The sequence below is a fragment of the Crenothrix sp. genome, from assembly GCF_043729335.1.
Lineage (GTDB): Bacteria > Pseudomonadota > Gammaproteobacteria > Methylococcales > Methylomonadaceae > Crenothrix.
On record NZ_JAYTLQ010000002.1, the window covers coordinates 173,015 to 230,685 of the forward strand.

At 42.5% G+C, this 57,671-nt stretch carries 52 protein-coding genes (2 of these 52 running past the window's edge); 11 read left to right on the top strand and 41 right to left on the bottom strand.

Annotated features, from left to right (window positions below; all coding sequences use genetic code 11):
- The 5 genes from ACHZC4_RS01375 to ACHZC4_RS01395 all read left to right on the top strand — a co-directional run.
- A protein-coding gene (locus tag ACHZC4_RS01375) for a putative lipoprotein (protein WP_394751966.1) crosses the window boundary here: on the top strand, positions 1-306 show its 3' portion. The gene continues 177 nt to the left of window position 1, outside the view; the window shows 306 of its 483 coding nt (coding positions 178-483); the start codon falls outside the window, past its left edge; it ends in the stop codon at positions 304-306.
- A gap of 15 nt (positions 307-321) precedes the next feature.
- Positions 322-2,115, top strand: coding sequence for a hypothetical protein (locus ACHZC4_RS01380; protein ID WP_394751967.1), 1,794 nt, complete (start codon positions 322-324; stop codon positions 2,113-2,115).
- Between the two features lie 42 nt (positions 2,116-2,157).
- Positions 2,158-2,421 (top strand): BrnT family toxin, encoded by a 264-nt coding sequence (locus ACHZC4_RS01385; protein ID WP_394751968.1) that lies wholly within the window; start codon positions 2,158-2,160, stop codon positions 2,419-2,421.
- Positions 2,411-2,662 carry a type II toxin-antitoxin system BrnA family antitoxin gene (gene brnA, locus ACHZC4_RS01390; protein WP_394751969.1) on the top strand — a complete coding sequence of 84 codons (252 nt, stop codon included), beginning with the start codon at positions 2,411-2,413 and terminating at the stop codon, positions 2,660-2,662. The genes ACHZC4_RS01385 and brnA overlap by 11 nt, the downstream gene beginning before the upstream one ends.
- Positions 2,663-2,768: 106 nt before the next feature.
- The gene (locus ACHZC4_RS01395) at positions 2,769-3,626 is read left to right on the top strand and encodes an RES family NAD+ phosphorylase (RefSeq protein WP_394751970.1); all 858 of its coding nucleotides are present in this window, start codon (positions 2,769-2,771) and stop codon (positions 3,624-3,626) included.
- Positions 3,627-3,996: 370 nt separating this feature from the next.
- Here the strand turns inward: ACHZC4_RS01395 and ACHZC4_RS01400 are convergent, their stop codons facing one another.
- Positions 3,997-5,307, bottom strand: coding sequence for a hypothetical protein (locus ACHZC4_RS01400; RefSeq protein ID WP_394751971.1), 1,311 nt, complete (start codon positions 5,305-5,307; stop codon positions 3,997-3,999).
- A gap of 650 nt (positions 5,308-5,957) precedes the next feature.
- On the opposite strand from ACHZC4_RS01400, the gene ACHZC4_RS01405 reads away from it, so the two are divergent.
- Entirely contained in the window at positions 5,958-6,623 is a 666-nt protein-coding gene (locus ACHZC4_RS01405; protein ID WP_394751972.1) for a Crp/Fnr family transcriptional regulator, read from the top strand.
- Here the strand turns inward: ACHZC4_RS01405 and ACHZC4_RS01410 are convergent.
- The gene (locus ACHZC4_RS01410) at positions 6,606-7,343 is read right to left on the bottom strand and encodes an Hpt domain-containing protein (RefSeq protein ID WP_394751973.1); all 738 of its coding nucleotides are present in this window, start codon (positions 7,341-7,343) and stop codon (positions 6,606-6,608) included. The two genes, ACHZC4_RS01405 and ACHZC4_RS01410, sit on opposite strands and share 18 nt — an antisense overlap.
- Positions 7,344-7,381: 38 nt before the next feature.
- Positions 7,382-7,711, bottom strand: a complete 330-nt coding sequence (locus ACHZC4_RS01415; RefSeq protein WP_394751974.1) for an ASCH domain-containing protein — start codon at positions 7,709-7,711, stop codon at positions 7,382-7,384.
- Positions 7,712-8,035: 324 nt separating this feature from the next.
- Here ACHZC4_RS01415 and ACHZC4_RS01420 point away from each other — a divergent pair, with 324 nt between their 5' ends.
- A complete protein-coding gene (locus ACHZC4_RS01420) occupies positions 8,036-9,712 on the top strand; it encodes an enoyl-CoA hydratase-related protein (RefSeq protein WP_394751975.1) in 1,677 nt (558 codons plus the stop codon).
- 129 nt (positions 9,713-9,841) lie between these two features.
- Positions 9,842-10,273 (top strand): DciA family protein, encoded by a 432-nt coding sequence (locus ACHZC4_RS01425; protein ID WP_394751976.1) that lies wholly within the window; start codon positions 9,842-9,844, stop codon positions 10,271-10,273.
- Positions 10,274-10,287: 14 nt separating this feature from the next.
- Here ACHZC4_RS01425 and lpxC read toward each other — a convergent pair whose 3' ends face one another.
- The 19 genes from lpxC to ACHZC4_RS01520 all read right to left on the bottom strand — a co-directional run bounded on the left by lpxC (position 10,288) and on the right by ACHZC4_RS01520 (position 32,137).
- Positions 10,288-11,208, bottom strand: a complete 921-nt coding sequence (gene lpxC / locus ACHZC4_RS01430; RefSeq protein ID WP_394751977.1) for a UDP-3-O-acyl-N-acetylglucosamine deacetylase — start codon at positions 11,206-11,208, stop codon at positions 10,288-10,290.
- 95 nt (positions 11,209-11,303) lie between these two features.
- On the bottom strand, positions 11,304-12,464 hold the full coding sequence (ftsZ, locus tag ACHZC4_RS01435; RefSeq protein ID WP_394752129.1) for a cell division protein FtsZ: 1,161 nt from the start codon (positions 12,462-12,464) through the stop codon (positions 11,304-11,306).
- A gap of 31 nt (positions 12,465-12,495) precedes the next feature.
- On the bottom strand, positions 12,496-13,719 hold the full coding sequence (gene ftsA / locus ACHZC4_RS01440; RefSeq protein ID WP_394751978.1) for a cell division protein FtsA: 1,224 nt from the start codon (positions 13,717-13,719) through the stop codon (positions 12,496-12,498).
- 29 nt (positions 13,720-13,748) lie between these two features.
- On the bottom strand, positions 13,749-14,507 hold the full coding sequence (locus ACHZC4_RS01445) for a cell division protein FtsQ/DivIB (RefSeq protein WP_394751979.1): 759 nt from the start codon (positions 14,505-14,507) through the stop codon (positions 13,749-13,751).
- Positions 14,507-15,427: a D-alanine--D-alanine ligase gene (locus ACHZC4_RS01450; protein WP_394751980.1), complete on the bottom strand. Its 921-nt coding sequence runs from the start codon at positions 15,425-15,427 to the stop codon at positions 14,507-14,509. The genes ACHZC4_RS01445 and ACHZC4_RS01450 overlap by 1 nt, the downstream gene beginning before the upstream one ends.
- Positions 15,428-16,306, bottom strand: coding sequence for a UDP-N-acetylmuramate dehydrogenase (gene murB / locus ACHZC4_RS01455; protein WP_394751981.1), 879 nt, complete (start codon positions 16,304-16,306; stop codon positions 15,428-15,430).
- A gap of 13 nt (positions 16,307-16,319) precedes the next feature.
- Complete coding sequence (gene murC, locus ACHZC4_RS01460; RefSeq protein ID WP_394751982.1) at positions 16,320-17,759, bottom strand: UDP-N-acetylmuramate--L-alanine ligase; 1,440 nt, start codon at positions 17,757-17,759, stop codon at positions 16,320-16,322.
- Positions 17,756-18,811 (bottom strand): undecaprenyldiphospho-muramoylpentapeptide beta-N-acetylglucosaminyltransferase, encoded by a 1,056-nt coding sequence (murG, locus tag ACHZC4_RS01465; protein WP_394751983.1) that lies wholly within the window; start codon positions 18,809-18,811, stop codon positions 17,756-17,758. The genes murC and murG overlap by 4 nt, the downstream gene beginning before the upstream one ends.
- Positions 18,796-19,959, bottom strand: a complete 1,164-nt coding sequence (gene ftsW, locus ACHZC4_RS01470; protein WP_394751984.1) for a putative lipid II flippase FtsW — start codon at positions 19,957-19,959, stop codon at positions 18,796-18,798. The genes murG and ftsW overlap by 16 nt, the downstream gene beginning before the upstream one ends.
- 31 nt (positions 19,960-19,990) lie before the next feature.
- Positions 19,991-21,361 carry a UDP-N-acetylmuramoyl-L-alanine--D-glutamate ligase gene (gene murD / locus ACHZC4_RS01475; protein ID WP_394751985.1) on the bottom strand — a complete coding sequence of 457 codons (1,371 nt, stop codon included), beginning with the start codon at positions 21,359-21,361 and terminating at the stop codon, positions 19,991-19,993.
- A 35-nt stretch (positions 21,362-21,396) separates the two neighbouring features.
- Positions 21,397-22,479 carry a phospho-N-acetylmuramoyl-pentapeptide-transferase gene (gene mraY, locus ACHZC4_RS01480; RefSeq protein WP_394751986.1) on the bottom strand — a complete coding sequence of 361 codons (1,083 nt, stop codon included), beginning with the start codon at positions 22,477-22,479 and terminating at the stop codon, positions 21,397-21,399.
- Positions 22,479-23,834, bottom strand: a complete 1,356-nt coding sequence (murF, locus tag ACHZC4_RS01485; RefSeq protein ID WP_394752130.1) for a UDP-N-acetylmuramoyl-tripeptide--D-alanyl-D-alanine ligase — start codon at positions 23,832-23,834, stop codon at positions 22,479-22,481. Before murF ends, mraY begins: the two co-directional genes overlap by 1 nt.
- 2 nt (positions 23,835-23,836) lie before the next feature.
- The gene (locus ACHZC4_RS01490) at positions 23,837-25,309 is read right to left on the bottom strand and encodes a UDP-N-acetylmuramoyl-L-alanyl-D-glutamate--2,6-diaminopimelate ligase (protein WP_394751987.1); all 1,473 of its coding nucleotides are present in this window, start codon (positions 25,307-25,309) and stop codon (positions 23,837-23,839) included.
- Positions 25,306-27,150, bottom strand: a complete 1,845-nt coding sequence (locus tag ACHZC4_RS01495; protein WP_394751988.1) for a peptidoglycan D,D-transpeptidase FtsI family protein — start codon at positions 27,148-27,150, stop codon at positions 25,306-25,308. The genes ACHZC4_RS01490 and ACHZC4_RS01495 overlap by 4 nt, the downstream gene beginning before the upstream one ends.
- Positions 27,151-27,423: a cell division protein FtsL gene (gene ftsL, locus ACHZC4_RS01500; protein WP_394751989.1), complete on the bottom strand. Its 273-nt coding sequence runs from the start codon at positions 27,421-27,423 to the stop codon at positions 27,151-27,153.
- Positions 27,423-28,355: a 16S rRNA (cytosine(1402)-N(4))-methyltransferase RsmH gene (gene rsmH / locus ACHZC4_RS01505; RefSeq protein WP_394751990.1), complete on the bottom strand. Its 933-nt coding sequence runs from the start codon at positions 28,353-28,355 to the stop codon at positions 27,423-27,425. The genes ftsL and rsmH overlap by 1 nt, the downstream gene beginning before the upstream one ends.
- Before the next feature lie 13 nt (positions 28,356-28,368).
- Complete coding sequence (mraZ, locus tag ACHZC4_RS01510; RefSeq protein WP_394751991.1) at positions 28,369-28,872, bottom strand: division/cell wall cluster transcriptional repressor MraZ; 504 nt, start codon at positions 28,870-28,872, stop codon at positions 28,369-28,371.
- Positions 28,873-29,402: 530 nt separating this feature from the next.
- Entirely contained in the window at positions 29,403-30,311 is a 909-nt protein-coding gene (locus ACHZC4_RS01515) for a copper resistance protein B (RefSeq protein ID WP_394751992.1), read from the bottom strand.
- Between the two features lie 29 nt (positions 30,312-30,340).
- Positions 30,341-32,137 carry a copper resistance system multicopper oxidase gene (locus ACHZC4_RS01520; protein WP_394751993.1) on the bottom strand — a complete coding sequence of 599 codons (1,797 nt, stop codon included), beginning with the start codon at positions 32,135-32,137 and terminating at the stop codon, positions 30,341-30,343.
- Between the two features lie 238 nt (positions 32,138-32,375).
- Here ACHZC4_RS01520 and ACHZC4_RS01525 point away from each other — a divergent pair, with 238 nt between their 5' ends.
- A complete protein-coding gene (locus ACHZC4_RS01525) occupies positions 32,376-33,479 on the top strand; it encodes a TIGR03088 family PEP-CTERM/XrtA system glycosyltransferase (protein ID WP_394751994.1) in 1,104 nt (367 codons plus the stop codon).
- A gap of 3 nt (positions 33,480-33,482) precedes the next feature.
- Here ACHZC4_RS01525 and ACHZC4_RS01530 read toward each other — a convergent pair whose 3' ends face one another.
- From ACHZC4_RS01530 to ACHZC4_RS01580, 11 genes are all read right to left on the bottom strand, one after another.
- Positions 33,483-34,754, bottom strand: a complete 1,272-nt coding sequence (locus ACHZC4_RS01530; RefSeq protein WP_394751995.1) for a putative O-glycosylation ligase, exosortase A system-associated — start codon at positions 34,752-34,754, stop codon at positions 33,483-33,485.
- 72 nt (positions 34,755-34,826) lie between these two features.
- Positions 34,827-35,798, bottom strand: a complete 972-nt coding sequence (locus ACHZC4_RS01535) for a glycosyltransferase family 2 protein (RefSeq protein WP_394751996.1) — start codon at positions 35,796-35,798, stop codon at positions 34,827-34,829.
- Positions 35,799-35,808: 10 nt separating this feature from the next.
- The gene (locus tag ACHZC4_RS01540; protein WP_394751997.1) at positions 35,809-36,981 is read right to left on the bottom strand and encodes a glycosyltransferase family 4 protein; all 1,173 of its coding nucleotides are present in this window, start codon (positions 36,979-36,981) and stop codon (positions 35,809-35,811) included.
- Positions 36,981-37,916, bottom strand: a complete 936-nt coding sequence (locus tag ACHZC4_RS01545; RefSeq protein WP_394751998.1) for a glycosyltransferase family 2 protein — start codon at positions 37,914-37,916, stop codon at positions 36,981-36,983. Before ACHZC4_RS01545 ends, ACHZC4_RS01540 begins: the two co-directional genes overlap by 1 nt.
- 52 nt (positions 37,917-37,968) lie before the next feature.
- Positions 37,969-38,889: a glycosyltransferase family 2 protein gene (locus ACHZC4_RS01550; RefSeq protein WP_394751999.1), complete on the bottom strand. Its 921-nt coding sequence runs from the start codon at positions 38,887-38,889 to the stop codon at positions 37,969-37,971.
- A 132-nt stretch (positions 38,890-39,021) separates the two neighbouring features.
- Positions 39,022-39,780 (bottom strand): class I SAM-dependent methyltransferase, encoded by a 759-nt coding sequence (locus ACHZC4_RS01555; protein ID WP_394752000.1) that lies wholly within the window; start codon positions 39,778-39,780, stop codon positions 39,022-39,024.
- A 12-nt stretch (positions 39,781-39,792) separates the two neighbouring features.
- On the bottom strand, positions 39,793-41,223 hold the full coding sequence (locus ACHZC4_RS01560) for a lipopolysaccharide biosynthesis protein (RefSeq protein WP_394752002.1): 1,431 nt from the start codon (positions 41,221-41,223) through the stop codon (positions 39,793-39,795).
- 520 nt (positions 41,224-41,743) lie between these two features.
- Positions 41,744-42,913, bottom strand: coding sequence for a glycosyltransferase family 4 protein (locus ACHZC4_RS01565; protein ID WP_394752003.1), 1,170 nt, complete (start codon positions 42,911-42,913; stop codon positions 41,744-41,746).
- Between the two features lie 53 nt (positions 42,914-42,966).
- Positions 42,967-43,989 (bottom strand): NAD-dependent epimerase, encoded by a 1,023-nt coding sequence (locus ACHZC4_RS01570; protein ID WP_394752004.1) that lies wholly within the window; start codon positions 43,987-43,989, stop codon positions 42,967-42,969.
- Between the two features lie 44 nt (positions 43,990-44,033).
- Positions 44,034-45,377: a UDP-glucose dehydrogenase family protein gene (locus tag ACHZC4_RS01575; RefSeq protein ID WP_394752005.1), complete on the bottom strand. Its 1,344-nt coding sequence runs from the start codon at positions 45,375-45,377 to the stop codon at positions 44,034-44,036.
- Between the two features lie 185 nt (positions 45,378-45,562).
- A complete protein-coding gene (locus ACHZC4_RS01580) occupies positions 45,563-46,804 on the bottom strand; it encodes a TIGR04063 family PEP-CTERM/XrtA system glycosyltransferase (protein ID WP_394752006.1) in 1,242 nt (413 codons plus the stop codon).
- Positions 46,805-47,574: 770 nt separating this feature from the next.
- Here ACHZC4_RS01580 and prsR point away from each other — a divergent pair.
- The gene (prsR, locus tag ACHZC4_RS01585) at positions 47,575-48,930 is read left to right on the top strand and encodes a PEP-CTERM-box response regulator transcription factor (protein ID WP_394752007.1); all 1,356 of its coding nucleotides are present in this window, start codon (positions 47,575-47,577) and stop codon (positions 48,928-48,930) included.
- Positions 48,931-49,281: 351 nt separating this feature from the next.
- Here prsR and ACHZC4_RS01590 read toward each other — a convergent pair whose 3' ends face one another.
- The 3 genes from ACHZC4_RS01590 to ACHZC4_RS01600 form a co-directional block, all read right to left on the bottom strand.
- Positions 49,282-49,800 carry a C40 family peptidase gene (locus ACHZC4_RS01590; protein ID WP_394752009.1) on the bottom strand — a complete coding sequence of 173 codons (519 nt, stop codon included), beginning with the start codon at positions 49,798-49,800 and terminating at the stop codon, positions 49,282-49,284.
- Positions 49,801-49,884: 84 nt separating this feature from the next.
- Complete coding sequence (locus tag ACHZC4_RS01595) at positions 49,885-50,226, bottom strand: FUN14 domain-containing protein (RefSeq protein ID WP_394752010.1); 342 nt, start codon at positions 50,224-50,226, stop codon at positions 49,885-49,887.
- A gap of 236 nt (positions 50,227-50,462) precedes the next feature.
- Complete coding sequence (locus ACHZC4_RS01600; protein ID WP_394752011.1) at positions 50,463-52,355, bottom strand: ATP-binding cassette domain-containing protein; 1,893 nt, start codon at positions 52,353-52,355, stop codon at positions 50,463-50,465.
- Between the two features lie 224 nt (positions 52,356-52,579).
- On the opposite strand from ACHZC4_RS01600, the gene ACHZC4_RS01605 reads away from it, so the two are divergent.
- The gene (locus tag ACHZC4_RS01605) at positions 52,580-53,215 is read left to right on the top strand and encodes a VTT domain-containing protein (RefSeq protein WP_394752012.1); all 636 of its coding nucleotides are present in this window, start codon (positions 52,580-52,582) and stop codon (positions 53,213-53,215) included.
- Between the two features lie 83 nt (positions 53,216-53,298).
- On the opposite strand, the gene ACHZC4_RS01610 is transcribed toward ACHZC4_RS01605, so the two are convergent.
- From ACHZC4_RS01610 to ACHZC4_RS01630, 5 genes are all read right to left on the bottom strand, one after another.
- Positions 53,299-53,853 carry a chorismate--pyruvate lyase family protein gene (locus tag ACHZC4_RS01610; protein ID WP_394752013.1) on the bottom strand — a complete coding sequence of 185 codons (555 nt, stop codon included), beginning with the start codon at positions 53,851-53,853 and terminating at the stop codon, positions 53,299-53,301.
- Positions 53,854-53,858: 5 nt separating this feature from the next.
- On the bottom strand, positions 53,859-55,940 hold the full coding sequence (recG, locus tag ACHZC4_RS01615; protein WP_394752131.1) for an ATP-dependent DNA helicase RecG: 2,082 nt from the start codon (positions 55,938-55,940) through the stop codon (positions 53,859-53,861).
- A 24-nt stretch (positions 55,941-55,964) separates the two neighbouring features.
- Complete coding sequence (locus tag ACHZC4_RS01620; RefSeq protein WP_394752014.1) at positions 55,965-56,369, bottom strand: RidA family protein; 405 nt, start codon at positions 56,367-56,369, stop codon at positions 55,965-55,967.
- 64 nt (positions 56,370-56,433) lie between these two features.
- Positions 56,434-57,342, bottom strand: a complete 909-nt coding sequence (locus ACHZC4_RS01625; protein ID WP_394752015.1) for an NAD(P)-dependent methylenetetrahydromethanopterin dehydrogenase — start codon at positions 57,340-57,342, stop codon at positions 56,434-56,436.
- A gap of 40 nt (positions 57,343-57,382) precedes the next feature.
- A protein-coding gene (locus tag ACHZC4_RS01630; protein ID WP_394752016.1) for an NAD(P)-dependent methylenetetrahydromethanopterin dehydrogenase crosses the window boundary here: on the bottom strand, positions 57,383-57,671 show its final stretch. It continues 620 nt past the right edge of the window; the window shows 289 of its 909 coding nt (coding positions 621-909); the start codon falls outside the window, past its right edge; its stop codon occupies positions 57,383-57,385.

A 57,671-nucleotide genomic window follows, 5' to 3' on the forward strand; every position in this document is an offset into this window, starting at 1 on the left:
AGCGAAAATGATGACAAACCCAAAAAAGATAACCGCTATGAAAGTGAAGTTTCAGATTTTACATTGACTTATCTACGCGTAAACTCTTACCCAGGCAGTCGAAATAGCTTTATGAAGGGTATCAGTGATGTCGCAGCGCATAACGGTATTGTCGATTGGGAAGCCAATCCGGACACTTACCTAGCCATTGGTAAAGGATTAAAAGCAGCTAATATTTCCGGCGCTCAATATGAGACATACAAAATGCAGTTCAGCAGCGGCGATGCAGGCAAGATGAGCAATATTCAGTATGGATACGCGCATTAGGCTCGTTTATTCAATGTGAAAGCGGTATTTTTGCTGTTGCTGCTGCATATTGGCAGCGCACACGCTAAGTCTTTTCAATTTTTATACCTGGAAGCCAGCGAAGGTAATGCCAGCGGCGGCCATGTGGCCGTGCAACTGAGTAACGTTATTTATCATTATCAATATGAAAATGCTCTGATTCGTTTATTTAAACGAGATACACAGGCATTTCTGGCTGACTATCAATTACGCCAAAATCGCAGTTTGCATGTTGCCGATGTAGCTGTTTCCGATGCGACATACATGCTCATCAGCGATTTTTTTAAGCAACGATTTTTTGAGCAAACCCAGCAGCTAAAACAGTTGCAGGCGGTGCAGCACGATCAATTCTTAGTACAGGCATTGTTAGAAAAAAAAGTCGGTACGCCGATTTTTTCAGCCACTGCACAAGCCGAATTACCCCAATTACCCGGAGCGGGCTTGTTTTACACCAATACCGATTCAAACGAAAAATGCAATACAAGACAAGCCAGCATAACGGTTCTTGGCAAGGTAAAACAACAGCTTGAAAATCAGTACGGCAAGAATTTTCTATCTCAAAAAATAATAGCCTCGAGCCATTCATTGCGCGGGTTAAAACCGACAATGACTTCCTTTTCTGAACATTACAATGATTTGCTAAACGGTTTACTCGCCTTGCAGGTGCTGCAAAACTCTCAAGCTTTAACTAAAAACAGCTGTTTTGAAGTGAATTCCCCTTCTATGCGCTTGAGCGATGCAGACATAACGCAGGCGCGGTCTTTTCAACAACGGCTGATTGAATCCGCCCAATCGTTAACCATTTCAAATCGTCCGGATTGGGGTTATGCTTTATTTGTCACTTTGGCACGAATTATTGTTTTAGAGCAGTCCATACAAACCCGGCAGTGGACATTTTTAGAGGATACTGATGAAACAGTCGCGGCTATCAACAGCGAACAACTCATGCTGTATGCGGCACAACAACAAAAACAGCGCACTATGGATTTACGCTATTTGCATGAAGCGATTGCGGATTTTAAAAAAAGTGCAACGCCGGATGAGCAAGATTACACGCGATTAGAAATGGCCGCCAATCGTCATCAGCAATGGCTACTCAGCGACAAATCGGGCGAATTACGCTACGCCAGCGACCAGCCATTACCCCATAAAAGCGTGCCGATAAGCCATTTTTTAATGACTGATTTGCCCGCAGAACAGTTTGCCATTGCATTACGTCAACAAAAGCCCATAACCGAACACGCCATCAATAACGATAAACAGCGTAATGCCTACCAATTGCTGACTAAAAATTGCGTCACCATGTTGCTGGAATTGATTAACGCGGCAGTATCTGGAAAATCCGAAGCATTGCTGGGTGGCTATATCGATCCTAAAACTAATTTTATTCCCTTTCAAGCCTTTGATGCGGTATTAGAAAACTATAAGGTTATCAGCAACCGTGTTTTGCCTGCTTACCGTCAACAAAAGTTGACTACGTTGTATGCTCGAGAGGTTGATAGCTGGGTGTACGCGCGTGAATCTAATATTTTCAGTTCCAGCTTGTATAACCATAATCCGGATGATGCCTGGTTTGTATTTTTTACCGATGATACGCTTTGGTTTCGCCCGTTGTTTGGCGCGGTTAATACTTTGGCTGCAACCTCTCAAAGCCTGTTAGGTTTATTGCGCTTGCCTTTCGATGACGGTAAGGAAGTAAAAATAGGCGTTCGCGGTGTTTTAACCAGCTTGCCGGAACTGGCTTTTTTTAATATTCGTAAAGGCAGTTATCCGTATAGGATTGAGCCTTAGATAATTTGCAAAAAACTGTATTTAGGTATATTTTCTATACCAATGTACACATTTGAATATGACAACACAAAAAGCCAATCAAATCTGGAAAAGCATGGTATTAATTTTGCTGATGCCCAACAGATCTGGGACGATCCTAGTTTTATCGAAATTCGGGCAGATTCTGATGATGAGCCAAGATCATTAGTTATTGAGCGAATTGCCAAAAAATGCTGGTCAGCAGTGGTTACTTATCGTGATGAAAATATTCGTCTTATTTCAGTTCGGCGCTCACGAAAATTAGAGGTTGCGTTATATGAAAGCTAAAGAATTTGATAAAAAGTTTGATGATGATGAAAACGACATTGTTGATCATCTTGATTTATCTACAGCTAAACGTCCTAATCAAATGCAAAAAAAGGTAAATGTTGACTTTCCTACTTGGATGGTTGATTCACTTGATAAAGAGGCAAATCGAATAGGCGTTACTCGCCAATCCATTATTAAAATTTGGGTGGCAGAACGACTCGAAAAAATAACCGATAATAAAACTTTGCGGCAACTGTAATTTTTTTGTTCAGTGCCAGTTTAGCTTAAGGCTCTCAATAGAGCCAACTGAACTTGAAAAGTGGATAATTATCCAGACATAGACAATAACTTGTTAGGTTTCACATATGCCAGTCGCTATTGAATCCATCGCGTGTTCAAAGTGCTTCATGGATCGCGGCCTTCAGCTTGATGCCGAACAACTCGGTGACGAAAACGCCGCTGCATGCCAAAATTGCGGAAGCTCTGATGGATATAAGCTCAATAAAGAAAAACTTGGGAGTTTGGCATATCGATTTTTCGTGTGGGGATCGTTCTGGCAAACTGACTACGGTGGCGCACCACTTATCCATTTCAATGAGTATCAGACTACGAGCATTGAGCCATCACCGTGGCTCAAGTCAGATGTGGAGCTTTTCGAGAAGTTGCTGGGGATAGGCTTCTTCCACTACGGCCCACGCCTCTGGATGATGGGCGAAGTCGAGCCATTGAAGGCGCTACAAAAATTAGCTTTAAGGCCTTCTATCGTCGAACGCATTGTGCGTGAATACCCAACCCGCGAGATTGAACCAACGCTATCGTTTTATCGAATTCGGAAAGACCCAAAATTTCCATCAGAGCATCATGAGTACGACAGTCCGCCCGCAGCGTTTGATGGAACTGGTCGGCTCGATTCCAACGGTTCGCCAGCGCTCTACGCATCTCCCGATTTGCAAGTCTGCGTCCATGAATGCAGAGTCACTGCCGAAGACGAGTTGTATGTCGCAACCCTTGCGCCAACTCGCAAACTGCGGCTTCTCGACTTGTCAGTGATCTTACAGGAGAACAACAGTATACTGAGTTTGAGAGCCTTGATATGGCCGTTCATATGCTATTTTTGGCCGGCAAGCATTCATACGACATCACCAGAGCCATCGCGACTGCTGCGTGCAACGCTGGGTTCGATGGCCTTATCTACCCGTCGTACTTTAGTCTCCTTCGGCTAGGCGTGATGCCACTTCGAACGACTTATGGGCTATCGCATCGGAGAATCCTGCAGCTCCAAGCTCATGAAGAGTCTTTCGCTGTTCCGAACCTAGCAGTCTTCGGGCGACCTTTAAAGGCAGGCTCGATCACAGTAAAGTGCATCAACAAACTTGTGCTCACTCGAGTTGCCTATGACTTTCATTTCAGACCAGTAACTTTCTAGTGCCGTAGGTTGGACTAAACAGCATGAAGCCCAACATATCATTGCTTATGTGTTGGGCTTCGTTACCTCAGCCCAACGAAACTGGAACTCATTAACGTGGAGGTATATGGAAAATCCGAGCAATTGTTGGGTAGATATGTTGATCCGAAAATTAATTTCTTTTTCAATTAACCATAATATTTGTCTTTCCCTGTTAAAGCATCAAACTGCGCTTTAATCGGGCTGAACCACGACTTTTTCTTAGGCAACGGTAACTCTTCAACAGCATCTACCTCTTTATCAGCCCCCCATTCTTCTTCTATTTCTGCTGCTGAGGTCAATTCAGCAACGGGTGTTGCTTGCAGCGTTTCTGCGCTGACAAGATCTGGCAACACATCGACAGAAGCGGCTGCATTGATTTCTCCCCGCTCCGTTGAAGTAGGCTTGGCTTTGCCCGTTAATGCGCTTAAACGCAACTTAATTGGATTGAACCACGACTTTTTTTCAACCAAAGGCTGCTCTTGAATAGGTTGCTGTATTATTGAAACGGCCACTTCTTCACTATCGGGCACTTCAACCATTGCTTCAACAGCAATAGACTCTGGTAACGCCTCAAGAGCCATAGCTACTGCTATAACGGGGACTTCATCTATCGTTTCAACCGGCATATATTGCTGAGTTGTTTCTTCAACAACAGCCGCAGATTGCACAGCGTTAGGTGCTGAAGCTACCGCATTCACATCAGTATCTAACACCACAACAGACTTTTTTTGTTCCTTACTTTCAAACTCAGAGATAAGCTTTTGGAGCGCTTGCTGCGCATTATCTTTTTGCATCTGTGCATCACGGGTTAATTGTGAAATATGCGTGTTTTGCGATTCTAATGCCTCTTGTAATTCTTGGATGATTGCATCCTTATCTGACAATTGCCCTGCTAAGGTTTGCTGATTATATTGCAGCTCAGTGAGCATTTTTTGATGGTTCTGCGAACGTTCGGCTAATTGTTTAACGACACTGGTATGGCGCTGCCATAACACAGATGAATCAAGTCCGTCACTCACCAAGATGGGTTGTTGCTCCATGCCAAAATCAGCCTCTAAAGCCTGGACAGCATGAGTCATATTTTTATTGTGCTGATAAACTTGTGTTTCTAACTCGGCAATAGAGTGTGCGGCTAAAGCTTGTTGAGCTTGATTGTCTATGCCATTCTTGGCAATTTGTTGCTCTTTCTCAATTAACTGCTCTTTTGCTTGATGTAATTGCTGCTGCACGTTATCCAACTGATAATTTATTTTCAAATGCTCTTGTTCCCGAACAAAATTGTTCGCTTCAAATTTGCGTCTGAGCTTACCCAGTTTGCTACGGTGAGACGTTGACATCATTAGGGCAACGGCTAATCCAGCCATCAAGGCGATGACTCCAGGATAGCCAGGATTTTCAAGTGAAAACTGATACCAGCTAAAAAATAGATTTTTTATGACCGAGACATAAGGTTCCATAAGTACTCCTCTAAAATTATTGTTATTGTGCGCTACCAGGTCTTAGGGCTATCCATAACGTTTTTATTCTTTTTATAACCTGTTGCATTATAGAATGCGTAGACCCAGTACATTTATTTGCCTTTCTAGCAGACTAGATCAGCTTATTCCGCCTTGATTAATAACACGTTTATGAGAAAAGGTATAGAAAATTATTGCTGCAACTTATAACATATAAGCTATGCTGCTTATAATTTCAGAAAGCTGCAATAGCCTCTACCCTGCGAATATCAATTACTCCATCTCAATTGTACTCATCAGGACACGCTTGCGGATCGATAAAAAACCGGTACTTTATATTCTTGCTTGGACTCACTTCCATTGATTCGGCTTCGCGCGTAGTTTAAGCAAAACGCCAAAAGACACAAGGATTCATGGCCAGCTTATCCTAATGCTTTATGTACTTTCAGTTCTGGCTTTCCATTGCAACACGCTGTAACCTATAATGAATCAACATAGTATTTCTTTCGTATGCGTTCACCTCCCCCTTTGAAGAAAAAGTGGAGAGCTTACGAGGGGCGAAGGGGGCTTATTTAAAAAATCTCCTTAACCCCTCTTTTTCAAAGAGGGGAACTGAACGGTTACTTTCTTTCTATAAAAAGGTGCGCCCCGTGCAACAAGAGGTTTTTGCAGGTTTGAAAAAAATCCCGTTTCTAGCCCAGCTGCCAGATGATGCATTGTTGGCTTTGGCTATAAAAGCCAAACCCGCCAAGTTTCCCAAACAGACAGCTATTATTACCGAAGGCGAAGAAACCAGTTCTTTATACATCATACTTTCAGGAAAAGTGAGGGTGTTCAGCAGCGACAAAAAAAGTAAAGAAGTCACTTTGTTGATTCAAACCCCCGGCTCCTGCTTTGGTGAGATTGCTTTATTAAGCGATGAACCGCGGTCAGCATCGGTTGTCGCTTTAGAAAAAACGCTGTGCGGCGTCATCTCCAAAAGTGATTTTAGTCACTGGTTAGTTTTGCATCCTGAAGTAGCGATCAGCTTATTGGGCGTGTTAGCAGAAAAGGTGAGATCGTTAACACAAAAAGTTAAGCAACTGGCGCTATCAAATGTCTACGAAAGGACTATTAAAGTATTGAATGATATGGCGGATCCACAAGACGATATACAAGTTATCGCCCTACGACCTACCCAATATGAATTGGCCACGATGGTAGGATCGTCCAGAGAAATGATTAACAAAATAATGCATGAATTAGTCAAAGGCGGCTATATCACCCTTGATGAAAAATCGTTAAGAATTGAAAAAAAACTACCCGCCTCCTGGTAATAAATCCAAAATAGCCTTTTCTTGGGTGGTAAAATTCAGTATCGCAGCTTTTAAAGTACGGTAACAACCAGTCACAGCTTGATAATCTTTACGCGACAAACTATTTTCCAGATTAAATGCAGGCTGCTGAATATCAATAAAGCCGCAAAAACTTACCGAGCCATGTAATTTGTGGGTGATATCTAATGCGTTTTGAAACTGTTTATTTTGCAAGGCATATTTAATATCTGTTATTTGCTGAGGCAATTCGAAAAATAATTTTTTGAATATTATTATCGTTAAGTTTTCATTGTTCTGGGTTTTATCCAGCAAAATTTGAATGTAGTCAATCGGCGCAAGACTATGGGTATTTTTTTTCTTCTGGATAAACTGAGCCAAGGCATTGGCGCTGGATGACTTGTTCCAACAATCATCAATACCTAATGACATAAAATGTATTCTTGAATGGCTTTTATGCTCAGCAATCATGACGACTAAAGGAGTCTTGCAATTAAGATTACCCGCATTTTTTACAAAGTAGATAATTTCAGCATTGGCCAACGCGGCATCAAGCAAAATCAGATTGAAGCGAGTGTATAATAACGTTATTAATGCTTCATTTTCGTTATTAGCTATTGTCAGGCATACATCATCTTGCAATAAAGACGAGGAATAAGAGTTAATAGTCTTTTTTTCAATAAGCAGCAGATTAAACGGTTCCATACCTAGCATTTTTATCATGTTTTTACGTAAAATCCGACTATAGGCGCAACGACTTTTTAAGTTTGACGTACAAAGCTGTGTACCCACGCCATGCCATCGCTATTCCAAACCATGCCAGCATGCATTTTTAAAATGATATCTTTATAGACGTCAAGACTTTCATACCCTTCAGCTTTAGCATGCTCTTCGGTCATATCCCCCAAGCGTTGGCGCTGTAAATCAGTGATGACAAATAGTGTCTCTCCCAATTGAAAGGTTTCACCAGGCCAACCATACGCCCCATGACGGCGCTGTTGAGTCTTTGTGCCGGCGATTGCGGCAGCGACCAATTTAGGATGTGTAATCAGGCGCTCAATCGAGCAGGTTTTTTCAGGGAAAAATGTCATAGTGTTTGCGGTTGGGTATTTTTAAAATGATGAACTTTAATGCACCTTATACAAGGACTAAATATTATTAAAATAATAGCATTATCCCGGTTAACAAAAAATGTTCAAGCACAACAAAGCTATTGCCTAAAAACGCAGTATTACCGCGCCTTAGCTGGAATGTTATTATCATTGTCAGCCGTTGTATTTATTAGCTTCTTAACTAAACTAAAGGCAGAAAACGGAAAAGCGGCTTAGCTTATCCGTAAGAAGGTTAGTGCTAATTAGTCTCGCCTATAATTTATTAAGTTTTAAGCATTCATTGTCTTATAAAGGAAACTCGCTATGAAAATTTTACTTCTGTCATCAACTTATGACAGTTTAACTCAACGCCTGTATGTCGAATTGGCTCAAAGAGGACATAAGGTAGCTTTTGACATTGCCTCAAGCGACTTACAAACACTGGATGCTGTACAACAGCATCAGCCGGAATTGATTTTTTGCCCTTCGTTAGACACCACATTGTCCAAAAGCATCTGGCATCGCTATCGGTGCATTACATTGCACCTTAATACCGATAAAAATCATAGCGCATCCGCATTGGATTGGGCCATACAGCATCAGGAAGCTACTTGCACGCTTACCGCCATACAAATATCTTCAGAAATGGATGTTTGCAGTAGCTGGGCCAGTGCAATCTTTACGCTACGCCTAGCAACCAAAAGCAGCCTTTATTTATTAGAAGTACAAAAAGCCGCTGTAGACGTTGTCTTACAAACAATTGAGCACACTCAAAATCCTGATTTTATTCCCCAAAAACTAGATTACAGTAGCGCCACCGACAAAGCAATCTTTCAAGTTCTGATGACACAAGCCGACCGAAAGATTGACTGGGACCTAGACAGCGCGGCCACCATAGTAAACAAAATCAATGCCGGTGATGGCTACCCTGGTGTTGCCGATAATATCCGAGGAATAGACTACTACATCTATGGTGCAACCCTTGAAGATACTTTGCGTGGCTCACCTAAAGCCCTTATCGCCAAGCGCCTTGGCGCGGTATGTCGAGCCACCATCGATGGTGCTGTATGGTTATCACATCTTGAACCCAAAACCGCTGAGACGGAAAGAAAGTATTTCAAATTACCCGCCGCAATGGTGTTTCGCAATAAGATAAAAGATTTACCCGAAGTGCCGGTAACGATTTACGAAACCTCAGCAAACACTTACCGAGAAATTTGGTATGAAGAACACAATCAGGTGGGTTATTTGCATTTTGATTTTTACGAAGGTGCAATGAATACCGAACAATGCTTGCGTCTACGTGATGCCATTTTAGAAGTACTTGAGCACCCTACCCGTGTGTTAGTGTTGTTAGGTAGCCATTCATTTTGGTCCAATGGTATCGATTTACGGGTTATCGAAGCATCTAATAACCCGCCAGAAGAATCCTGGCATAACGTCAATGCCTTAAATGACCTTATTCTTGCCATCGTTACAGCCACAAAAAAAATAACTATTGCTGCAATACATGGCCAAGCCAGTGCTGGCGGGGTAGCGTTTGCCGCCGCATTTGACAAAATTTGCGCACGCAGTGGCGTGATGTTTAATTTAAATTATAAGTCCATGGGATTGTTCGGTTCCGAATATTCGACTTACACACTACCCAAGCGCATCGGTTACGACAAAGCCTTAGAATTAATTGAAAACTGCCGCATTCTCAGCACTCGAGAAGCTAAACATATTGGCTTAATCGACCACATAATTCCTGATCATTTCGCTGCTTTCGACACTAAAATAAGAACCATGGCCGAAGCACTGGCTCAACATCAAAGTTATGACAAGATATTAAGGTCAAAAATACAACGCCGCAATCAGGATGAATTTCTCAAACCTTTGCAATATTACCGAGAAGAAGAGCAGCAACGGATGAAAGAGGCATTTTTTGAATCCAACGCACTTTATCATTTAATCCGTAAACAGTTGGTTTATAGCAAGCACCCGCCTGCTCAAGATCAGTGATGATGGCCTTACATTTCGGCACAACTATAATCCTGGATATTGTGAGCATTAAATGCTTAACTACACCTATTGTCTTATTTAAATTGCAGGTTGCAGTACGTGTTTAAAAAAACATCGTCATTTACATCAATGGTCACACTGCAAAGCAGAACTTTAAAGCAGCTCCAGCATCAAATCGCTACCCAGCAGCAATTGACACAACGCATTAAAACGGTATTGCCTCAAACACTGGCCAACCAAGTGTTGCATTGTATTTTAAAAAAAAATCATTTACTGATCTACACCCACTCTGCAAACTGGGCATCACAGCTGCGTTTTTATAGTCCGGTGATAATTGATGCAGCAGCAGAGTCCATTGGTGCGGTAATCAGTACTGTGCAGACCAAAATAATTGCCAAACCCCATGTCCCCAACGTAAGCCCGCGCAAACTTAATGTCCCTTCCGCAGAAAATATTCAATTTCTCAAGACATACGGCGTTTCAATCCAAGATGACCCGCTAAAAGTTGCGCTATTGAAACTGAGCAAAACACTGACACAATTATCGAGTCGCAAACCTTAAAAACTCACGCATTATTAAGCCGCTGTTCGTGGTGTTTCCGCTGAACGCATAAAGGAAATCGGGGCTTCATCTTCTTCGTAAGTAATCATTTCCCAAGCATCTTTATCATCTAACAAGGTGCGAAGTAATTTATTGTTTAAGCCGTGCCCAGATTTATAACCGGTAAACTCGCCAATTAAACTATGGCCTAACAAATACAAATCGCCAATGGCATCCAGGATTTTGTGTTTAACAAACTCATCGGCATAACGCAAGCCGTCTTCATTGAGAATTTTGACATCATCTACGACAATCGCATTATCCAGACTACCGCCTAAAGCAAGATTGTTTTGTCGCAGCATATCAATGTCTTTCATAAAACCAAAGGTTCTAGCCCGACTGACTTCTTTTACAAAAGTGGTCGATGAAAAATCCATTGTTGCTGTTTTGACATGCTCCTCAAAAGCAGGATGCTCAAAATCTATCGTGAAGGTGACTTTAAAGCCGTCAAACGGTTCAAAGGCAGCCCATTTATCACCATCTTCAACCCTAATACTGCGTTTGATGCGAATATATTGTTTTGGACAGTCTTGTTCCTCTACACCCGCAGATTGCAACAAAAACACAAAAGGCCCCGCGCTACCATCCATAATGGGCACTTCAGCAGCGCTAACATCAATCAGTGCGTTGTCTATGCCTAATCCGGCAAAGGCTGACAGCAAATGCTCAATGGTGGATATTTTCACATCCCCAGAAACCAGAGTCGTCGACAACACTGTTTCACCTACGTTGCCAGGCGTTGCTTTAATCGTTACAGGAACATCGAGATCCACCCGGCGAAACCTGATGCCAGTATTGGGCTCACTTGGGTGCAAGGTCAAATAAACCTTATCGCCCGTATGCAGGCCAACACCCGTGGCTCTGATAGTATTTCTTAATGTTCTTTGTTTAATCATAAAATGATATCGCTAAGTAAAGAGAACGAAGGGGGACTGTGATTTTATCATAATCTGCCATCATACAGAGACCAAACATTTCTTTACAGAAAGCACTAATCCGCCTGACGTCTTAAAAAAGCCGGAATATCTAGATAATCTAAATCCATGCCTTCTTTAGCCTGGGCGCCAAAACGTGATTCTCTGGTTTCAGGTTTATTTTGTCGAATAACGGTCGGCGTGTCTAATACGCCATAATTAACTTCACCGGTAGAGGCTTTTCTAATCAGGTTATTTGTTGTTTTAACAGCCACTTGTGCGGGCGAACCCATACCCGTTGCAACAACAGTCACTTTGATTTCATCGCCCAAGTCGGGGTCAATGGCAGTACCAATTTTGATGATGGCATCTTCCGAAGCAAACTCATGGACAATCTCGCCCACCTCGTTAAACTCTGCAATGCTCATATCCGCTGCTGAAATATTCACCAAAATACCCCGCGCGCCCTGCAAATTAATATCTTCCAGCAAAGGACAGGCAATCGCTTTTTCAGCGGCTTCACGGGCACGGTGATCACCTACAGCGGCACCTGTACCCATGATGGCAGCTCCCATACCGGACATCACTGTCCTGACGTCGGCAAAGTCAACGTTAATCATACCGGGGTGAACAATCAAATCCGTAATACCTTGTACCGCATCCAGCAACACATCATTGGCCGCTTTAAAAGCATTCATCAACGATACTTTATCACCTAATACTGGCAGTAACTTTTGATTAGGGATAGTAATCAATGAGTCCACATACTTTTCAAGCTCTGCAATGCCTTGCTCAGCAATCGACTGCTTCTTTTTGCCTTCAAAGAGAAAGGGCTTAGTCACCACCGCAACGGTCAAGATACCCATTTCTTTAGCGATTTCTGCAATCACGGCAATAGCACCGGTACCGGTACCGCCACCCATGCCAGCAGTTAAAAAAATCATATCCGCACCGTTAATGACTTCTTTAATGCGGTCTTTATTTTCTTCAGCTGCTTGCCTACCAACTTCTGGATTAGTCCCTGCGCCTAAGCCCTTAGTTAGCTCGACACCCAGTTGGATGATGGTGCCGGTGTCTAATTTTCTTAATGCCTGTGCATCGGTATTGGCACAAATAAATTCTACACCTTTAATGCTGCTATTAACCATATGATGAACAGCATTACCGCCGCCACCGCCCACACCGATCACCTTGATTACTGCGGTTTCGGTACACATATCCACTAATTCGTACTTCATCATCGCTGCCCCTTCATAATCTGTAAAATTCTTAAAAATTCCCTTGAAACCAGCCTTTCATTTTGGCAAAAAAGCCGGTTTCTTCTGTGTCTATGCCTCTGCCGCCCTGATAATCTTTACCATACATCAACAAACCAACACCAGTGGAATGTATGGGATTTCTGACCACTTCTATCAGCCCTGTCACATTCTGAGGGCATCCCAGGCGTACAGGCATGTGAAAGATCTCTTCCGCTAACTCAGTCAAACCCATAACTTTTGAACTGCCACCCGTTAATACAATACCGGCGGCGATAACATCTTCATACCCGCTACGTCTTAATTCTGCCTGAACTAATAATAATAATTCTTCATAACGTGGCTCAATGATTTCCGCCAAATTTTGTGACGATATTTTACGCGGCGCCCGATCCCCAATACTAGGCACCTCAATAATCCCATCAGCGCTGGCCAGCTGCGTTAATGCGCAGGCATATTTCTTCTTAATATCTTCGGCATTAATAGTTGGGGTGCGCAAAGCAACAGCAATATCATTAGTGACTTGATCGCCTGCAATCGGTATAACCGCCGTATGTTTGATGGCACCTTCGACAAAAATAGCAATGTCAGTTGTACCGCCGCCAATATCAATCAAACACACACCCAAATCTTTTTCATCTTCTGCCAGTACCGAATTACACGAAGCCAGCTGTTCCAGCACAATGTCATCCACCTCAAGATTACAACGGCGGATACATTTAATAATATTTTGGGCTGCACTGACACTACCGGTTACCATGTGTACCTTGGCTTCAAGGCGAATACCCGACATACCGATAGGTTCTTTAATGCCATCTTGCAGATCAATTACAAACTCCTGCGGCAAAATATGCAAAATTTTCTGGTCGGCGGGTATGGCCACCGCGCGGGCAGAATCAATGACCCTGTCTATATCGTATTGCGTAACCTCTTTATCTTTAATGGCCACAATGCCGTGTGAATTAAGGCTGCGGATATGGCTGCCTGCAATCCCTGCAAACACGGATTTTATTTGACATCCCGCCATCAGCTCCGCTTCTTCTATAGCTCGCTGTATAGATTGCACCGTAGACTCTAAGTTGACTACAACGCCTTTCTTCAGTCCCCGAGAGACTGTTGAACCAATACCTATAACTTCTATATTACCATCACTACTGATTTCCCCAACAATGGCTGCAACTTTCGTAGTTCCAATATCAAGCCCGACAATTAAATTCCGCTCTGTTCTTTTTGCCATTTTTCCACTCTGCTTCGCTTTTTTTTGGATTACTCATTGATTTTCTTATCTGCGTCTAATGGAAGCTGCCAATCCACTTGTGTGGCATCAGGGCGCCATGAAACCGCGTATCCATTCAAATATCTCAGATCAACAATATCCATTTCATCGATTCTGTCTTGTCCTAATATTGGCACTGTTTTCAAAAAACGTTGTAATTTTTTTAAAGGATCATTACGACCCATCACTATTTGCAAGCCATTTTTCAATCTTATTTTCCATGTCCAGCGTTCACTAATGGTAAATTCTGCCAATTCCATGGACTGATCCGCTAATGCTGTTTTAATGCCCTTCATGACTTCTAGTACTTTTTTCTGCTGCTGTATCGGCCCTTCAATGATCGGAAGATCTTGAAAGGGCTCAATATTTGTGGGGGTGAATATTTCACCACGTTCAGTAATTAGACTCTTTTCCCCCCACCGAACATAGGCTTTTTTTTCATGCACTTTAATATCTATGGTGTCAGGCCAAATCCGCGCAACGGTTGCCGTCTTAACCCACGGCAAAGACGCAACAACACTTTGTATGGATTGCATGTCCACATCAAAAAAATCCCGCGCAACCTGCGGCTGCAAGGCAATTTTCACTTCGTCTTTACTTAAGTATTGAAAAACCCCTTCCGTTCTAACATAGCGTATTGGAAAAGCCTGTTTTATTTTTTGTTCTACAGCGTTGCGTCCAATAATTGAGACTATACCGGTAAGCAATAATATTGCAGTAACCCAAATTTTACTGCTTATACTGTTCATTACCCGAAACTGGTTTCCAAAATACGCCAGACTAATTGCTCAAACGTAAGACCTGCCTGTTTTGCTGCCATCGGCACTAAACTATGATCGGTCATCCCGGGCACAGTGTTAATTTCAATAAGTTGGGTTACACCCAAACTATCAATAAACATATCTACTCTGGCCCAGCCTGTTACACCCACTGCTCCACTAGCTGTCAGGGCTAATTTTTTTAAGTGTAGCTCCTGTTCTTCATTTAATCCGCACGGACAATGGTACTGGGTTGTTGTCGCGTTATATTTTGCTTCGTAATCATAAAACGCATTAGGTGTTTCCAGACGAATAGCCGGTAGAGCCTCGCCATTTAATACCGCAACTGTATATTCCTTACCGGTAACCCAAGCTTCTGCATAAACGTCACAACGAAACTGCGCAGCTAGCTTTAGCGCCTGCACTAATTCATCGCGATTATTAGCCTTGCTCATACCCATGCTGGAGCCTTCCAGCGCCGGTTTAACAATCACCGGAAAACCTAGTTTTTCAATACACGGATCAATATCGCTTTCATTTTTTAATAGATACCATTTAGGTGTCACCAAGCCATAGCCTTGCCAACACAATTTGGTTCTAAGCTTATCCATGCTTAACGCAGAAGCCAGTACACCACTGCCGGTATAGGGAATGCCCAATACCTGCAAAACACTTTGTAATACGCCGTCTTCACCGCCACGCCCATGAATAATATTAAATACCCTGTCAACCTGAATATTGGACAACGCATCAATGGCACTGCCGGTAACATCAACAGCGATAACATCCACACCTTGGCTTTGTAAAGCAGCAAAAACTGCCGCACCGCTGCGCAAAGACACTGGCCGCTCCGCAGCCGATCCGCCCATCAAAACGGCAACCTTACCAAATTCTTCTGGTTTTGTAATCACTTATAGCCTCGCATTTTCTCCTACCATACAAACTTCTGTTTGCAGTATGACACCGTGTAAATCTTCAATTTTACGCTGAATATAGTTAATTAAGGCTTCTATATCGGCAGCCTTAGCATTGCCGGTATTAATAATAAAGTTAGCATGTTTTTCGGAAACACACGCCCCACCAATAGAAAAACCTTTTAATCCCGCATGTTCAATTAATCGTGCGGCATAATCACCGTCAGGATTTTTAAATACCGATCCACAACTGGGTTGATTGGTCGGTTGGGTTTGCGCCCGTTTTTCCAGTAAGCCTTTTATTTTCTTCTGGCTCACATCAGCATCACCGGATTGCAATAGCAAATGTGCCGATAAAAACCATTGATTATCAATGCCCTTTACTGATCGATAACTGATGCTAAAATCCTGCGGGGCTTTGGTATTTACCGCACCCAAAGCATCTATGGTTTCCACATCCTTAACAATACGCCAGGTTTCACCATCAAAAGCGCCAGCATTCATTTTCAATGCCCCACCCATAGTACCGGGTATGCCAGCCAAAAACTCAGCTCCCACCAATCCCTGTTCAGAACAAAACCGAGCGACATGCGCACAAGGCACTCCAACTTCAACATACACCACATGTTCATCAACACGGCGCATCGTTTTTAACCGGCTTTTGGTGGTGATGACCGTACCCCGAATACCGCCATCACGAACCAACAAATTACTACCCAAACCCATCCAAAATACCGGCTCACCCACCGGTAGTGCCTTCAAAAACTCAATCAAATCTTGCCGATCTGCTGGAATGTAAACCTGATCTGCAGGGCCACCTACCCGCCAACTGGTATATTTCGACAGGTTTTCGTTACTTAGCAAGCGCCCTTTCATTTCAGCAACCACATTAAATTAACTTCAATTGTTCTGCCAATAGCTGTGGCAACAGGGTTGCAATATGCCCGACATTACCCGCACCCATGGTTAGCAGAACATCATCTGGCTTAACTATGCTGGCCAATATATGCGGCAACTCTTCCCAATTATCCACAAATACGGGATCAACCTGACCACGGATACGAATAGCGCGGCTTAATGCGCGTCCATCTGCACCCGGAATAACTGATTCTCCTGCCGAATAAACATCCATTAAAACCAGTATATCAACGCTGGATAGAACGTGGACAAAATCTTCAAACAAATCGCGGGTTCGTGTATATCGATGCGGCTGAAAAACAATTACCGAGCGCCGGTCTGGCCACGCTTGCCGCAATGCTTCAAGTGTAGCTGCAATTTCTCTGGGGTGATGGCCATAATCATCAACCAGCGTTAATTTACCATTACCTAGCGGCAAATCACCATTCAATTGAAAGCGTCGACCCACGCCCTTAAACACCTGCAAGCTCTTTATAATTGCCGCATTAGTCACTTTTAGGCGACTAGCCACCGCAATCGCTGCCAAGGCATTTAACATATTGTGCCACCCTGGCATATTTAAGGTAACCGCCAGTGGCGCCTCATCGCCTCTACGCATCACCGTGAAGTGTGTTTGCATACCTTCTTGCTTAATATCAACTGCGCGGACATCAGCATTTTCATGCACCCCATAGGTCACGATAGGTTTTGATAACTGTGGCAAGATCTCCCGCACACCTTCATCATCCAAACACATGACTGCCAAGCCATAAAATGGCAAATGGTGTAAAAACTCAACAAAGGTATCTTTCAAGCGTTGATAGCTATTTTGATAAGTGGCCATGTGATCTTGATCAATATTGGTCACGATAGCGATCATCGGTTGCAAATATAAAAATGACGCGTCACTTTCATCCGCTTCGGCTACCAGATAGTTGCCTAACCCTAACTTAGCATTGCTACCAGAACTGTTTAAGCGTCCACCAATCACAAAGGTAGGATCAAGGCCACCCTCAGCCAAAATGCTGGCAACCAGGCTTGTCGTTGTCGTTTTGCCGTGCGTACCGGCAACGGCAATGCCAAATCGAAACCGCATCAGCTCAGCTAACATTTCCGCACGCGGGATGACCGGTATCCGATTTAAATAGGCCTCGTCAATTTCGGCATTGCTGCGATCTATTGCACTGGATGCCACCACGACATCGACACCCGCCACATTTTCACGTGTATGGCCTATTGAGACAACAACACCCAGCTCCGCCAAGCGTTGCGTTACGGCGCTCTCTTTCGCATCAGAACCTGAAACCTGATAACCCAGATTTAATAATACTTCTGCAATACCGCTCATGCCGGTACCGCCGATACCAATAAAGTGTATGCGTTTAATAGTGCCCAGCATTTCTGTGGACATTTGGCCGTAAGCACCGGTCATGCGTTAGCCTCGGCAATACAAAACGCAGCAACCTCTTCCGTTGCTTCCAAGCGTGCACATTGTGTTGCAGCCATACGCATAGCGTGTAACTGGCCAAGTGTCTGTGTTATTTTTTCTGCCAACATCATAGGGGTTAAGTCTTTTTGCATGAGTAATAGGCCTGCACCTGCATCGGTTAAATAGCGTGCATTAGCCACCTGATGGTCATCGATAGCATTAGGCAGCGGAATAAAAATAGCCGGCACGCCCATCGCAGCAATTTCGCTGACCGTCATGGCACCTGATCGACACACGACAATATCAGCCCACTGGTAAGCAGCTACCATGTCATCAATAAATGCCGTCACGTGGGCTTTAATGTTCAATTCTCTGTAGCGTCCTTTTACCTGCTCAAACATGGCGGCACCCGTTTGATGTATCACTTGGATATCAGCCAAATTGACGACCGCATCAGGCGCAACTTCATTTAATATCTTAGCACCTTGGCTACCCCCAAAAATTAACACATTAACCGCGGTTTTTTCACGTCTTTCTTCCTTGTTCACGGCGGTTAAAAACGCTTTTCTTAACGGGTTACCCGTGCATTTAGCGCCCACTTTTTTATTAAAGCTGTTTGGGAAAGCTTCTAAAACTTGATTGGCCAGCTTTGCCAATAATCGGTTCGTGGTGCCGGGCACACGATTTTGTTCATGAATAATCAAAGGAATACCTAGCAACTTTGCCATCAAACCGCCGGGGCCTGCAACAAAACCACCCATACCCAGTACCACATCAGGCTTGCGTCGACGCAGTATGCTTGCCGATTGGCCACAGGCCCGCAACAGCATAAACACAGCCTTAATTTTTGACATGACACCTTTGCCGCGCACACCCGCAACTGACAGCCAATCGATATCGATGCCATTTTCAGGCACCACTCGACTTTCTAAGCCTTTATGCGTGCCCAGCCAACTGACTTGCCAGCCTTTTTCAATAAGCAATTGGGCAACCGCAAGCGCAGGAAACACATGCCCACCCGTGCCCCCTGCCATTATAACTATGCGTTTACCCATCGAGACCTTTCTTTTGGTGTATTAGCATTAATTTCATAAACTTCACTGTAGATTCGAAATAACAGGGCAATTGCACAACACATACTAATCATGCTGCCGCCACCGTAACTCATAAACGGCAATGTTAAGCCTTTCGTGGGCAATATACCCATATTTACGCCCATATTAACAAAGGCCTGAAAACCAAACCATATGCCCAAACCGTAGGCCATAAACGCCGAAAACGGTTGCCCGACTTTTTCTGCGGCTTCTGCTATTTTAAACGTGCGCCAGACCAAAAGAGCAAATAAACCAATAACGACTACTACCCCCAATAATCCCAATTCTTCAGCAATAACCGAAAACAGGAAATCGGTGTGGGCTTCGGGCAAATAAAATAATTTTTGTATGCCATTACCCAAACCCACGCCTAGCCATTCACCACGACCAAAAGAAATCAGCGCCTGCACCAACTGAAAACCACTGTTTAAAGGATCTGCCCAAGGATTCATAAAGCTGGTTATCCGGCGCATACGATAAGGCTCGATATAAACCAGCAAGGTGGCTAATGCCACAACCAAAGACATCAAAATAACAAATTGCGATAACCTGGCTCCCCCTAAAAACATCACGCCCATTGCTATCAACAAAATAACCACGGATGACCCAAAATCAGGTTCCAGCAGCAACAATACGCAGGCTAACGAAAACAGGGCCAATGGTTTAAAAATGCCATAAGCCGATAATCTTACCGATTCTTGATGTCGGGTAACATAACCTGCGATATAAATAACAGCAAAAAACTTAACAATTTCGGAAACTTGTATTCTAACACCCGCTAAAGATAGCCAACGCACACTGCCATTAACTTTTACGCCCAATCCCGGTATTAAAACAATAACCAGCAAAAATAAACCGACAATAAACAACCAAGGCCCTGCACTTTCCCATTTGTATAGCGGTATTGTCGCAAGCCAGGCGCCAGCACACACACCTATACCGATATGAGCCAGCTGTTTTATGGGAAAGCTGAACACGCTACCCGACATTTTTGCCCCCAAATGCAGCGATGACGACACGACCATGATATACCCCATCGTCAATAGCGCGATGCAGATCAGCGTCAAGGTCTTATCAAAATGGAAACGTACTTTTTGCTGAGTTTTCATTGTGGCCTCCATAGCGCACTAAACGGGCTGTTCATGCCAGCAAAGCCATCACTGCATTGGCAAATTTTTCGCCGCGATCTTGATAGTTTTTATACTGATCCAGACTCGCACACGCAGGAGACAGCAACACGCTTTCACCTGCTTTAGCAAGACTTGCCGCTGCTTGTACTGCTTGCACCATATTTTTGACCAAAACAACGGGGACACAGCCATTCAAAGCGTGTTCTATTAATAGAGCATCTTTACCCATTAACACAACCCCTTTAGCTTTCGCTTTAATGACGGGCGCCAATTCACGCATGTCAGCGCCTTTGGCATCGCCACCTGCTATCAGCACGACTTTGTCTTTATAGCCCTGTAAAGCAGCAATGCAGGCACCAATATTGGTAGCTTTTGAATCATTAACCCAGGTAACACCCCTTATTTCAGCAACCCGTTGCATTCTATGTGCCAGGCCTTTGAATTTCTGCAAGCTTTTACACATTGTGCTGGTATTTAAACCTGCCGCCAAGCCTAAAGCCAGCGCAGACAACGCATTGGCGGCGTTATGGCGACCTTCAAGCGGCAGTGTCGACAACGGCATCAAACAGGTGTCTTTATACATTAAATATTCTATACCCTGCTGAAAATCAAGGTAAAAATCAGCGCGACCCTGGATAGAAAATGTCAGCGTGTCACGCGATTTATCCTGCATGGCATTAACAATAGGGTCATCAATATTAATCACCATAACACCCTGGCCATTAAATACCTTTTGTTTTTCATAAGCATATTCAGCGAGATCGGCATGCCTATCTAAGTGATCCGCAGATATATTAAGCACAGTTGCAGCTGTTGCTTGCAAAACCGATGTTCTTTCCAGCTGGAAACTGGATAACTCCAGCGCATATATTTGGTTGTTGTCGTCTAGTAAATCCAATGCTGGCGTACCCAGATTGCCACCAACACCGGCTTTTATACCCGCATCTTTCAACATGTCGCCCAGCATGGTGGTTACCGTACTTTTGCCATTAGAGCCGGTAATGGCAATAATCGGCACATTAACGGCACTGGCAAATAAATCAATATCGCCCATCACTTTTGAACCGTTAGCCACCGCTTTAACAATCGAGCGTTCTAGTAAAGACACCCCAGGACTTACCACCAAATGCGTCGCAACCTGAAAAGCCGCCTCATCAAATCCGCCCGTAAATACCGGCACATCGGGCATCTCTTGAGCAAATTCATCCAACAACTGAGGCTTGTTACGGCTATCCGCAATAGCAAAATTAATGCCTAATTTTTGCAAAAAACGCGCAACTGATATACCCGTACTGCCCAAACCAACGACCAATACCTTGGCTGTTTCGGGTAGCAAAGCAAAATCCTTTTCCAGTTTCGCTAAAATCGCCGTATTGTGCATGATTATCTCTTAAGACCCCATTTATAGTGCATGACTTATCTTAGCTTTAACGTGGCCAAGCCGATCAGCACGAGGATTACAGTAATAATCCAAAAGCGGACAATCACTCTGGGTTCTGGCCAGCCTTTTAATTCAAAATGATGATGTATGGGTGCCATACGAAATACCCGCTTACCGGTTAATTTGAATGAGGCCACTTGTATCATGACCGATAGTGTTTCCATCACAAAAACACCACCCATAATCACTAAAACAATCTCTTGCCTTACTAACACGGCTAACACACCTAACGCAGCGCCTAAAGCTAATGCGCCCACATCACCCATGAAGACCATAGCGGGATAGGCGTTAAACCATAGAAACCCTAAGCCAGCCCCAATTAATGCGCCGCAAAATACAATCAACTCCCCTGAATTCGGTAAGAATGGGATGGCTAAATAATCAGCAAAAGTAACGTGCCCGGACAAATAAGCAAAAATACCTAAACCACCAGCGACCATAACGGTTGGCATAATGGCCAGACCGTCCAAACCATCGGTTAAATTAACTGCATTGCTGGTGCCCACAATGACGAAATACACCATAACGACATACATCCAGCCCATATCGATGGTAAAATTTTTGAAAAACGGCACCAAAAACTGGGTTTCTGCAGGTACTGTCGCGGTGTTATATAAGAAAAGCGCCGCCGTAAAACCAATGAGCGATTGCCAGGCATATTTTTCTTTGGCCGATAAGCCATCGCTATTATTTTTAATGACTTTCCTATAATCATCTACAAAACCGATAACACCATAGCCGATAGTCACCAGCAAAATAACCCAAATATATCGGTTGCTTAAATCTGCCCATAATAAAGTGCTGACAGTAACGGCAATGAGGATTAAAGCACCGCCCATTGTGGGTGTGCCGGCTTTTTCGTAATGAGATTTAGGCCCTAATTCACGGATGCTTTGGCCGATTTTTTTGCGCGTCAACTTCCTGATCATGGTCGGGCCGACCATAAAAGCAATCGCCAATGACGTTAAAACACCTAAAATAGCCCGAAAGGTTAAATAATGAAAAACTCTAAAACCACTGTCGAAGGTCATCAGGTAATCTGCAAAATAAAGTAACATTATGCGATACCTGCGATTTCAACCAAAGCGGCGACTATATTTTCCATACGCTGTGCCCGAGAGCCCTTAACTAAAATTGTTTCATCACCACCGAGATCTCGCTGGAGTACCGTCAGTAGATCAGCCTGTGTTTCAAAAAACTGCCCACCTTCACCAAAGCCGTGTACCGTATTTTTAGCATCTGCGCCAACCGCCAACAAACGTACAACGCCTTTATCTTTTATCAAATGCCCCATATCTTCGTGCATTTTAGCACTTTGCGGGCCTAACTCACCAAAAGCGCCTAAAACTAGCCACGGTTTACCGGGGCAATTTGCCAGCACATCAAGCCCCACTGCCAAAGACGACGAATTAGCATTATAAGTATCATCAATAACAAGATTACCCAGCCGACTGACAACAGGTTGCAAACGACCTTTAACCGGATTGACACTTTCCAAGCCTTGTTTAATCATTTTTAAATCCAAACCTAGTGCCAAACCTGCGGCAGCGGCGGCCAAGGCATTAAGCACATTGTGCCTGCCTGCAAGTTTAAGCTGTACCGTTAACGAACTCGTTGCTGTCACTAACTCAAAAGAAGTAACAAAACCTGCCGTGCATTCAGTTTTAATCGCACGGGCAAATAGGTCGGCCGTGTCATTTAAGCCGAAGGAAATAACTTTTCTGTTACCGGCAATCCCCTGCCAATAATCAAAATAGCTGTCATCCTTATTCAGTATAGCAATGCCTTTTTGCTTAAGGGTTTCAATGATTTCGCCTTTTGCTTTAGCTACCCCGTTAAGGCTGCCAAATCCCTCGATATGAGCTGCGCCCGCATTATTCAATATGACCACATCGGCTTGTGCGTAAGTGCTGGTGTATTCAATCTCACACGGATGATTTGCGCCCATCTCAATCACCGCAAACCGGTGTTGCTCTTGCAAGCGCAATAATGTCAACGGCACGCCAATATCATTATTAAGATTGCCTTGAGTAAACAAAACGCTGCCTTTTACAGCTAATATCGCAGCAGTCATTTCTTTGACCGTAGTTTTGCCATTACTGCCGGTAACACCCACAACAGAGGTCGCAACCCTACGGCGCCATGCGCCCGCAAGTTCAGCCAGAGCCAAATGCGTATCATCTACTGCAATATAAGGGATAGCAGCAGTAATGCCTTTACGCAAAATCGCAGCAGCAGCACCTTTCTGCATAGCCGCAGCTATAAATTGATTACCATCAAAATTTTTACCTTCAATCGCGATATAAAGCTCACCTGATTTTAATGTTCGGGTGTCTAAACTTACCGCCTCAATAATAATATCGTCCCCAAAAAGCTCACCTTGAACGCTTTTGGCAATGTCACTCAACATCATTCTCACAAATTTACAAGCCTCATATTTAATGCATCCATTACCACCTGCCTATCGCTAAATGGCATTCTGACCCCTTCAATTTCTTGATAAGTCTCATGCCCTTTACCAGCCACCACAATACAATCAATTGCTGTTGCGTTTATTACAGCCTGATGTATAGCGTCTTTTCTGTTTTGTATTGCTTGAATTTTGTTAGACTGACACGCCTGTATAATGTCTTCAACAATCGCGCTACTCGCTTCAAAACGAGGGTTGTCATCCGTTACAATAACGTAATCGGCCCACTGTTCAGCTATATTGCCCATTTGTGAACGTTTACCGGTATCTCGATTACCACCACAGCCAAACACCACCCACAAATCACCCTGACAATGCTTTCGAACACTGGCCAACACTTTCTCTAAAGCATCAGGGGTATGCGCGTAATCAACAAACACTAACGGTAATAAACCGCCACCTAAAGGCTCCATGCGCCCTGCAACCGGCTTAATAAAGTGCAGCTTATGAGCAAGCCCTATTAAATCACTGCCCATAGCCAACGACACTGCCAGTGTTGCCAGAATATTTTCGACATTAAAATCGCCATACAGCGGCACATGGATAGCCTGTGCGTTAGTTCGCCAATTGACAGTAAAACCGATGCCTTCGGCATCATGATACATATCTTTAACCCAAACACATTCCATGCCGGGCAGTATTCTTCCAGTAGCGCTAATTCCCCAGGTCATAACGGATCCTGGAATCCGCGCTATCACCTTATTAACGTAAGGATCATCCAGATTAACAACCGCAAAGCCAATACCTGGCTTATCCAATAAAATCAATTTTGCCTGTAAATACGCATCCATTGTGCCGTGGTAATCCAGATGATCACGGCTGATATTGGTAAAAACCACGCCTTTAAAGCAAATGCCGTTAACCCTGCCTTGCGCCAAAGCGTGAGAAGACACTTCCATGGCTACGGTCTTTTTATCATTACCTAGTAATTCGAATAACATCTGCTGTACAGACAAGGCATCCGGCGTAGTATTAATAGTTTCGCGCAACGCACCTCTTTCACCCCAGCCCAAGGTGCCGATAATCGCGCAGTCATCAAGCAACTGGCTTAAAAAATGGCTGCACGATGTTTTACCGTTAGTCCCTGTAATACCAATAACATCAATTTTTTGTGAAGGGAAGCCGTAAAAACGACTGGCTATTTCACCCAGTTTTAGCCCCAAATCGACAATAGCAATCAGGGGTAAGCCTTTGATCTTTGCCGCTAAAGTCAGGCCATTTTCAGCAGGATCATAAACAATTGCGCATGCTCCTTGATCAATTGCTTGCTGCGCATAAAGCAAACCATGCTGATTAAAACCCGCCAAGGCAATAAATACATGGCCAAAAATCACTTTACGGCTATCCAGCGCAAGACCGGTAACGTCTATATCGCTCTCGCCCCCAACCCAGGCGCTCAGTAAAGCGTTTAGCTTCATAAAGGACGAATCACTCCCTTTTTGGTCAACAAAATCGGCATGGTATGCTCTTCATCCGGAGCAACCTCCATAATACGTAGTGCACCAGCCATCACCTTTGAAAATACCGGCGCAGATACCAGACCCCCATAATAGTCGCCCGCTGAGGGCTCATCAATCATCACGACAATAATCAAGCGCGGGTTGCTCGCCGGTGCCATGCCCGCAAACACGGCAAAATAATTTTTTTCAGAATAACCGTGTGAACCCGCTTTTTTTACCGTTCCGGTTTTACCCGCAACTCTATAACCGTCCACACGGGCTTCATACGCCGTTCCCTCTTTGGTGATCACGGTTTCCAGCATAGCCCTTACTTTTTTGGCCGTTTTAGCAGAAAAGACTCTCTGGGCATCAATATCTTCATCACGTTTTAATAAGCTGACCGAATGTAATACACCATCATCCGCTAAAGCGGTATAAGATCGTGCCAACTGTAAGGCAGAAACATTCAAGCCATAGCCAAATGACAAGGTAGCTATGTCAAACTCACGCCAGCGCTGATAATCCAGCAAGTTGCCACTGGCTTCATTCGGAAACCCTGAACCTGCCGAAACACCAAAGCCAAGTTTGTGGTAGATGCCCCAAAAATAATCTGGCGGCATTTTTAATGCCATTTTGGCAACGCCAATATTACTGGATTTTTTTAATACGCCAGTCGCATCCAACGTTCCGTAGTTATGCACATCTTTGACGGTATGCTTCCCCACCGGATAAATACCGTGGGTTTCAAAAAGCTCATTAGACCGCAGGTAACCACCGTCCATTGCCGCCGCCACCACAAATGGCTTAACCGTAGAGCCAGGCTCAAATATATTGGTTAATGCCCGATTCCGGTACAGCGATTCCTTTAAGTTTGTTTTGGTATTAGGATTAAAAGAAGGCTGATTGACAGCGGCCAGAACCTCACCACTTTTTGCATCTAATACCACTAATGAGCCAGATTTGGCTTTGTGGTGATTGACCGCCCATTGTAACTCTCGATAAGCCAGATACTGTATGCGCTGATCTATACTGAGTTCCAGTGTTTTGCCAGCGATGGGCTCCTTAATATTTTCAACATCGCCAATAATCTGACGTTGTCCATCTCTGATAACCCGTTTGCTGCCCGGAATACCCTTTAATAGATTTTCATAACTGCGCTCAAGACCTTCCTGCCCTACATCGTCAACGTCAGTAAAGCCAATCAAATGCCCAGATACTTCCCCTGTCGGATAAAATCTTTTAAAACCATGCAACACATTAACGCCGGGCAATTCCAATGCCCTAACTTGATCGGCAATGACAGGATTAATTCTTTGCGCCAAATAAGAAAACTTTGACTTTGTATTCAACAACTCTGTGCTCTTTTGCGAAGGTAACGCTAAAATCTTTAACATTTTTCTAATTTTTAAGACTTTATCTTTCTTATAATCGCTGCGCACTTCGTTTTTTTGATCGACTGTTAAGGGCTGTCCCTGCGCTTTTTTACGCTTTTTTTCCAAGGCTAAAATCTGATTTTCATCGTCAACATTCAGCTGTTTTGGACTCACGGAAACAGTCTGCACAGGTGAACTGATCGCCAATGGCGCACCATTTCTATCGGTAATCATGCCTCTGTACGCTGAAACAGTGACTTCGTCGACATGGCGCATATCACCTTGTTCTTTTAGGTACTTTTTGCTGATCACTTGTAAATCAACAGCGCGGGCAACTAAAACAAGCATGCAAGCCATGAGGAGTGACACCACAAACTTTCTTCTACCGGAAAAATCACTCACAGGCTTACGTGCTTTATGGCTACGGCTGCGTCTAAAATCGATCATTTACGGTTTTACGTAAATTATTTTTTCGCGCAAGGGCATAACAAGCCGCAATTCCTTAAGCGCAGTCTGTTCCACTCGATTTTGATCTGCCAAAGTTGTCAATTCCAATTGCATTTGACCCCACTCCACTTCATACTGATCTAACGCTCTTTCCTGTTTTTCAATATCAATAAATAATAGCCGCGAACAATACTTACTGTAAATAACCGCTGAAGCCGATATCAATAGCACCAATAACACAGCTGCCGAACTGATTGTAAAAACTCGATTCATTAGCCGCTAACTCGCTCAGCTGTACGCAATACGGCGCTACGTGCTCTTGGATTTTCAGCAAGTTCGGTCTTCCCTGCCTTTATTGCTTTACCTATTTTTTTCAATACCCCCTGGGCAATATCAACTTCCCTGATCGGCAATCTGCCTGGATCAAATTTAGCGCCTTCCTCATCCCTGATAAAACGCTTAACAATCCTGTCTTCCAGCGAATGAAAAGAGATAATAACCATACGCCCACCAGGCTTTAATACCTGTATTGACTGACGCAAAACATCTTTTAATTCATCAAGCTCCCTGTTTATTTCAATTCGTATGGCTTGGAAAGTGCGCGTCGCTGGATGCTTATGTTTTTCCTTAAACGGCACAGTGTCTGCAACCAAAGTAGCCAATTGCTTAGTATCAGTAATGGGCGACAGTGCCCTACTCTCAACAATCGCTTTGGCAATACGCCTTGCAAATCGCTCCTCACCGTATTCGAATAAAACGCGAACCAGTTCCTTCTCATCTACATTTGCCAACCACTCCTGAGCCGAAACCCCGGCAGTTTCATCCATACGCATATCCAATGGACCATCGCGCAAAAAACTAAAACCTCTTTCAGGATTATCCAATTGCGGAGATGACACGCCCAAATCCAGCAAGATACCATCTATTTTTCCGACCAAACCTTCATTTTCCGCGATGCTTGCCAATGCCGAAAAGCAGCTGTGTTTCAACATAAAGCGGTTATCCTGACGCATTATCTTAGCGACATCTGAATCTATTGCATCAACATCACGATCAAAAGCCAACAAGCTACCCGACTCACCTAAAACCGACAAAATACCCTGACTATGCCCGCCTCGTCCAAACGTACAATCCATATAAATACCCTCTTCCTTGATTGCCAGCTGTTCCAAAACCTCAGCCAACAGAACGGGTTTGTGTTGCACTAGTTAAATCCCCTTAAAAAAATAAATGACCCAAATCATCCAGCCCTTCAACATCTTCGCCATTCATAAATTGGAGTTCTTTTTGACCCCATATTTCTTCATTCCAGACCTCGAAACGATTTAGCTGCCCGACCAACACTACTTTTTTGTTCAAATTAGCGAAATTTCTTAATTTTTCTGGCAAAAAAATACGGCCTTGGGCATCCATTTCGCATTCATAAGCGTTGCCAATAAGGAATCGTTTCAATTTAGCTGCCATTTTATTGAAAGCAGGCAGCTCTTTGATTTTTTTTTCGAGCTCTTCCCATTCAGGCAAAGGATAAATCCAAAGGCAACCTGCCATCCCGACGCAACGCTCATCTACAGCAACAGTAACGATCATTTGACATGCGCAGGTTTCTTCCACCCGGCTGCGATAACGCGTAGGTATCGCAAAGCGGCCTTTTTCGTCGAGATTAACGGTGGTGTTGCCTCGAAACAATATTCCCCCGTAAAGAGCTTGACTGATTAACTCCACAAAACACCACAGAGCCCCACAAAATATCCACTTGAATTTAGAATAGCACAAGCAATGGGGAATTCAAGTAAAAACTTGCTTTTTTGACAACAACTTAGAACTAAACGACAGAGATCTGTAAAACTATAAAGTCATCAAATGTAAATTGTATTTTTATCAGTTTGTTAGCTAATTTAGTGGCTATCTTTCGCTTAGCCGAGGCCATAGCTTATTTTTCAAAAGCTTATAGGGGCTGTAAAATTTACTGAAATACGCTTTTTTCATTATTTTTGACGTTTGTATAATGGTTTCGACAGGCATCCCTAAGTAATAGGTGGATTAATCTAGCAGCGAAACGCTTAACCCAGTGCATGGTTACTTTCATTAAGTGCAATACACTGATAAAACTGATATTTTTTATAAAAAAAGCCATGGATTGAAAACAGTGTCTAACATCAAACATCTTTCTTCTGGCATACCTTCTTTTAAAATCCCCGTAATTCGTTCAGCAAAAACTGCGGAAGGACTTTATGAACTGAATCCGTGAAAAACTAAAACCAAAAATGCACTCCGACAATAAAGCGAGTTTCTTCTGCCTTTTTCCCCTGTGCCCTAATCGTATCGGCGGCAGATCCAAATGTATTTGCCCATTCTATGCCGATATAAGGTGCGAACTCGCGCTTAAACTCATAACGTAATCTTAGGCCTGCTTCTATATTGGATAAACCGCTGCTAACCAATCGAGATGAATCACTTTGACTATAAAAATTCACTTCAACGCGAGGTTGCAGAATAAGCCTTTGGGTTATCAGCAAATCATATTCTGTTTCAAGACGAAATGCCGCGCGGCCTTGTTCACCAATATAAGCTGTCGCTTCTATATATATCCAGTAGGGCGCAAATCCTTGAATACCAAATGCTCCCCACGCGCGGTCAGCGCCTAAGCCACTGTCATAACGCACGCCAACCTGGGTATCCCAATAGGCCGTCAGCGCATGTCCCCAAAGCAACTCATTACGGGCGCTCTTGAATGTCCCCTGATCAATTTCACCTTCAGCCCTGACGACGAGGCGGTTATAGTCACCTCCAAACCAAGCTTGCCAATCGTAAGTCATTGAAAAGTCATCACGTGCGCTAACGCCTTCTAACCGATCAACAATTAACGCGGCCAAGCTGTGCCCATCACCCATCATGGGTTTTGATAAGCTACTAAAATCCAGTCCATCTGTATAAGCATGGGGGTCACGTTTTGTTGTCGATTGTGTAAGATCTTGCTTTGGACTATGGCCAGTATGTTTCATAGCCTTGGTTTCTGGCTTAGGCTCATACGACATCGTGCCATGATTCATGTGGCTGTGATCATGGCCAGGCATCATCTCCATCATGCTCGATTCAGATTCTGCCGCCCCAACACCCGTATTTACAAACGCAATGCTTAATCCTACCAAAACCAGTTTCACACAAATACAGCGAGGTAAGTTCGATATACTCAAGACACCACCACTTCCCGAAACATACCTGCGTGCATGTGGTAAAACAAATGACAATGCCACGGCCAACGTCCCAGTGCATCAGCAGTAACCAAAAAAGTAATGCGCTGAGCGGGCTGCACAACAATAGTATGTTTACGCACCTGAAATTGCCCGTCCGGCGTTTCCAATTCGCTCCACATGCCATGCAAATGCACTGGGTGCGTCATCATGGTGTCGTTCACCAAAATCACCCGCAATCGTTCGCCATAACGAAAATGAATCGGCTTAGATTCGTTATATTCCACGCCGTCGAACGACCAGGTATAGCGCTCCATATTACCGGTAAGGTGCAGCTCCATTTCCCGCGATGGCGCTCTGGCATCCAGTGTTCCGCCTATCGTATGTAAATCGGCATAAGTCAAAACTCGCCGGCCATTATTTCTTAAACCAATGCCAGGATCATCCAGATTAGTACGCGGCGTATCAACCCGCATATCTACACTGGCAGCAAATTCCGTACTGGCATGATGGACACGGACTACTTTCTTAGCGGCAACCACATGTCCCGTCATATCTGCCATTGAGTGCATGGCGTGCATACTATGATCCATCTGGCTCATTTGCTCCTGGCTCATACCACTATGATCCATAGCAGGCATTTCGTGATCCATAGCGCCCATCATATCCGTCATAGCCAGAGGCTCTAGCTTGTCCAACGCGGGAACAGGTGCTGACAAGCCAGCTTTTGTGGCCAAGGTACCTTTAACATAACCGGTACGGTCCATAGATTGTGCAAAAATCGTATAGGCCGCCTCTTCCGGCGTGATGATAACATCATAACTTTCCGCCAAGCCGATGCGAAATTCATCTACAGCCACCGGCTCAACATTTTGCCCATCGGTCTGTACAACAAGCATTTTAAGGCCTGGAATGCGTACATCGAAAAAGGTTTGCGCTGACGCATTAATAAAGCGCAGCCTGATTTTTTCGCCTGGCTTAAACAAGCCTAACCAATTATCTGCATTGGCATGTCCGTTAACAAGATAAGTGTAAGTTGACGCAGAAATATCCGCTAAATCAGTTCGACTCATGCGCATCATGTTCCACATGTGCCGCTTTTCGACAGCGGGCTGAAATCCCTCATCGGCTATATCCCGAAAAAAATCGACAACCGTGGGCTGGTTGAAATTATAGTAAGCGCTGTGTTTTTTGAGCTTACCAAATATCGCCATAGGATCTTCATCAGTCCAATCCGACAGTAGCATCACATAATCACGATCAGCTTGAACAGGTTCAGGTGTAGCCGGATCAATAATAATAGCCCCGTACAAACCGGTTTGTTCCTGCATCTCGGAATGCGAGTGATACCAGTACGTACCGGCTTGCTGAACCTTGAACCGATAAGTAAATGTTTCGCCGGGCGCGATACCATTGAAGCTAATTTGCGGCGCACCGTCCATTTGGTAAGGCAGAAGAATGCCGTGCCAATGCAGCGAAGTTTCTTCAGAAAGCAGGTTTTTGACCCGTAACGTAACCGTGTCACCTTCTTTCCAGTGCAATGTAGGACCTGGTACAGTGCCGTTAATGGTCGTGGCCAGTATTTCGGTGCCAGTAATATTGACCAGAGTTTGGGCTATAGTTAAATCAAATTCTTTACCTGATAAAACGGGAACCCGTTGCGCATTTGCTTTAGCTTGCAAAGTTTTAATATAAGGTAAAGACGCTAGCAATAAACCACTTTTAATGGAAGTTTTGAGAAATTTGCGACGTGAATAATTTACCCAGGATGGCGGATTTTTTAGATGAGAAGTCATGGCCTATGTTATTTAATCAAAACAAAAAATGCCATGATTGGCAATAATCGAATGGCAAACATTTTTAACAGCGTTGTTTTAAGCTCTGCACTTATTCTACTCTGTAAAACTTAAAACCCGTAAGCTGATCAAATAAGAACATTAAAACTATGACGCATACTCGATTCATGTCATCAAGGTCTACTATAATTGCAGCTAATTTAATCCTGTTTGCTTATCACACAATCACTATAGAACTATGACAGCTCCACGTACCGTATTACACCTTTTATATTGCTTCGATATTGGCGGCTTAGAAACAGTGATGGTGAATTTAATCAATACGCTACCGAATGAACAATTTAAGCATGTCATCATTTCGTTAACTGTCGCCAACCCAAAAATGGTGGCTAGTCTTAAAGCAAAAAATATTGAAATTATTGAGCTGCATAAATCCCCTGGAAATGACCTTAAAATCCATTATCGATTATGGCGATTGTTTCGTCATCATCAACCGGACATTGTGCACAGCTATAACTTAGCTACCCTGGAATATCAATTCATAGCCTATCTCGCTGGCGCTCCTTGCCGTCTTCATGCCGAACATGGCCGTGATATTTATGATCTTGATGGCACCAATAAGAAATACCAACTGTTACGTCGTTTTCTTAACCCCTTTATTCACCAGTGGATAACTGTCTCAGAGGAATTATCAAATTGGCTGATAAATACAGTTAAAATTCCGGGCCATAAAGTCAATCTGATCTACAACGGTATCGACTTACGTTGTTATCAGCCGGTAGCCCGTCAGCATGAAATTTTCACGGTAGGTACAGTAGGCCGGGCAGCAGCCGTTAAAAATCAATTGCTGCTTATTAAAGCCATTGAAAATTTATTGGTTTCTAGCCCTCAACTTAGACCCAAAATCCAATTGTTAATAGTCGGGGATGGCGAATTATTACCTCAATTACAAACCTACATTCAAGACCATCAACTACAGGATTGCGTTCATTTATTAGGTGCAAGGAGAGATGTGGCTGAAATATTAAAGCAATTCGACCTATTTGTTTTGCCTTCATTAGCCGAAGGTATTGCCTTAACCTTGTTAGAAGCCATGGCAAGTGGCTTGCCAGTAATTGCTACTGCTGTGGGAGGTAATCCGGAACTCATAGACTCGGGTGTTAATGGGATATTGATTCCATCGCAACACGAACAGTTATTAGCAGACAGCATTGGATATTACCTGGATAACCCCCATTTACGCCAGCAACATGGCCAAGCGGGTAGAAATAAAGTGGAGAAATCATTTAGCTTAAACACTATGGTTAAAAAATATCTTACGCTTTATCAAGAGCACATCTAAAAGTTACCTAGACAGTTGTGGGGATAACTGTGGACTATGAGCTAATTTCTTTTGCTTCAAAAATTCTTCAATTAATACGGCAAAGCTGATGATATGCCAAGGTAAATCATAGTAAGACAAACTTAAGAATGCCCCACCTACCAAATAAGCAATTAGGCTCACTTGTAACATTTTCGCTAAAAGTAAATAGTTTTTAAAATTGATATTGTTATTTGCTGCCTTAATAACAGAACCGAGTTTGATCCAGGTTAACAAATAAATGAGTAAAAATAATACTAAGCCCAGCCAACCATGATCAGCCAGCACAGAAAAATAAATACTGTGCGCCACATGAACATCAGCTGGATTGGGTGCATACATTGCAAATGTTTCATGAGTCCATGACTCATATCCCATCCCTAAAAAATTATCATTTGCGGCATTAAAGGCATAATGCCAAGCGTTTATTCGACCCATTGCCGAGCCATCAGTTTGGTAGGTTTGAATCGTATCCATTCTTTTATACCATGATTCTGGCATAAATGAGAATATAATAGCGCCGGTTATAGAAATAGCTAGCGCTGACTTTATCTTGCTTTGGCTCTTGCTCCAATAAAAAAAACCTACCACTAAAATAGCTAAAAAAGCCCCTCTAGATTGAGTTCCTAATATGGTAAAAAGACTACAGGCTATTGCAATTAAAAGAGAATATTTAATCCATTTTTGCGTTTGAATTTGATATAGATAATACATTAGAGGAACAATCATCAAGGTAGCAACTGCTAACTCGTTATTACCCTCTATCATACTGCCAGGAGGGCCAAAAACAATATGTCCACCACCTGTTAGTAAAGTAAAAATACCACCTTTTATACTAAAATACCCAATTGATAACACAACTGCCCATAATAACTTATTAAGCTTATCTAAATCAGTTATTAGCATTAGGGTTAAAAACACAACAAATTCAATTTTTAATACACGAATATAATAGGTGTTTGCCTGAACTGGAAAATAAGAATTTAAAGTCGTCAGCCCCATATAAATAACAAAAAAAATCACTAAAATAACCAAGCCATTTATCGGTGGTTTTTTTGCTTCTTTGGTTATTATCATTGAAAATAATAGAATGATAGCCGTAATATATGCAAAGGGTGCACTATAGGCAAAGCCATAAGTTAACCTATGAGGATTCATATAACTCAACCACGACCAAAGCAATATGCCATAGTATGGTTTTTTTAATGTCTTAAAGCACCCTACTATAAAAATAATAGTAACTAATATGTCCCGCATTTATATTCCGGCAATTATTTTAATCCAACAACATATAGCCCTATAATTAGGTAATTTTAAACTAAACATTTACTATGATTTTTCTAATTTCGGCAAACCAAGCTTTACCAAAAGCTTAAAATGTTCAAACCCAATTTGGATTAAAGCAGAGTGATAAAGCGCTGATAATGCACAAATGCGCTGGTTTTGTTCTAGATATTGCCATGCAAGACTAAAATATGCCTTGCATAATGCTTGCTTAATTATTCGCATTTCCTGAGCATTTACTTGTTCTGAGTTTTCAGCAAATTCGACTAGTGAGTGCATATTATCAATTACTCTACTTTGTATTTTATGCTCGTCTTCCTTTAAAGAAAAAATATTTTGTCCATCTACCCGCCATAGCCCCAATGATTCCAATAAAAGCCCACACTTACCTAATAAGGCAACTTTAACTACCCATTCGGGCTCTGGCATTTTGGCAGCAGGCCTCATGCCACCACTGATGCCCCATAATTCCCGCGTCACCAGAAATCTTTGAAATGAAAGCGGCACAGATAACAAAAGTCCCTCAAACAGGTCTTTTTCAAAAACATATACCCCTTTTCTCGGCTGTTTAATTGAAATACCACTTAATACTTTAGAATTAGCTTTCACCAATTCATCTGCCTTACTAGCCGCATCTTTACCAAATGGCCTGATATTATGAAACACACAGCCCAAAGAAAATTCCTGTAAAGTTTGCAATAATATTTGTAGGGAGTGGTTAATTAACAAATCATCATCATCCAAAAAATATAAATATCGTCCCGAAGCATTTCCGACCCCTACATTACGTGCTACAGCAATCCCCTGAGAATGCTCATGTCTCACAAAAGAAAACTTTGCTTGTTGGCTCTTAAGATGACGAGACACCAGTGGTTCCACAGATTCGCTTGAACCGTCATCAACAATAATCAATTCCCAATTCCGCCAAGTTTGCGCTAATACACTGTCAACAGCTTCTAATAACAATTCTGGTCGGTTTTTTGTACAAATAATGACAGAAATCAAATCATCTTCCATACTATTTCCTTTATTTTGCTTCCAATGCCTTTATTATCGCCGCTTCAACACAGCGCACATGATTATCCACCGAATATTTCTGCGCTGACTTTATAGCTTCCGCACCCAACTGCTGCCTTAATTCAAAATTATCCAATAACTCACAAATTGTATGGGCTAATCCCTGAGGATCACGCGGAGTTATTAATAATCCATCCATGCCATGAGTAATAACATCAAGAGGGCCACCTTCATTCGCAGCAATCACCGCCTTTCCTGCGGCCATACCCTCCACAACTGTTCGCCCCAAAGGTTCTGGTAAAGTTGACGCATGCACGACCACATCACTAATGGCCAAAATATCGGCAATATCATTTCTTTTCCCCAACATTAAAACCTTATTTTTAAGATTTAATTCTTTTATTAACTCCAGCAATTGATTTTCAATAGTATTAAAATGGCCGTATGCGCTACCGACTAACAAAAAAATAGTATTGGGGTATCGGTCTAAAATAGCTGGGGCCGCAGTAATTAATATATCTTGGCCTTTCCATCCCACTAAGCCCCCTACTAAAGTCACGACTAAATTTTCCGTGTTAATAGATAAAGAATGCCTGATGTTATTAGCATTGCCCTTTGCAAAATAATCAGTATTAATGCCCTCAGGAATCCAAGTCATCTGTTGCTCGGGTATGCCAAACTCTAAAGCATTGTGCTTAATAGCTTCGGAAACGTAAGCGAGATGCCTTAGATGTCTTACAACCCAGCAACTTGAAGGTGAAATCTCACAAAAGCCACGCAAATGCAACATAACAGGTTTACGAACTAAGTAAGCTCCTAATGCGGCCGCTAGATTACTGTATACATCATTGTTTAGATAAACCAAATCAATACGGTGCTTTACAAATAATCGGGCAAATTTAAGCGCTGTTGGTACTATATTAAATAAATTATCAGCCATTGAACCTATTGGTTTACCTAATAGATCTTTGGCAAGTGCATTAAAATTACGCGGCTGAACTATGGTTTCCCAAGTGCCGAAATCTTTATAACACACATATTCCCCCTCGGCTTGACCCGTGATTATCAAAGGTTTTACCCAAGATGAACGAGCGCTAAGATAAGTTTGTAAACTGATTGCGGCGCCTCCAAAACCTTTGCCATTCTCACAAAAAGCGATTTTAACCTGTTCTTTTTCAATCATTATTGCAACAACAAGCTAGCAAATAAGTTTTTCCACGCAACCCAAGATTTAGATTGCCAGACTACCCCTTCAATACTGGATAATATAGCTCGCCAATATTGCTTTTGTTTACGGTAAAAAAAACTATTTTGGTGAATAAAAACCTGAATATTTCTAATAAGCTCGAAACGATAATCAAAAAACTCCGGATCATCCAGTAATTTCCTGTATGCCCTTGGAGCGTGCTGAAATAAGGATTTATTGGAATGGGTCAGGCTACCTGGTCTCTGACGATAAAAAGCTAAAGTTTGAGGAACAAATACTAATGAACTACGATTAGAAACCCTAATCCAAAGTAGAACATCTTCAGCAGTGGGTAATGACTCATCAAATCCCTTTAATGCCCTGATTAAATCCGTTTTTACCATGACTGTATTGGTATGAACCAAGACGGTTTGCAAAAATATATTCAAGGGTTTATCCAAATAAACCAACTGTTTATTACCTAATGCTTCACCAAAATACTCATTCCATATCGGGTTTAAAGTAGCCCTAGAAGGCTCACAATTATGTATATTTTCAACAAAGCAAGCATAATCACAAGAAATAAAACGAGTATTCGGATATTTATTTAATGCTTGCAAACGTAAAAATAATGCATCCGGATGCCAGAGATCATCTCCATCCAAAAATGCAATCCATTCACCTCTGGCATTATCAATACCCGTATTGCGGTTGCCTGAAACGCCTTTTTTTCGTTTATTGTTAAGTAAATTGATTCTAGTATCTTTGGCAAGATATTCCTGGACTAACTGAAGCGAACCGTCATCAGAACCATCGTCAATTATTAAAACTTCAAAATCAGTGAATGACTGACTCAGAATACAGTCAATAGTCTCCCTTAACAAAGGGTTCAAATTGAAAACAGGTACAACAATTGTAACTTTTGGAGACATAGATACTAGGATTTTATATATTTTAATACATATACTGGTTTAAATTAATATTTTATTGTTTATAAAATATTTTTGCCTCTTGCATTAATCCACGGGTTATATTTAACGTCCAACGCCTTAAAAAAACTTCTTTCTTATCTATCCGAACATGGGCAATCCATAAATTAATTAGGTTAAGCAAGTATTCTCTGTACATATACCTTGGTATATTCCACCAGAGTGATGTATTAAAATCTATGCTATTTTTAGTATTAAGCTGGCTTTTTCCAGAACGCACGGCTCGCCCCAAAATCCACTCATACTGTAATTGATTTTGTGTAATTATATGTTGAACCTTAGCATTAGGTGCATAATAACTACGGTAACCTTGTTTTTCTAATGTTGCAGTAAAGGAAGTTTCACTTCCCATTTTATAGCTATTTGTTCCATCAGGCCCTACATTAGTATCAAATAAAAAGCCTTTATTAAAAACTTCTGCTCTCACTGCCATATTAGCCCCCCAAACCATACCGGAAGGTATCTCGCCTTCTTTCAGATCTATCGGTGTCAAAGCATAGACAACTTGATGATTAACCCATTCCAATACCCATTGTTCGGGCATTACTGTCCAATAAGGTAAAATCTGCCCCGCAAATATATTAAATTCTGTATTAAGTTTTGCCTGATCTAATAAATTAACAAGCCAACTGACATCTACAATCACATCATCATCAGTAAAAACGACCAAATCACCTTCAATATATTTTAAACCTGTATTTAATGCATTATTTTTTCCAGGTTTTAATTCAGTTAGTATTGTTAACGGCAATCGTTCCAAGTATGAATCTAATATCACTCTAGTATTATCTGTGCTGGCATTATCAATAGCTATTAGTTTCCAGCCCTCTGAAGGAAAAGTAACCTTTGTGAGCGAATCAAGCATTATAGGCAGCGTATCTACGCCATTGTAAGTAGAAAATATAACGGTAAGCATCTTTAATAGCCGATAAGAAATGTAGTTATAAAAATTTTCTTTTGAGGGATTAAACTGAGAAAATTATAATTATTAATTATCTTTAAAATCCTGAAAATAATTTTTTTAAAATACGGATAAAGTTGTTTCTGTTTAGATTTTTAACCCATTAATTAAACTAACTGCCCCTTTCTCACAATAATGTACCTTCTTCTGTAACCCAGGAAATTCATTTAACCAATTTTTTATAATCTGTTGTTCATCAGGGCGATCAGAATCATCTAGGAATACAACTGCTTTTTTATTTAGCAAAGGCAGTAACAACGGTCCAGCGGGATAACGAGCGCAGCTATTGAGGCTTGCTGGTGGGCCATCAATGATTAGCATATCAATCACTTGATTTTGAATTTGCTCACCCAGTGTGTACCAACAATAATTTTGCTCATTAAAACGGTAATCTTGCAATGGTGCATCTATCACGGTTGCCCAGTCTTGCAATCCTTGTTTTATCAATTCCTGCCGGGTTTTCTCGGCATAAATTACGTCATGTTCCAAACTTAGAATCCGTCCTTTGCCATTCAGTTTGGCGCATTGAGCCAAAACCAGAGTAGAAGTTCCAGAGCTGCATTCAACAATTACTTCTGGTTGATGCTGCAGCACATATTCCGCAAGCAATAACAAAAAATCTGCTGAAGCAGCCCAACCGCCCAATGGCGGCAATGACCAAGGTAATTGCAATAATCGATTCAAATCAATAAAAGCATGTACCTGTCTTACATTATCAGGAAAACGTTCAACTTGTTGCTGCAAACCGTATTGCATTAAATGCACTCGTTTGACTTTATGCAATATATAAATGCACAAAACCAAGATTATAAAGACTAGCACTAATACTATATTTATTGTTTCCATATATTTTCAATTTTATTTGTTGTTTCGCACTAAACGCATCATTTCATTACGCAATGGGTGTTGCGTTAAAAATATACCCACCAGCCAACCAAAAACACAGCCTATACTACTAACTATTAGTAAATGCGTAGAATCGATAACATTAGGTACATATATAAAACATAGAACAGGAATAACCATACTAATCACACTAACTACTAAACTATTCAAATTACTTAATAGTAACTGACTTAACTTCAAGCCGATAACCTGCTTTAGATACTTTAAAGTTATTATTAAGTTAAAAGCATAGATAATTATTACTGAATAACAAATCATTTCTATACTCACCGACGCAGCATAACATATCAACACTATACGAAACGACTGTACAATCAATTCACTACGTAGTATTTTATTAATATGTCCCGTAGCCATTAAAGCATTACTAGCTAAGCTCCATAGCGCTGCAATTGCTCCTGCAAATACTAGAATTTTAACTAAAGGCACAGCAGCATCCCATTGATCGCCAAACATCAACCGCATAATAGGCTGAGCATAAAGCCCTAAAAAGGCGTAAAATGGCCAAGCAAAGACGGTTACATAGTTAACGGATTGCAAATAAGCTTTTAATAAATCTTGATCTTCCCGCACGGCTTTAGCAAACACAGGAAAAACTATTTTACGCACAGCCTCCATTACATCACGATGGAATAAATACATCTGCCCTTGTGCTCTGCTATATATTGCTACAACTTGAAATCCCAATAAGCGTCCTAAAACCAGATCATTCAAGTTCATAGCTATTTGAGTTATGATCGAGGCCAAACTCGACTGAGTACCAAATTTGACAATATATCGCCACTCTTTTATTCCAGGTAATAGCCACGCATCTTTCGGACGATTAGCATTAACCATTAGCGTTGAACATGCCATACTAGCTACCGAGGCCCAAGCCAAGCTTAAATATCCATAGCCTGAAACTGCCAAACTTAATGAAATCACCAATTGCGTTATCGTACTCATTAAGTTAACGCGAAAAAGCACGCTAAACTGCATATCTCGATTTAACAATGTATAAATCGGCGCAGAAAAAGGTATCAATAAAAAATTAATACACTGAATTTCAATTAGATCAGCTATTGCTGGCTCATGATAAAAATTAGCGACATAATAACGAGAAAAATATAATATCGCTCCGGCAGTCCAACTTGTAAGCATCATGACCGTAAGTGCTGTCCTGATTTTAAGCCTCGTCAATTCTTTTTCTTGGATTAAATAATTTCCCACCCCAAAATCACGTAAAATTTGTGCAACTCCAGTGACTGCTGAAGCTACCGAATAAATACCTATTTCTACCGGTGTTAAAAGTCTTGCGATTAACATAAGACCAATAAAATTAATCAATAGCGTTAAATACTTCTCAGTAAAAACAATCAAGATTGATTTTCTTATACTGGTCATTGAGATAATTGCATATTTTATTTTTTATAAGTGCTTTAGCAGCTTACCCAATACAGTTTTATATTCAGATTTACAATAATTAAATTTAATTATCGGCATATTATGCTCAATTTAAGAAGTAAAATAAGCTTTAAGAATGGAGTTTGAATAGTTACAATCTAACCACTGCCCAATCATTATTGGAAGGTATTAGATACAGTATTTTTAATCAGGATTAGTTGTTATATAAAAATGGTAGGTTGGGTTAGCGATAGCGTAACCCAACATCTTTTTGATACGTTATGTTGGGTTACGGCTAACGCCTAACCCAACCTATACCCTATCTGTTATCAATCGAGAATAAAAACACCTTAAGGAATCAATAATGTTTTTAAGGTATTGTAAATATCTATTCTTCTCTACATTTAAGCAGCTCCACTCCTAATTATTGCCAATTATTCACTGAGAAAACTTTATCATTAAATTTTAAGTATAGTCCAATAACAGAAGAGTCCCATACGAATAGCCTGTTTTTCAATGGCTATCCACAAACAATATTTTTAAAAAGCTCACTAATGCGGTGTACAGTAGCATCCCATGAATAATTTTCTGTATACGCCCGGGTATCTTGACGTAATGGCATTTGCTTTTGCATTGCCCGTACCGCGGTAACAATAGCTGGTGCTGAGCGCTCAACTAAAATCCCTGCTTTAGGCGAAGCCACCACTTCAGGTGTGCCTGAAACCTTGGTTGCAATAACCGGCGTGCCACAAGCCATAGCTTCGAGTAGCACATTTGCCCAGCCTTCCCGACTGGAAGCCAATACCAAAATATCCGCTGCACTATAAACTGTCACTAATTGTTTGTGGCTGATTGCACCTAAAAATGTCACACGCCCGCCAACACCAAAACTGTTGGCCAATTTTTTTAAATTAAGCATTTCTTCGCCATCACCTGCAATCAGTAACTGATAATCTGGTAGCGATTGCATCGCTTCAATAATCAAATGATGACCTTTAAGCTCTACCAAATGCCCTACTGACAGCAGAGTTGGGCGATCGAGTTTTAGCTGCGCCCGTGCCTGCTGACGATCTTCCGGCATAAAAAACTGTAAATCAACACCGTTTCTAAGCGCATGGATTTTTGCCGGTGAAATCCCGAACTCGACGATTTTATCCTTCAAATCCTGACAAACGGTAATAATGGCAGTGGCTTGCTGCGCCGCCCAAACAATCATTTTTCTAGGCCAATAAAAGCTGGGAATTAAGGTAATATCTGAACCTCTGGCGGTAACCACCACTGGCTTTTTCAATAACTTACCTAAAATTACCGCAGCCACGCCGTCAGGATAAAAATAATGTGCATCAATTAAATCAAAATTATCGCCATTTTTTAGCTTGTTTTTTAGCAATGGATACACCGCTAAAACCAACATAAAGGGCGCTAGCGTCATACCTATTTTAGGCAACAAACAATAACGGGGATGGCTAACCCGAATACCGAAGCGCTGCTCAACTTTAGCAACCTGTGCAAAATCTGAATAATGACCAAATTTGTCAGATACAAAAGGAAACCAGGGGACAGGTGCGATAACTTCAGCGACAATGTCTTGGTGGTGCTCCAGCAGATGGCGTAAACGTTGCTCAACAAATATACCGTGACCATTTTTTACATTGTTCGGGTATAAAGTTGTTAGGGTAATAATTTTCATATTTTCAGTTCGTTACGTGCAGCATCGCTGACTTAAAGCCATTATCAATCTCATCAAAATTGAGAACCATCAGTTTTGTACATCGTTTGATACCAATCCACAAAGGCTTTAACACCCACCTCTATTGACGTAGTCGGTTTGTAGTCAAATTCCGTAATTAACTCAGATACGTCGGCATAGGTATCAGGCACATCACCCGGCTGCATGGGCAGTAGATTTTTGATGGCTTTTTTACCCAGTGCATCTTCCAGTGCCCCAATAAAATCCAGCAAAGGCACTGGCGTATTATTACCGATGTTATAGACTTTATAGGGTGCGGAACTGCTACCCGGATCAGGATTATCGCTAAGCCAAAGCAGATTGGCTTGTGCGGGTTTATCGACAACTTTGGTTACGCCGGTAACAATATCATCAATAAAGGTGAAATCGCGTCGGTGGTTACCATAATTAAAGACATCAATCGGCTTGCCCTGCATAATATTTTTAGCAAACAGCATAGGTGACATATCCGGCCTGCCCCAAGGCCCATAAACGGTAAAAAAACGTAAGCCTGTGGTGGGTATACCGTATAAATGGCTATACGTATGCGCCATCAATTCATTGGCTTTTTTACTGGCGGCATAAAGTGACACAGGGTGATCAACATTATCGTGCACTGAAAAAGGCATGCGCGTGTTGGCACCGTATACAGAGCTTGAGGATGCGTACACCAAATGCTCAATTTTATGATGTCTACAGCCTTCCAATATATTAATGAAGCCGACAATATTAGAGTCTATATAAGCATGAGGGTGCGTAATTGAATATCTAACGCCCGCTTGCGCCGCCAGATGTATCACTCGTTGCGGATTTTCTTGGGCAAATAAATCGGCTATAGCCAATCTATCGGCAATATCCAGTTTTATAAATTTAAATTGTGCGTAGTCTTGTAATCTCGCCAACCTGGCTAATTTCAAATTGATATCGTAATAATCGTTAAGATTATCGATACCGATGACTTCATCGCCCCGCTCCAGCAAGCGGATTGCCTGCACGCATCCGATGAACCCCGCGACACCAGTGACTAATATTTTCAAAGGCTTATCTCTTAATTATATACGTGTAGCATCAGACCAAGATTTCAATCGGACCCTGAACGAATGACAGGACGGCCAATGCAATAATAGCTCAGGCCTGCGGCTTTTAACTGTTTAGGGTCATACAGATTACGGCCATCGAATACTACCGCCTCTTTCAGCTTGAGTTTTAATTGACTAAAATCAGGACTCCAGAAATTTTTCCATTCGGTAACAATACACAGCGCATCGGCATTATTGACTGCCTCTGCCTGAGTCTCACATAAAATCAGTCCTGCTTTGTTACCATAGATTCTTTTAGCTTCTGCCAAGGCTTCCGGATCATAGGCCTGAACAATGGCACCTGCGTCTATTAAAGCTTCTAAAAGAACACGACTGGGCGCCTCACGCATATCATCTGTTTTTGGCTTGAAGGATAAACCCCACAAAGCAAAGGTTTTACCTTTTAGCTGTCCTTTAAAATGCTGGTAAATCTTGTCAAATAAAACATGTTTCTGTCTTTCATTAACGCGCTCAACTGCGCCTAACAACTCGGCTTGATAGCCAAGATCTTTAGCGGTTCGTTCCAAGGCTTTCACATCTTTTGGGAAACATGACCCCCCATAACCACAGCCTGGATAAATAAAATGATAGCCAATACGGCTATCTGCACCAATACCATTGCGGACGCTTTCAATATCGGCACCTAAATGCTCTGCCAGATTAGCCAATTCATTTATAAAACTGATTTTTGTCGCCAACATGGCGTTAGCGGCATACTTAGTCAGTTCGGCTGAGCGCACATCCATAGTAATCACACGTTCATGGCTGCGGTTAAAAGGCGTATACAACGCTTTTAAAAGCTCTGCCGTCCTGGGATTATCAGTACCAATAATAATACGGTCCGGTTTCATAAAATCGGCGATGGCTGCACCTTCTTTTAAGAATTCTGGATTTGAAACCACATCGAATTCTATATTAACGCCCCTCGCACCCAACGTGGTTTGAATAAGATGCTTAACCTTATCCGCTGTACCAACGGGCACGGTTGATTTATTAACGACAATACGGTATTCGGTGATATGCTCTGCAATTGCTTTACCTACAGCCAATACATACTGCATATCGGCAGAACCGTCCTCATCAGGCGGTGTGCCTACGGCAATAAACTGGAATAAACCATGTTCGACCGCCATTTTGGCATCGCTGGTAAAACGCAGCCGCCCTGATTGATGATTTTCTTTAACCATCGCCTCAAGACCCGGCTCATAGATAGGGATAATACCCTGGTTAAGACGTTCTATTTTTTGCTGATCAATATCCATGCACAGTACGTCATTACCAACTTCCGCAAGACATGTACCCGTTACTAAGCCAACATAGCCAGTTCCAAAAATAGTAATGTTCATTAACGCGTTTTCCTAGCCATTGCTTGGCAAAATACTATTTTGCATTTGGTATTTTTTATCATCGGGATAAAATTGTAGGGTATTTTGGTTGTTTAACTGTTACTTGCCGGATGTTAAGCTGTCCAGGACTCATTAAGGGTTATTTAATGCACACAAAGTCTATTTATCTGCGTAATGAATCAGCATTATTCTTGGAATACGGGTCTACCCCCCATTATACTTTTCGAGCCCATTAAGCCTCTGTAAATACCCTCATAACGTCCCACACTGCCTGCCCAGACTCTATTGCGCTCAACGTAAATACGCCCTGCCATTTTTAACTCATCCCAGCGCTCAGGCTGATGCAGTAAATCTAAAACAGCACTTACCAAAGCACTAGCATCGTTGGCTTTAAATAAGTAGCCATTTTTTTTGTGCTCAATTAATTCTTTATGGCCACCCACATCAGATGCCAGCACCAACCGTCCTTGTGCCATGGCTTCCAAGGGCTTAAGCGGGGTTACTAATTCAGTCAAGCGCATAGATAAACGTGGATACACAAAAATATCCACTAGATTATAGTAATCTTGCACTAATTCGTGCGCTATACGTCCTGTTAACATCACATGTCCCCCAAGATTTAAATCTGCAATTTTTTGCTTAATACAGGCTTCTTGAGGTCCGCCGCCTACCAGTAACAACATAATATCCGGCTGGTCTTGCAAAATTTTTGGCAGTGCGTCCAACAATAACAATAAGCCTTCATAGGCATAAAAAGATCCAATGAAGCCCAGCACGATTTTGTTCTTTAAGCCCAATTGATTTTTTAGAGCCTGATCCGGTTTAGTGTTATAAATAAACTTAGCGGTATCTACAGCATTAGGAATTACGGTGATTTTTTCTGCCGGTATACCGCGTTTGACAATATCATCACGCAAGCCTTCGCAAATGGTGGTGATGGCATCAGCATGTTTAAAAATAAAGGTTTCCAGTGCGCGGGTCACATAATAACGAAAACTGCCTTCCGTGGTTGTGCCGTGATCAACTGCCGCATCTTCCCAAAATGCCCGGCATTCATAGACCATGGGTAGCCTGTAACGCTTAGCGGCTTTTAATGCGGCCAAGCCGTTGAGTGCTGGCGAATGCGCATGAAGAATATCAGGCTTGATGTCAGGAATAATATCATCCAGGCGCTTTGCAAGCGATTGCACCACCGCCCATTGATTGAATACCGGTAACTTTACCCACCAAGCCGATGAGCGGACAGAACGGAAAAAATCAAAACCGTCTATATCTTCAAGCGATGCCCCCACCACCGTGTGCTTTGCAGAGGTTACTTGAAAAGTTTTCCAGCCCAAGGCACGCTGTTGCTCTAAAATGGCTCGCGTACGGAAAGTGTAGCCACTGTGTAACGGAATTGAATGATCAAGTATATGGAGAATTTTCATGCTGTAAAGCGGATCAAATTACTGTTAATATTAAGATAGAACAAGTATAGCTTGCCTCAAATTTATAGAAAGGTGTTTGCGATTTTTTTTGCCCCAAAGCAGCTGAAAAAATTATTTTTATATAAGCCATAGATCTGCATATTCAATTTTTTTAACCAAACTGACGAATCAAATGTTGCAATTTAGGCTACAATAAATGCAGTTTTGTAAAAAAACTAATACTTTGCTTTTATGTATTTTAGTAAAGTTGCAAATGACCCAAGCGAAGTAGGCACGCAATGCTTAAAAAATCGTTAACAAATTTTAAACGTTAGGATAGAGAAAGTTTTCTGTAGCTTAAACTTTTTTGATCCTCAACACTAAACTACTTTTAGTTTTTAATTGTTATTTATCAATATAGCTAGTGATTCCGGAAATGATTTGCTTATCGCTATAGTCGAATGTAAGAAATTATTTAATATTGAGTTTAACCGATTAAAATTTCCATAAAAAAATAAAATTGCTGCTATTCTTAACACGTAAGAGTTATTTTGATATAAAAACAACGAATATCGATAAAACTTGACAACATTCTGTAGAAATTGCATCAGCATGCAGGATTGTAAAAAATATCAAATTTAAAATATCGCATGCCGGAATAATAGCGATAGCCCAAACTTAAACCATTCGCATTAAACGAAAGAGAAAGGGAGGGCACTATTAAGCGGTCAAGTTATCTAAACCAAACGGGGAACCGTTAATTTCCAAAAGCTAATTCAGAAGGTGATACATTGGACGATAAAAAAATTTTACTCATTGTAGAAGATGATCCAGGCTTGCAAAAACAGCTAAAATGGAGTTTTGAAGCTTATCACACCGTGATAGCCGGCAACAGAAGCGAGGCCATTACGGCTTTACGACGTTTTACACCCAACGTTATAACGCTTGATTTAGGTTTACCCCCTGATCCAGCCAATGCTAGCGAAGGACTTGAGACGTTAAAAGAAATCCTGGAACTTGCGCCTGCAACCAAAGTAATTGTTGTTACCGGTAATGACGACAGAGACAACGCCATTACCGCTATTGCTATGGGGGCGTATGATTTCTATCAAAAGCCCGTCGACATTGATGTGTTGGGCTTAATCATTGAACGGGCTTTCCAGCTTTATAATCTTGAAAAAGAATATATATCGCTACAAAGAAAATCGGCTGAGCCGCTGGCGGGCATCATTGCTTCTTCCAAGAAAATGCAGGAACTTTCCCGCATGATCGAAAGAGTAGCGCCTGCCAACGTCACCACTTTGTTGCTGGGTGAAAGCGGCACAGGTAAAGAAGTGCTAGCGAAAGCCATCCATGGCTTAAGTGATCGCTCGAACCATCCTTTTGTTGCAGTTAACTGCGCAGCCATTCCGGAAAATTTACTGGAAAGCGAGCTGTTTGGTTACGAAAAAGGCGCCTTTACCGGCGCTGCACAACAGACTAAAGGCAAAATTGAGTATGCCAACAAAGGTACTTTTTTTCTTGATGAAATTGGTGATTTACCTTTGGCATTACAAGCAAAATTGTTACGTTTTCTGCAAGAAAGAACCATAGAACGTATTGGCGGCAGACAAGAAATCCCTATTGATGTACGCATTGTTTGCGCAACTCACCAAAATTTACAAGCTTTAATCGATTCGGGTAAATTCAGAAGTGATTTGTACTATCGTATTAGCGAAATGGTGATTAATATTCCGCCATTACGAGAAAGGGATGGCGATGCCATTGAAATTGCAACTGTTCTTTTAAGACGTTATTGTGAACTGAACAATAAAAAAATAAAAGGCTTTAGCAAGGCAGCGGCAAAAGCCATTGAAAGCTATTCGTGGCCGGGTAATATTCGCGAGTTGGAGAATAAAATCAAACGCGCAGTGATTATGGCCGATGAAAACAATATTACTTTCGATGATTTAGAACTTGATCAAACGAATGATGTTGCCATACCGCTTAATCTTCGAGAAGTCCGAGAGTCATCTGAAACGCTAGCCATAAAAAGAGCCTTATCACACTCGAACAATAACATCTCGAATACAGCGAAATTACTGGGCATCACTCGCCCTACCCTGTATGCCTTGTTTGAGAAATACGGCATTAGTGTTAATGACTAATTAAGGTACATAAGGTAAATTTGAAATATCACTCCGTCTATACCCCGTTTATTTAACGATAAACTGGCTTAAATGGAAACTGTACGCTGAACATAATTACTAGAGTTTTTTTTGCTTATTTAGGGTTTTGTGGATTTTTTATCACAAAATCGCCACAAACTGCATCAGTTCGGGTGAGTTTTTCGAGTTGCACCAATACATCAGTATTGCTTGCTTTTTGGAAAAAACACTCGGGTAAATGTCCCATGGCTATAACTTACACAATCACGCAGAGCGGTCCGGCTTCTGCGCGAATTTTCTATTACCAAAAAAGCGATTAATTCGTGCTTAAACTTGCTCAAAAATTAAACATTATTTTGGACGCCTTACCCCTGTAAAGTGCTTTTGCCAGTATCGATTATTAAGGCTGGACACCAGCACTCTACCTGTCCGTCGACTAGGGGCATGAATAAACTTATCATCCTTAATAAAAATGCCTACATGCGAATGAGGCCTTCCATTGGTATTAAAAAAAACCAAATCGCCCGAGCTCAACGCATCTTTAGGAATTATCGGCAAAGCCAAAGCCATGTCGCTGGCTCTACGCGGCAATGCTACCCCGTAGCGTTTATAAACATGCTGAACAAAACCACTGCAATCAAAACCTTCTTCCGGAGAAGATTTACCATAGCGATAAGGTGCGCCTTGCAAACTCAACGCATAATTAATAACAGATGATTGTGACGACCGCCTTACAAGGGGCGGTTTTATTTCGGGGGTACTGGCACATCCTGAAAACAAAGCAACTACTGTTGAAAAGACAATAAACCGTGCAAACCCATAAAAATATAGATGTGCGCTGTACTGTGCTTTAATCCAAGAACTGTTCATGATATTTAATCGTCCGAAAAAACTCAAGTATTAACCAAGTTGTAAAGGCGGCATCTGAAGATGCCGCCTTTTTTACTCTTCTACTCAACCCATCCTTAAACCCGCATAGAAACCAGCTACAGCACTAACGCCTTTGGCAGTGACATGTGAAAGCCGATTTACTAAAAAACTACCTGAGTTTTTAGCCGCATCGGTTGCAGCACTAGCAGCATTTTGCAAATGAACATTACTGATGCTGGTAATGCCATAATATTCAGCGACAAACAGCACCACAAAGGCTGCACCAATAACAAACAGCGCAGTGCGTAACATTTTTTTTGCAAAATAGCCGACCGCTAACCCTATAACAAATGGCGCGCCAACATTACCCACTAAAAAATTGGACGATAAAATATCAGTAGAAGGCAATAGCTCTGAAGTACTCATAACAGCTCGATAGTGTGGTTATTTAATATAAGTTATTGTAGGCGCTCATTATTACGCATTTTACCAATTATTTCTCTGAATCTTGCTATTGTTTTCAGGTGATTACCCAGTTGCTTAAAAAACAAACCTAAAACACGCAGGCTTAACTAATAAGCTTTAACACTACCTAGGCATCATTGCAAAATACAAAAAATTTCAAATACGTTTTTCATACATAATTTTTTTACCAAAAAACATTAATTCGCCTGCGTTGCTGCGAGCTTTTCCTCGGCTTCCATCCAATTATTTTCAGCATCATTCAGCGCTTTATCCACCTGCATTTTAAGCGCCATAATTTGTTTTAACTTGGCTTTTTCCGCTTCCTCATAAATAGCAGGATCAGCCAACTGCTGCTCTAATTGCCGCTGTTCCTGATGATATTTCTCCACCGCCAGCTCGGCTTTTTTGACGGCATCGTACAAGGGTTTTTGCTTTAAGCGATGCTCTGCATCCAGCTTGCGCTGATCTTTGCGCGACACGCCTTGCGATGCAGTATCAAGGGTATTTTTTTCATTGGCTCGTTTTTGTTCACTAAGCCAAGCCCGATAATCGTCCAGATCGCCATCAAACGGCTGCACTTTACCGTGCGCTACCAACAAAAACTTATCCGTTACCGAGCGCAATAAATGCCGGTCATGCGAGACGACAACCAAGGCACCTTCATATTCTTGCAGCGCGACACTTAAAGCATGGCGCATTTCTAAGTCCAGATGGTTGGTTGGCTCATCCAGTAATAATAAATTAGGGTTTTGATAGACCAGTAACGCCAGCACCAAGCGTGCTTTTTCACCGCCGGAAAACGGTTTAACAGGTTCCAAAACCTTATCACCACGAAAATCGAAGCCACCTAAAAAATTACGCAAGTCTTTCTCAGTGGCTTGTTTATCTAATTGTTGTACATGCCATAAAGGGCTTTCATCCGCGTGTAACTGTTCAAGCTGGTGCTGAGCAAAATAACCAATCTTCAACGCATCGGCAGCACGTTTTGTGCCCGATAAAGGCTGCATACCATCGGCCAATACTTTGATTAAGCTGGATTTACCGGCGCCATTAGAACCCAAAAGCCCAATCCTGTCACCTGGTGAAATCGTCAAACCAGCCTGTTTTATAATACAGGTTTGACCATAGCCAATATCCGCTTTTTCTAAGCTTAACAAGGGATTTGGCATTTTATCGGGCTTGGCGAAACTGAAGTCAAACGGCGAATCCACATGTGCCATGGCAATAACTTCCATGCGTTCTAAGGCTTTAATACGGCTTTGGGCTTGTCTGGCTTTGGTGGCCTGCGCTTTAAACCGGGTAATAAAACTTTGAATATGCGCCATTTTGCGTTGCTGCTTTTGATAAGCAGATTGCTGTTGCGAAAGCTTTTCCGCACGCATTTTTTCAAAATCGGAATAGTTGCCGGTGTAAATTTCGGCTTTGTTTTGTTCAATATGAACAATATGGTCAGTAATGGTATCCAGAAAATCCCGGTCGTGCGAAATAAGCAATAACGTGCCCGGGTATTTGCATAGCCAGTCTTGCAGCCAGATAACCGCATCCAAGTCCAAGTGATTGGTAGGTTCATCAAGCAACAACACATCCGATCGGCACATTAAGGCTTGCGCCAAATTTAAGCGCATTCGCCAGCCACCCGAAAACGAATTGACCGGCCGTTGTTCTTGTTCAGTGGTAAATCCTAAGCCATTGAGTAACCGTGAGGCTCTGGCAGCGGCGGTGTAGCCATCTATAGTGTCCAGCAAAGCATGGTATTCGGCGATTTTTAAGCCGTCACTGGCTTGTTCTGCCGCAGCCAATTGCTGCTGTAAACGTCTTAGTTCTTGGTCGCCATCGGTGACATAATCAATAGCGCTCTGCTCGGTCGCCGGTGATTCTTGGGCAACGTGGGCAATTTCAAGCCCTGGCGGCAAGGTAAAATCACCTTCATCGGGGTGCAGTTCGTTTTTAACCAAGGCGAACAAACTGGATTTACCCGCACCATTCGCACCGGTAAACCCCACTTTTTGACCTTTGTGGATAGTGAAAGAGGCGTTGGCAAATAGCACACGCACACCTCTACGTAAGGCAATATTTTTAAAATTCAGCATGTAAATTCAGGTTGACGCGTTTAAACGAAGACAATAATAAAGCTAATTATCTCATTTAATTTTATCTTTGCCGCTTTTTAAGGCAAATTGCTTTTAAAATGCAGCCTAACTGTCTGCTACCCTATTAAAAGCGAATCCCCGTCATTAGACCCGTGCTTGTCTTATAATAGACAGTACTAACCCACGCAGTTTTCTGATTAATTTTTCCGAGCTCAATAATGGACATGATTCACTTTCTTTTAAGCCTGCTTAAAGACCCCCTCATCACCTTGCAAGACTTGCTGGCGCAGTACAATACCTTTACCTATGTAATATTGGCACTGATTATATTTGTTGAAACCGGCCTGATTGTTATGCCATTACTGCCCGGTGATTCATTGCTTTTTGCAGCAGGTTTGTTGGCTTCCAGCACGGGAAAACTGGATATTCAATGGCTAATTCCATTATTGATTGGTGCAGCCTTATTGGGCGATAACGTGAATTATTTTGTGGGAAAATATTTCAGTGGCGTGATTAAATCGCGTGAACGAACCCTATTTTTTAAACGCGAATACATTACTCAAACAGAAGCCTTTTATGAAAAACATGGCGGTAAATCGGTAATTCTGGCGCGTTTTGTACCCATTGTGCGCACGATAGCGCCATTTGTCGCCGGTGCTGGCAGCATGAAATATTCCAAATACATTGTGTTTTGTATCATTGGTGCGGTATTGTGGGTTACCAGCTTAACCTTGGCGGGCTATTTTTTAGGTGCTAATGAATGGGTAAAACACAATTTTGAAAAGGTTGTTTTGAGTATTGTTTTTTTATCAGTTATGCCTATTATTTGGCACTCTGTTAAGGCCAAGTTTTTCAAATAAGCTAAGCGTCATTCATGATAGAGACGCAAGATTTTGCGTTCTCTACACATCATCAAAACCCAGACAAGTCTTCCCAAAAGTACTTACAAAATCTCCGGCAAAAAAAACTCGCTAACTAACATAGATCGCCCCGCAATCGCATACACCGTTCGCCTACCCCATATCAGCTCATTAATCGCTGCTAATGCAACAACCGATTCAGACCATATTGCAGGCGCTATTACACTGATATCTAGCGCCAACCGCTCCAGCTTGGGATAAGAAAAAATTACCCCACCTAACGGACGCGTACCTAAATGCGACAAGTTTCGATGTACGCCTTTGAGCGTAGTTTCCGGGATAATGGTTCTGGCCAAAAGCAGTGGTTTGCCATTGGCATGTAACATTACCTCCCTCACCAGCGCGTAACGGTGCTCAGGTACGGCCAGCAATCTGCATTCACTCACTGACGGTGCAGACCAACGATGAAACAATATTTTAACCGCAACCGACGCACCATAACGCTGACGTAAACGCTGTGTCAACGAGCCAGATTCATAAATCCATGATTGTATATTCTCAGGAATGTGGTGGCGTAATCCTGGCCGATTTTCCCGCCACACCGGTTGTTTAGCCAATAAAAAACTTGTGTGTGCCAAATGCGTTAAACCTCGGAGTAGTGGGTACTTGTGCCCAGCCAGCGATCACATAGCGGCTGAATAGCGTGGGGGGCTTGTTTAAAAAGTTGCGCACCAACCTGCTGAATGCTATCTAGCAAATCGGCATCACGGCGTAAATCAGCGACTTTAAATTGAATAGCGCCAGTTTGGCGAACGCCCATCACTTCACCGGGGCCGCGTAATTGTAAATCTTTTTCAGCAATCACAAAGCCATCACAACTGTCCCTTAAAATGCCCAAACGTAAACGAGCCGTCTCAGACAAGGGTGTTTGATACATCAGCACACAGTAGCTATCATCTGTACCGCGCCCTACCCTGCCGCGCAATTGATGCAGCTGCGACAAGCCCAGGCGTTCTGGATTTTCAATAACCATTAAGCTGGCATTGGGCACATCAACACCCACTTCGATTACCGTGGTTGCTACCAGCAAATCCAATTGATGGCTTTTAAAAGCCGCCATAACCGCATTTTTATCGGCAGTTTTCATACGGCCATGCAGCAAACCGACACGTACATCAGGTAATAACTGCGTTAAGCGCAGTGCGCTACTTTCGGCGGCCTCAGCTTGCAAAGCATCCGATTCTTCAATCAAGGTACATACCCAATACACCTGTTTTTTGTGCTCCACCCAATGGTTAATACGGTCAATAACGTCATCACGCCGCGCGGATGAAATAACCGCAGTAACAACAGGGGTACGCCCGGGCGGTAATTCATCAATAATAGACATATCCAAATCGGAATATTGCAACATCGCTAAAGTACGGGGAATCGGTGTAGCGGTCATCACCAACTGATGCGGTCGCACGTTGTCCTGCTGACCTTTTTCACGTAATGCCAGCCGTTGATGCACCCCAAAACGGTGCTGTTCATCAATGATAATTAAGCCAAGTCGGGAAAAGTTAACGCTTTCCTGAAACAGCGCATGCGTGCCGATAATTACGTTAGCGGTATTGTCTTGCAATTGCTGTAATACCTGTTGCCTTGCACTGCCTTTTAACTGGCCGGTCAAAAACACCACATGAATATCAAGTGGGCCAAACCAGTGACTAAAATTTTTAAAATGTTGCTCGGCCAACAACTCAGTCGGCGCCATTACCGCAACCTGATAACCTGCCGCTATTGCCATTAACGCGGCATACGCTGCAACAATTGTTTTACCTGATCCAACATCACCTTGCACCAAACGCATCATCGGACGGGCTTGTTGAAAATCCTGGGCAATATCGGCAACAACCCGCTGCTGTGCGCCGGTTAATGTAAATGGCAATGACCGCAAAAACCGTTCTATCAGTGCATGATCGCTGGCAAATACCGGCGCTTGCCAGGCATTACTTTTGTCTCTGGCTATACGAAGAACCAGATGATGCGCCAGTAATTCCTCAAAAGCTAAGCGCTTTAGCGCAGGTACATCACCTTGTTGCAACGCTTCCATCGACACCGAATGATCGGGATTATGCAGGGTTTGTATGGCCGTGATTAAATCGGGGTAATGATAGTTTTGCAAGATGGCTTGTGGAATCCAGTCAGGCAACAATTCCTGGCGCGTGTTGCAAAGTATCAACGCCTGTTTAATCACTTTTCTGATGATACCCTGACTAAGCCCTTCGGTAAGTGGATAAACGGGCGTTAAACACGCCTCAGCAACCGGCGTCTCCATACTGGCAATCACCCCGTACTCAGGATGTACCATTTCCAGCCCTGCATAACCGTGACGCACTTCGGCAAAACAACTGATGAAAACGCCCGGTCTGAGCATATTTTGCTGGCTGGCAAAAAAATGAAAAAACTTTAAATCCAGAAATCCGGTGCCGTCGCTGATTCGACAGATTAAACTTTTACTGCCTTTTAATAACACATCCGTAAATTCGACTTTGCCTCGGATTAACGCCGTCATGCCGCTTTGCAAAGCACCAATGCGATAAACCCGGGTTCTGTCTTCATAACGCGAGGGTAAATGAAACAATAAATCCTGGATGACATGAATACCCAAATTAGCCAAGCGGTTGGCTGTATGCGAACCTACACCCGCTAATGCCGTCACCGGCTGACTAAGATCGGTCATCACAAACCATGCATACCCGCAGCCTTAAGACGCGGGATATTCCTGAGGTTTTAACACCATGATGGCATCCATTTCAACGGTTGCGCCTTTGGGTAAAGCGGCAACACCCAGCACAGCACGGGCTGGGTAAGGCGCTTGAAAATAATGCTCCATAACTGCGTTAACAATAGGAAAGTGTGATAAATCTGTTAAGAATACATTCAACTTGACTACATCGGCCAAACTACCGCCAGCACCTTCTGCCACCGCTTGTAAATTGCTAAATACTTGGCTAATTTGCAGAGCAATATCACCTTCCAGCAAAAGCATGGTTTCCGGCACTAGTGGTATTTGTCCAGACAGATAAACGGTTTGATCTACCCGTATCGCCTGCGAATAAGTACCTATCGCCTGCGGTGCCTCAGTTGTTTGTATTACTTTTTTTATCATAATTTATCTTTAATGAATATGCGCGATTGCTAACGTTGTAAACCTTACCCTATTAATCAGGATATTAAACTTCAGATTCGCGGGCTTTAATAAACGCATCCCGAAAATCCAGGTATAAAGGTTGCTCTGTTTCCAGCATCAATTTTAACAATTTATGCTGTAATTGATACTTCACATTACCCACTGCCAAAGCACCAATGCCCACAGCACCTGGCGCGTTGATAGCATGTATTAAAGGCGCACCCAAATCACCGCGCTTTATGCCTTCTATTCCCAGTGGCGGTACAGCGTTCACATCACCCGCCACTTTCAGTTGCGTGGCTTCATCTAAAACACCTGCACCGATCACTTGAACACCGGCTTTTGCAGTACAAAAAATCACATCAGCTTTAGAAATTAACCGTGCCTTGTCGGCTTCAGAACCGGCATAAGTACCTTTAAGATTGCACCCGAAGCGTCGATTATATTCCGTAGCAATCTCCAAAGCGGTATCAACAGACAAGTGATCCACCAGCCAGACATCAGCACCTGCTAATGAAGCTATAACGCCGGTAGCGATACCCAGTGAACCTGTACCGCCAAACACAATCGCCTTACAGCCTTTGAGTTCCGTGTTATGTTTTTGTTGCAATTGTTTTTCTACACAAGCCACTAATGCGGCAGCCGTGGTAAACGCACCACTAGGGTCAGCAAATACCGAGACTTCAAATGGCGGTACCATGGCTTTTTTACAGGTATCCAGCATATCCATAGCCAGGCCAAGATTACGACCGCCAATAAAAATACCGGTACGTTTTACGCCTGATGGCCCACGCGAAAAAATGGCGTCTTGTGTTAAGCCATATACACTTTCCAGTTTAACATTACTGTACGGTATGATGACCTCAAAATCCGCATCGGCAGCCATATTTACATCAAAGGGGCTGTTATGCGGCATGGGGTCGAACATGTGAAGAATACTGCGTTTTTCCATTGATTTATCCTGGTGTTATCGTGACGCTAAGTCGCTAAACTTAACTGTTGGCCTTAATATAGTCTCTTGCCACTGCAAACGCATGTTCAAAATGCAAATATACCGGCTTTTCGCTCTCAATCATTTTTTTCAGTAGGCGATTTTGCGCCTGATATTTCACATTGCCAATAGCCAACGCACCTATACCTACCGCGCCATTGCTAGAGCCTTCAATCGGTGTACCGTTAGCAAAGGCATCAACGCCAGCAATACCAGACGGCGGCACCGCGTTAACATCGGCAGCCACTTTTAATTGTGGTGCAGAGGCAATCAGCTCGGCACTTAAGAGC

Excerpts from the sequence above, each read along its gene's own strand:
- ACHZC4_RS01385 (WP_394751968.1), top strand. The coding sequence starts at position 2,158 with ATGTACACATTTGAATATGACAACACAAAAAGCCAATCAAATCTGGAA.
- brnA (WP_394751969.1), top strand. The coding sequence starts at position 2,411 with ATGAAAGCTAAAGAATTTGATAAAAAGTTTGATGATGATGAAAACGAC.
- ACHZC4_RS01395 (WP_394751970.1), top strand. The coding sequence starts at position 2,769 with ATGCCAGTCGCTATTGAATCCATCGCGTGTTCAAAGTGCTTCATGGAT.
- ACHZC4_RS01400 (WP_394751971.1), bottom strand. The coding sequence starts at position 5,307 with ATGGAACCTTATGTCTCGGTCATAAAAAATCTATTTTTTAGCTGGTAT.
- ACHZC4_RS01410 (WP_394751973.1), bottom strand. The coding sequence starts at position 7,343 with ATGATAAAAATGCTAGGTATGGAACCGTTTAATCTGCTGCTTATTGAA.
- ACHZC4_RS01415 (WP_394751974.1), bottom strand. The coding sequence starts at position 7,711 with ATGACATTTTTCCCTGAAAAAACCTGCTCGATTGAGCGCCTGATTACA.
- ACHZC4_RS01420 (WP_394751975.1), top strand. The coding sequence starts at position 8,036 with ATGAAAATTTTACTTCTGTCATCAACTTATGACAGTTTAACTCAACGC.
- ACHZC4_RS01425 (WP_394751976.1), top strand. The coding sequence starts at position 9,842 with ATGGTCACACTGCAAAGCAGAACTTTAAAGCAGCTCCAGCATCAAATC.
- lpxC (WP_394751977.1), bottom strand. The coding sequence starts at position 11,208 with ATGATTAAACAAAGAACATTAAGAAATACTATCAGAGCCACGGGTGTT.
- ftsZ (WP_394752129.1), bottom strand. The coding sequence starts at position 12,464 with ATGAAGTACGAATTAGTGGATATGTGTACCGAAACCGCAGTAATCAAG.
- ftsA (WP_394751978.1), bottom strand. The coding sequence starts at position 13,719 with ATGGCAAAAAGAACAGAGCGGAATTTAATTGTCGGGCTTGATATTGGA.
- ACHZC4_RS01445 (WP_394751979.1), bottom strand. The coding sequence starts at position 14,507 with ATGAACAGTATAAGCAGTAAAATTTGGGTTACTGCAATATTATTGCTT.
- murB (WP_394751981.1), bottom strand. The coding sequence starts at position 16,306 with ATGAAAGGGCGCTTGCTAAGTAACGAAAACCTGTCGAAATATACCAGT.
- murC (WP_394751982.1), bottom strand. The coding sequence starts at position 17,759 with ATGACCGGTGCTTACGGCCAAATGTCCACAGAAATGCTGGGCACTATT.
- murG (WP_394751983.1), bottom strand. The coding sequence starts at position 18,811 with ATGGGTAAACGCATAGTTATAATGGCAGGGGGCACGGGTGGGCATGTG.
- ftsW (WP_394751984.1), bottom strand. The coding sequence starts at position 19,959 with ATGAAAACTCAGCAAAAAGTACGTTTCCATTTTGATAAGACCTTGACG.
- murD (WP_394751985.1), bottom strand. The coding sequence starts at position 21,361 with ATGCACAATACGGCGATTTTAGCGAAACTGGAAAAGGATTTTGCTTTG.
- mraY (WP_394751986.1), bottom strand. The coding sequence starts at position 22,479 with ATGTTACTTTATTTTGCAGATTACCTGATGACCTTCGACAGTGGTTTT.
- murF (WP_394752130.1), bottom strand. The coding sequence starts at position 23,834 with ATGATGTTGAGTGACATTGCCAAAAGCGTTCAAGGTGAGCTTTTTGGG.
- ACHZC4_RS01490 (WP_394751987.1), bottom strand. The coding sequence starts at position 25,309 with ATGAAGCTAAACGCTTTACTGAGCGCCTGGGTTGGGGGCGAGAGCGAT.
- ACHZC4_RS01495 (WP_394751988.1), bottom strand. The coding sequence starts at position 27,150 with ATGATCGATTTTAGACGCAGCCGTAGCCATAAAGCACGTAAGCCTGTG.
- ftsL (WP_394751989.1), bottom strand. The coding sequence starts at position 27,423 with ATGAATCGAGTTTTTACAATCAGTTCGGCAGCTGTGTTATTGGTGCTA.
- ACHZC4_RS01520 (WP_394751993.1), bottom strand. The coding sequence starts at position 32,137 with ATGACTTCTCATCTAAAAAATCCGCCATCCTGGGTAAATTATTCACGT.
- ACHZC4_RS01525 (WP_394751994.1), top strand. The coding sequence starts at position 32,376 with ATGACAGCTCCACGTACCGTATTACACCTTTTATATTGCTTCGATATT.
- ACHZC4_RS01530 (WP_394751995.1), bottom strand. The coding sequence starts at position 34,754 with ATGCGGGACATATTAGTTACTATTATTTTTATAGTAGGGTGCTTTAAG.
- ACHZC4_RS01535 (WP_394751996.1), bottom strand. The coding sequence starts at position 35,798 with ATGGAAGATGATTTGATTTCTGTCATTATTTGTACAAAAAACCGACCA.
- ACHZC4_RS01540 (WP_394751997.1), bottom strand. The coding sequence starts at position 36,981 with ATGATTGAAAAAGAACAGGTTAAAATCGCTTTTTGTGAGAATGGCAAA.
- ACHZC4_RS01545 (WP_394751998.1), bottom strand. The coding sequence starts at position 37,916 with ATGTCTCCAAAAGTTACAATTGTTGTACCTGTTTTCAATTTGAACCCT.
- ACHZC4_RS01550 (WP_394751999.1), bottom strand. The coding sequence starts at position 38,889 with ATGCTTACCGTTATATTTTCTACTTACAATGGCGTAGATACGCTGCCT.
- ACHZC4_RS01555 (WP_394752000.1), bottom strand. The coding sequence starts at position 39,780 with ATGGAAACAATAAATATAGTATTAGTGCTAGTCTTTATAATCTTGGTT.
- ACHZC4_RS01560 (WP_394752002.1), bottom strand. The coding sequence starts at position 41,223 with ATGACCAGTATAAGAAAATCAATCTTGATTGTTTTTACTGAGAAGTAT.
- ACHZC4_RS01565 (WP_394752003.1), bottom strand. The coding sequence starts at position 42,913 with ATGAAAATTATTACCCTAACAACTTTATACCCGAACAATGTAAAAAAT.
- ACHZC4_RS01575 (WP_394752005.1), bottom strand. The coding sequence starts at position 45,377 with ATGAACATTACTATTTTTGGAACTGGCTATGTTGGCTTAGTAACGGGT.
- ACHZC4_RS01580 (WP_394752006.1), bottom strand. The coding sequence starts at position 46,804 with ATGAAAATTCTCCATATACTTGATCATTCAATTCCGTTACACAGTGGC.
- ACHZC4_RS01590 (WP_394752009.1), bottom strand. The coding sequence starts at position 49,800 with ATGAACAGTTCTTGGATTAAAGCACAGTACAGCGCACATCTATATTTT.
- ACHZC4_RS01595 (WP_394752010.1), bottom strand. The coding sequence starts at position 50,226 with ATGAGTACTTCAGAGCTATTGCCTTCTACTGATATTTTATCGTCCAAT.
- ACHZC4_RS01600 (WP_394752011.1), bottom strand. The coding sequence starts at position 52,355 with ATGCTGAATTTTAAAAATATTGCCTTACGTAGAGGTGTGCGTGTGCTA.
- ACHZC4_RS01605 (WP_394752012.1), top strand. The coding sequence starts at position 52,580 with ATGATTCACTTTCTTTTAAGCCTGCTTAAAGACCCCCTCATCACCTTG.
- recG (WP_394752131.1), bottom strand. The coding sequence starts at position 55,940 with ATGACCGATCTTAGTCAGCCGGTGACGGCATTAGCGGGTGTAGGTTCG.
- ACHZC4_RS01620 (WP_394752014.1), bottom strand. The coding sequence starts at position 56,369 with ATGATAAAAAAAGTAATACAAACAACTGAGGCACCGCAGGCGATAGGT.
- ACHZC4_RS01625 (WP_394752015.1), bottom strand. The coding sequence starts at position 57,342 with ATGGAAAAACGCAGTATTCTTCACATGTTCGACCCCATGCCGCATAAC.